This window comes from Bradyrhizobium sp. USDA 3315 (assembly GCF_054056795.1).
In genome coordinates this window covers 4,087,749-4,141,926 of sequence record NZ_JBSRYP010000001.1, presented here as the reverse complement: position 1 = coordinate 4,141,926, position 54,178 = coordinate 4,087,749, and the positions used below count along the sequence as shown (strand labels likewise).

Annotated in this window: 57 protein-coding genes, 1 tRNA gene and 1 pseudogene (2 of these 59 only partly in view); 31 read left to right on the top strand and 28 right to left on the bottom strand. The window is 65.0% G+C overall.

Features of this window, described 5'->3' with window-relative positions:
- From ACVIYL_RS19075 to ACVIYL_RS19060, 4 genes are all read right to left on the bottom strand, one after another.
- On the bottom strand, nucleotides 1-560 hold the 5' portion of the coding sequence (locus tag ACVIYL_RS19075; RefSeq protein ID WP_456779456.1) for a hypothetical protein. It extends 40 nt beyond the left edge of the window; the window shows 560 of its 600 coding nt (coding positions 1-560); its start codon is at nucleotides 558-560; its stop codon lies beyond the left edge, outside the window.
- A gap of 52 nt (nucleotides 561-612) precedes the next feature.
- Nucleotides 613-801, bottom strand: coding sequence for a hypothetical protein (locus tag ACVIYL_RS19070; RefSeq protein ID WP_253607316.1), 189 nt, complete (start codon nucleotides 799-801; stop codon nucleotides 613-615).
- Between the two features lie 36 nt (nucleotides 802-837).
- Nucleotides 838-1,281 (bottom strand): hypothetical protein, encoded by a 444-nt coding sequence (locus ACVIYL_RS19065; protein WP_253607315.1) that lies wholly within the window; start codon nucleotides 1,279-1,281, stop codon nucleotides 838-840.
- 374 nt (nucleotides 1,282-1,655) lie between these two features.
- Nucleotides 1,656-2,009: a hypothetical protein gene (locus tag ACVIYL_RS19060; protein WP_456779455.1), complete on the bottom strand. Its 354-nt coding sequence runs from the start codon at nucleotides 2,007-2,009 to the stop codon at nucleotides 1,656-1,658.
- 146 nt (nucleotides 2,010-2,155) lie between these two features.
- On the opposite strand from ACVIYL_RS19060, the gene ACVIYL_RS19055 reads away from it, so the two are divergent.
- Entirely contained in the window at nucleotides 2,156-2,359 is a 204-nt protein-coding gene (locus tag ACVIYL_RS19055) for a hypothetical protein (protein WP_016844551.1), read from the top strand.
- A gap of 384 nt (nucleotides 2,360-2,743) precedes the next feature.
- Complete coding sequence (locus tag ACVIYL_RS19050) at nucleotides 2,744-5,875, top strand: multidrug efflux RND transporter permease subunit (RefSeq protein WP_456779454.1); 3,132 nt, start codon at nucleotides 2,744-2,746, stop codon at nucleotides 5,873-5,875.
- Between the two features lie 23 nt (nucleotides 5,876-5,898).
- Here ACVIYL_RS19050 and ACVIYL_RS19045 read toward each other — a convergent pair whose 3' ends face one another.
- Nucleotides 5,899-7,164: a D-amino acid dehydrogenase gene (locus tag ACVIYL_RS19045; RefSeq protein WP_253607312.1), complete on the bottom strand. Its 1,266-nt coding sequence runs from the start codon at nucleotides 7,162-7,164 to the stop codon at nucleotides 5,899-5,901.
- Nucleotides 7,165-7,270: 106 nt separating this feature from the next.
- On the bottom strand, nucleotides 7,271-8,599 hold the full coding sequence (locus ACVIYL_RS19040) for an aspartate aminotransferase family protein (RefSeq protein WP_035631725.1): 1,329 nt from the start codon (nucleotides 8,597-8,599) through the stop codon (nucleotides 7,271-7,273).
- Between the two features lie 160 nt (nucleotides 8,600-8,759).
- Between ACVIYL_RS19040 and ACVIYL_RS19035 the strand changes: the two genes are divergently transcribed.
- Together ACVIYL_RS19035 and ACVIYL_RS19030 are read left to right on the top strand one after the other, a co-directional pair.
- Nucleotides 8,760-9,308 carry a cupin domain-containing protein gene (locus tag ACVIYL_RS19035; protein ID WP_018273259.1) on the top strand — a complete coding sequence of 183 codons (549 nt, stop codon included), beginning with the start codon at nucleotides 8,760-8,762 and terminating at the stop codon, nucleotides 9,306-9,308.
- Nucleotides 9,309-9,375: 67 nt separating this feature from the next.
- A complete protein-coding gene (locus tag ACVIYL_RS19030) occupies nucleotides 9,376-10,539 on the top strand; it encodes a lysozyme inhibitor LprI family protein (protein ID WP_456779453.1) in 1,164 nt (387 codons plus the stop codon).
- A 301-nt stretch (nucleotides 10,540-10,840) separates the two neighbouring features.
- On the opposite strand, the gene ACVIYL_RS19025 is transcribed toward ACVIYL_RS19030, so the two are convergent.
- On the bottom strand, nucleotides 10,841-11,593 hold the full coding sequence (locus ACVIYL_RS19025) for a Crp/Fnr family transcriptional regulator (RefSeq protein ID WP_456781856.1): 753 nt from the start codon (nucleotides 11,591-11,593) through the stop codon (nucleotides 10,841-10,843).
- Nucleotides 11,594-11,622: 29 nt separating this feature from the next.
- The gene (locus ACVIYL_RS19020) at nucleotides 11,623-11,775 is read right to left on the bottom strand and encodes a hypothetical protein (protein ID WP_456779452.1); all 153 of its coding nucleotides are present in this window, start codon (nucleotides 11,773-11,775) and stop codon (nucleotides 11,623-11,625) included.
- A 6-nt stretch (nucleotides 11,776-11,781) separates the two neighbouring features.
- Between ACVIYL_RS19020 and ACVIYL_RS19015 the strand changes: the two genes are divergently transcribed.
- Nucleotides 11,782-12,165 (top strand): hypothetical protein, encoded by a 384-nt coding sequence (locus ACVIYL_RS19015; RefSeq protein ID WP_141342804.1) that lies wholly within the window; start codon nucleotides 11,782-11,784, stop codon nucleotides 12,163-12,165.
- 130 nt (nucleotides 12,166-12,295) lie between these two features.
- Nucleotides 12,296-12,700, top strand: a complete 405-nt coding sequence (locus ACVIYL_RS19010; protein ID WP_456779451.1) for a DUF4864 domain-containing protein — start codon at nucleotides 12,296-12,298, stop codon at nucleotides 12,698-12,700.
- 7 nt (nucleotides 12,701-12,707) lie between these two features.
- Here ACVIYL_RS19010 and ACVIYL_RS19005 read toward each other — a convergent pair whose 3' ends face one another.
- The gene (locus tag ACVIYL_RS19005) at nucleotides 12,708-13,865 is read right to left on the bottom strand and encodes an MFS transporter (protein WP_375162585.1); all 1,158 of its coding nucleotides are present in this window, start codon (nucleotides 13,863-13,865) and stop codon (nucleotides 12,708-12,710) included.
- 212 nt (nucleotides 13,866-14,077) lie between these two features.
- Complete coding sequence (locus ACVIYL_RS19000; protein ID WP_456779450.1) at nucleotides 14,078-14,545, bottom strand: hypothetical protein; 468 nt, start codon at nucleotides 14,543-14,545, stop codon at nucleotides 14,078-14,080.
- Between the two features lie 266 nt (nucleotides 14,546-14,811).
- Between ACVIYL_RS19000 and ACVIYL_RS18995 the strand changes: the two genes are divergently transcribed.
- The 5 genes from ACVIYL_RS18995 (at nucleotide 14,812) to ACVIYL_RS18975 (ending at nucleotide 20,237) form a co-directional block, all read left to right on the top strand.
- The gene (locus tag ACVIYL_RS18995) at nucleotides 14,812-15,441 is read left to right on the top strand and encodes a DUF1326 domain-containing protein (protein ID WP_057015186.1); all 630 of its coding nucleotides are present in this window, start codon (nucleotides 14,812-14,814) and stop codon (nucleotides 15,439-15,441) included.
- Nucleotides 15,442-15,485: 44 nt separating this feature from the next.
- On the top strand, nucleotides 15,486-16,259 hold the full coding sequence (locus ACVIYL_RS18990; RefSeq protein WP_253607310.1) for a DUF2182 domain-containing protein: 774 nt from the start codon (nucleotides 15,486-15,488) through the stop codon (nucleotides 16,257-16,259).
- A gap of 660 nt (nucleotides 16,260-16,919) precedes the next feature.
- On the top strand, nucleotides 16,920-17,216 hold the full coding sequence (locus ACVIYL_RS18985) for a hypothetical protein (RefSeq protein ID WP_253607309.1): 297 nt from the start codon (nucleotides 16,920-16,922) through the stop codon (nucleotides 17,214-17,216).
- A 302-nt stretch (nucleotides 17,217-17,518) separates the two neighbouring features.
- The gene (flhA, locus tag ACVIYL_RS18980; protein ID WP_456781855.1) at nucleotides 17,519-19,651 is read left to right on the top strand and encodes a flagellar biosynthesis protein FlhA; all 2,133 of its coding nucleotides are present in this window, start codon (nucleotides 17,519-17,521) and stop codon (nucleotides 19,649-19,651) included.
- Nucleotides 19,652-20,036: 385 nt separating this feature from the next.
- Complete coding sequence (locus tag ACVIYL_RS18975) at nucleotides 20,037-20,237, top strand: hypothetical protein (protein ID WP_092090232.1); 201 nt, start codon at nucleotides 20,037-20,039, stop codon at nucleotides 20,235-20,237.
- 281 nt (nucleotides 20,238-20,518) lie between these two features.
- Here ACVIYL_RS18975 and ACVIYL_RS18970 read toward each other — a convergent pair whose 3' ends face one another.
- The 4 genes from ACVIYL_RS18970 to fliI form a co-directional block, all read right to left on the bottom strand.
- Nucleotides 20,519-21,487 (bottom strand): anti-sigma factor, encoded by a 969-nt coding sequence (locus ACVIYL_RS18970; protein ID WP_456779449.1) that lies wholly within the window; start codon nucleotides 21,485-21,487, stop codon nucleotides 20,519-20,521.
- A gap of 3 nt (nucleotides 21,488-21,490) precedes the next feature.
- Nucleotides 21,491-22,036 carry a sigma-70 family RNA polymerase sigma factor gene (locus ACVIYL_RS18965; protein WP_016848566.1) on the bottom strand — a complete coding sequence of 182 codons (546 nt, stop codon included), beginning with the start codon at nucleotides 22,034-22,036 and terminating at the stop codon, nucleotides 21,491-21,493.
- Nucleotides 22,037-22,259: 223 nt separating this feature from the next.
- Nucleotides 22,260-22,679, bottom strand: a complete 420-nt coding sequence (gene fliJ / locus ACVIYL_RS18960; protein ID WP_456779448.1) for a flagellar export protein FliJ — start codon at nucleotides 22,677-22,679, stop codon at nucleotides 22,260-22,262.
- 108 nt (nucleotides 22,680-22,787) lie between these two features.
- Entirely contained in the window at nucleotides 22,788-24,113 is a 1,326-nt protein-coding gene (gene fliI / locus ACVIYL_RS18955; RefSeq protein ID WP_310881916.1) for a flagellar protein export ATPase FliI, read from the bottom strand.
- A 367-nt stretch (nucleotides 24,114-24,480) separates the two neighbouring features.
- Here fliI and ctrA point away from each other — a divergent pair, with 367 nt between their 5' ends.
- From ctrA to ACVIYL_RS18930, 5 genes are all read left to right on the top strand, one after another.
- Nucleotides 24,481-25,182, top strand: coding sequence for a response regulator transcription factor CtrA (gene ctrA / locus ACVIYL_RS18950; protein ID WP_016848562.1), 702 nt, complete (start codon nucleotides 24,481-24,483; stop codon nucleotides 25,180-25,182).
- A gap of 166 nt (nucleotides 25,183-25,348) precedes the next feature.
- Nucleotides 25,349-25,753, top strand: a complete 405-nt coding sequence (locus ACVIYL_RS18945) for a DUF350 domain-containing protein (protein ID WP_057015189.1) — start codon at nucleotides 25,349-25,351, stop codon at nucleotides 25,751-25,753.
- Between the two features lie 16 nt (nucleotides 25,754-25,769).
- Complete coding sequence (locus tag ACVIYL_RS18940; RefSeq protein WP_456779447.1) at nucleotides 25,770-26,204, top strand: hypothetical protein; 435 nt, start codon at nucleotides 25,770-25,772, stop codon at nucleotides 26,202-26,204.
- Nucleotides 26,205-26,309: 105 nt separating this feature from the next.
- Nucleotides 26,310-26,531 carry a hypothetical protein gene (locus ACVIYL_RS18935; RefSeq protein ID WP_304496725.1) on the top strand — a complete coding sequence of 74 codons (222 nt, stop codon included), beginning with the start codon at nucleotides 26,310-26,312 and terminating at the stop codon, nucleotides 26,529-26,531.
- 33 nt (nucleotides 26,532-26,564) lie between these two features.
- Nucleotides 26,565-27,722 carry a glutathionylspermidine synthase family protein gene (locus ACVIYL_RS18930; RefSeq protein ID WP_456779446.1) on the top strand — a complete coding sequence of 386 codons (1,158 nt, stop codon included), beginning with the start codon at nucleotides 26,565-26,567 and terminating at the stop codon, nucleotides 27,720-27,722.
- Nucleotides 27,723-27,882: 160 nt separating this feature from the next.
- Here the strand turns inward: ACVIYL_RS18930 and ACVIYL_RS18925 are convergent, their stop codons facing one another.
- From ACVIYL_RS18925 to ACVIYL_RS18905, 5 genes are all read right to left on the bottom strand, one after another.
- Nucleotides 27,883-28,755 (bottom strand): CheR family methyltransferase, encoded by an 873-nt coding sequence (locus ACVIYL_RS18925; protein ID WP_456779445.1) that lies wholly within the window; start codon nucleotides 28,753-28,755, stop codon nucleotides 27,883-27,885.
- Nucleotides 28,752-29,918: a protein-glutamate methylesterase/protein-glutamine glutaminase gene (locus ACVIYL_RS18920; protein ID WP_456779444.1), complete on the bottom strand. Its 1,167-nt coding sequence runs from the start codon at nucleotides 29,916-29,918 to the stop codon at nucleotides 28,752-28,754. The genes ACVIYL_RS18925 and ACVIYL_RS18920 overlap by 4 nt, the downstream gene beginning before the upstream one ends.
- A gap of 130 nt (nucleotides 29,919-30,048) precedes the next feature.
- Complete coding sequence (locus tag ACVIYL_RS18915; RefSeq protein WP_018273268.1) at nucleotides 30,049-30,414, bottom strand: response regulator; 366 nt, start codon at nucleotides 30,412-30,414, stop codon at nucleotides 30,049-30,051.
- Between the two features lie 63 nt (nucleotides 30,415-30,477).
- A complete protein-coding gene (locus tag ACVIYL_RS18910; RefSeq protein WP_456779443.1) occupies nucleotides 30,478-30,948 on the bottom strand; it encodes a chemotaxis protein CheW in 471 nt (156 codons plus the stop codon).
- Between the two features lie 22 nt (nucleotides 30,949-30,970).
- Nucleotides 30,971-33,727, bottom strand: a complete 2,757-nt coding sequence (locus tag ACVIYL_RS18905) for a hybrid sensor histidine kinase/response regulator (RefSeq protein ID WP_456779442.1) — start codon at nucleotides 33,725-33,727, stop codon at nucleotides 30,971-30,973.
- On the opposite strand from ACVIYL_RS18905, the gene ACVIYL_RS18900 reads away from it, so the two are divergent.
- Nucleotides 33,726-33,908, top strand: coding sequence for a hypothetical protein (locus tag ACVIYL_RS18900; protein WP_456779441.1), 183 nt, complete (start codon nucleotides 33,726-33,728; stop codon nucleotides 33,906-33,908). The genes ACVIYL_RS18905 and ACVIYL_RS18900 overlap by 2 nt on opposite strands.
- A gap of 20 nt (nucleotides 33,909-33,928) precedes the next feature.
- Here the strand turns inward: ACVIYL_RS18900 and chpT are convergent, their stop codons facing one another.
- On the bottom strand, nucleotides 33,929-34,576 hold the full coding sequence (chpT, locus tag ACVIYL_RS18895; protein ID WP_456779440.1) for a histidine phosphotransferase ChpT: 648 nt from the start codon (nucleotides 34,574-34,576) through the stop codon (nucleotides 33,929-33,931).
- Nucleotides 34,577-34,832: 256 nt separating this feature from the next.
- On the opposite strand from chpT, the gene cysQ reads away from it, so the two are divergent.
- Complete coding sequence (gene cysQ, locus ACVIYL_RS18890) at nucleotides 34,833-35,660, top strand: 3'(2'),5'-bisphosphate nucleotidase CysQ (RefSeq protein WP_456779439.1); 828 nt, start codon at nucleotides 34,833-34,835, stop codon at nucleotides 35,658-35,660.
- Here cysQ and ACVIYL_RS18885 read toward each other — a convergent pair whose 3' ends face one another.
- Nucleotides 35,661-36,125: a YHS domain-containing (seleno)protein gene (locus ACVIYL_RS18885; RefSeq protein ID WP_057019309.1), complete on the bottom strand. Its 465-nt coding sequence runs from the start codon at nucleotides 36,123-36,125 to the stop codon at nucleotides 35,661-35,663.
- A gap of 153 nt (nucleotides 36,126-36,278) precedes the next feature.
- Between ACVIYL_RS18885 and ACVIYL_RS18880 the strand changes: the two genes are divergently transcribed.
- The 3 genes from ACVIYL_RS18880 (at nucleotide 36,279) to ACVIYL_RS18870 (ending at nucleotide 38,590) form a co-directional block, all read left to right on the top strand.
- On the top strand, nucleotides 36,279-36,884 hold the full coding sequence (locus ACVIYL_RS18880) for a DUF1134 domain-containing protein (protein WP_016843676.1): 606 nt from the start codon (nucleotides 36,279-36,281) through the stop codon (nucleotides 36,882-36,884).
- Nucleotides 36,885-37,121: 237 nt separating this feature from the next.
- A complete protein-coding gene (locus tag ACVIYL_RS18875; RefSeq protein WP_456779438.1) occupies nucleotides 37,122-38,405 on the top strand; it encodes a hypothetical protein in 1,284 nt (427 codons plus the stop codon).
- A gap of 110 nt (nucleotides 38,406-38,515) precedes the next feature.
- A tRNA-Val gene (locus ACVIYL_RS18870) sits at nucleotides 38,516-38,590 on the top strand.
- A 137-nt stretch (nucleotides 38,591-38,727) separates the two neighbouring features.
- On the opposite strand, the gene ACVIYL_RS18865 is transcribed toward ACVIYL_RS18870, so the two are convergent.
- The gene (locus ACVIYL_RS18865; protein ID WP_456779437.1) at nucleotides 38,728-39,033 is read right to left on the bottom strand and encodes a hypothetical protein; all 306 of its coding nucleotides are present in this window, start codon (nucleotides 39,031-39,033) and stop codon (nucleotides 38,728-38,730) included.
- Nucleotides 39,034-39,211: 178 nt separating this feature from the next.
- Here ACVIYL_RS18865 and ACVIYL_RS18860 point away from each other — a divergent pair, with 178 nt between their 5' ends.
- A complete protein-coding gene (locus ACVIYL_RS18860; protein ID WP_456779436.1) occupies nucleotides 39,212-39,583 on the top strand; it encodes a DUF4118 domain-containing protein in 372 nt (123 codons plus the stop codon).
- A gap of 67 nt (nucleotides 39,584-39,650) precedes the next feature.
- On the opposite strand, the gene ACVIYL_RS18855 is transcribed toward ACVIYL_RS18860, so the two are convergent.
- Nucleotides 39,651-39,791, bottom strand: a complete 141-nt coding sequence (locus ACVIYL_RS18855; RefSeq protein ID WP_016843686.1) for a hypothetical protein — start codon at nucleotides 39,789-39,791, stop codon at nucleotides 39,651-39,653.
- 180 nt (nucleotides 39,792-39,971) lie between these two features.
- On the opposite strand from ACVIYL_RS18855, the gene ACVIYL_RS18850 reads away from it, so the two are divergent.
- Nucleotides 39,972-40,217, top strand: coding sequence for a hypothetical protein (locus ACVIYL_RS18850; RefSeq protein ID WP_456779435.1), 246 nt, complete (start codon nucleotides 39,972-39,974; stop codon nucleotides 40,215-40,217).
- A gap of 408 nt (nucleotides 40,218-40,625) precedes the next feature.
- Here the strand turns inward: ACVIYL_RS18850 and ACVIYL_RS18845 are convergent, their stop codons facing one another.
- Together ACVIYL_RS18845 and ACVIYL_RS18840 are read right to left on the bottom strand one after the other, a co-directional pair.
- Nucleotides 40,626-41,162 carry a hypothetical protein gene (locus ACVIYL_RS18845; protein ID WP_168858521.1) on the bottom strand — a complete coding sequence of 179 codons (537 nt, stop codon included), beginning with the start codon at nucleotides 41,160-41,162 and terminating at the stop codon, nucleotides 40,626-40,628.
- Between the two features lie 50 nt (nucleotides 41,163-41,212).
- Entirely contained in the window at nucleotides 41,213-42,760 is a 1,548-nt protein-coding gene (locus ACVIYL_RS18840) for an acetolactate synthase large subunit (RefSeq protein ID WP_456779434.1), read from the bottom strand.
- A gap of 388 nt (nucleotides 42,761-43,148) precedes the next feature.
- On the opposite strand from ACVIYL_RS18840, the gene ACVIYL_RS18835 reads away from it, so the two are divergent.
- The 5 genes from ACVIYL_RS18835 (at nucleotide 43,149) to ACVIYL_RS18815 (ending at nucleotide 48,783) form a co-directional block, all read left to right on the top strand.
- Nucleotides 43,149-43,724 carry a L,D-transpeptidase gene (locus tag ACVIYL_RS18835; protein ID WP_310880174.1) on the top strand — a complete coding sequence of 192 codons (576 nt, stop codon included), beginning with the start codon at nucleotides 43,149-43,151 and terminating at the stop codon, nucleotides 43,722-43,724.
- Nucleotides 43,725-43,831: 107 nt separating this feature from the next.
- Nucleotides 43,832-44,632, top strand: a complete 801-nt coding sequence (locus ACVIYL_RS18830) for a DUF2927 domain-containing protein (RefSeq protein WP_456779433.1) — start codon at nucleotides 43,832-43,834, stop codon at nucleotides 44,630-44,632.
- Between the two features lie 231 nt (nucleotides 44,633-44,863).
- Nucleotides 44,864-46,213 (top strand): IS701 family transposase, encoded by a 1,350-nt coding sequence (locus ACVIYL_RS18825; protein WP_253605578.1) that lies wholly within the window; start codon nucleotides 44,864-44,866, stop codon nucleotides 46,211-46,213.
- Nucleotides 46,214-46,668: 455 nt separating this feature from the next.
- Nucleotides 46,669-47,700 carry a MerR family transcriptional regulator gene (locus ACVIYL_RS18820; RefSeq protein WP_256558659.1) on the top strand — a complete coding sequence of 344 codons (1,032 nt, stop codon included), beginning with the start codon at nucleotides 46,669-46,671 and terminating at the stop codon, nucleotides 47,698-47,700.
- Nucleotides 47,701-47,787: 87 nt separating this feature from the next.
- On the top strand, nucleotides 47,788-48,783 hold the full coding sequence (locus tag ACVIYL_RS18815) for a LysR family transcriptional regulator (RefSeq protein ID WP_456779432.1): 996 nt from the start codon (nucleotides 47,788-47,790) through the stop codon (nucleotides 48,781-48,783).
- 152 nt (nucleotides 48,784-48,935) lie between these two features.
- Here ACVIYL_RS18815 and ACVIYL_RS18810 read toward each other — a convergent pair whose 3' ends face one another.
- Nucleotides 48,936-49,148, bottom strand: a complete 213-nt coding sequence (locus ACVIYL_RS18810) for a hypothetical protein (RefSeq protein WP_253607294.1) — start codon at nucleotides 49,146-49,148, stop codon at nucleotides 48,936-48,938.
- A 451-nt stretch (nucleotides 49,149-49,599) separates the two neighbouring features.
- Between ACVIYL_RS18810 and ACVIYL_RS18805 the strand changes: the two genes are divergently transcribed.
- On the top strand, nucleotides 49,600-50,748 hold the full coding sequence (locus ACVIYL_RS18805) for an ABC transporter substrate-binding protein (RefSeq protein ID WP_253607293.1): 1,149 nt from the start codon (nucleotides 49,600-49,602) through the stop codon (nucleotides 50,746-50,748).
- Nucleotides 50,749-50,773: 25 nt separating this feature from the next.
- Here ACVIYL_RS18805 and ACVIYL_RS18800 read toward each other — a convergent pair whose 3' ends face one another.
- Together ACVIYL_RS18800 and ACVIYL_RS18795 are read right to left on the bottom strand one after the other, a co-directional pair.
- Complete coding sequence (locus ACVIYL_RS18800; protein ID WP_456779431.1) at nucleotides 50,774-51,895, bottom strand: M48 family metallopeptidase; 1,122 nt, start codon at nucleotides 51,893-51,895, stop codon at nucleotides 50,774-50,776.
- A 4-nt stretch (nucleotides 51,896-51,899) separates the two neighbouring features.
- A pseudogene (locus tag ACVIYL_RS18795) lies at nucleotides 51,900-53,051 on the bottom strand (DUF898 family protein).
- Between the two features lie 266 nt (nucleotides 53,052-53,317).
- Here ACVIYL_RS18795 and ACVIYL_RS18790 point away from each other — a divergent pair.
- Nucleotides 53,318-53,692, top strand: a complete 375-nt coding sequence (locus ACVIYL_RS18790) for a hypothetical protein (protein ID WP_456779430.1) — start codon at nucleotides 53,318-53,320, stop codon at nucleotides 53,690-53,692.
- Between the two features lie 243 nt (nucleotides 53,693-53,935).
- A protein-coding gene (locus ACVIYL_RS18785; protein WP_456779429.1) for a cytochrome P450 crosses the window boundary here: on the top strand, nucleotides 53,936-54,178 show its 5' end (the start). Its footprint extends 1,029 nt past the window's final position; 243 of the gene's 1,272 nt are visible here — the first part of the coding sequence; the start codon lies at nucleotides 53,936-53,938; the stop codon falls past the right edge of the window.

Here is a 54,178-nt window from a genome sequence, read left to right as displayed (position 1 = left end):
GGTCCTGCCGGATTGACATGAAGCACCGCATCGATGGTGCGCGCGGCGGGGGATGACGGCTTCATCCAGTCAAGATGACCGGCGAGCCAGGATCGCGGTTCCGCAGCCAGCACGATCGCCGCCCCCCAGTCATCCAGCGGATTGTCGCGGGCCAGCGCCTGCTCGCGGCCGGGAATGGTTGTGCCGGCGGCGCCCATCAGATGATGCAGCACCGCCTTGGCAAGCAGGTCGCCGAAACGTCCGTCATCGACCCGTTCGCTCCCGACCGCATCGATCGCGAACAGCGCGTCGGCTTCGGCGCGACTGACCGAATGTCCGGCGCGACCGGCGGCACAGAGGATGCGCGCACATAGCGCGGCGTCGGCGGCGTCGATCGTTCGCGAGAAATGCGCCCGGCCGGCCACCGTGGGTCCCTCGCCCGCGATGATGTCGCAATACACCAGCGCGAGCGCCGCGGCGCTGCGGGCCGCAGCGTCGGACGTTAACCTCGCGATTTCGGCAACAAGATCCTCCGCGCCGCGAGGCGCATGCGGGGGCAGCTCAAACTCATGGGCACGCATCGATCGCTCTGCTGTTGATTGCCGCCCGCCCCACGATGGCGGCGGCCACCGCTCAAGGACGTCCGGTGCGTGGCCGCAGCCACCGCATGATGATTTCATGCGGTGTTCGACGGCTGCTGCGCGGCAGGTCGTGCCGCTGCAGCGCCGCCGTTGCAAAGGCGGCCGCCTGCTCGCTGGATTGCCGTTTCTCGCGCGCCAGCAACATCCATTCGCGGATCACGGCGCGTCGCACCTTTGACATGGTGATTTCCCCTCGCGATAAGCCGCGTTCAGCGCGTCAGGCCGCAAGCTGCAGCGGATGGGCTTGCGACCTCCGTGCCGACAGCGCGCAGCCGTACTGATGCACGATGCCCTGCTCGACGACGAAGCCGCGCCGCTCCAGCGACGCCCGCAGGCTTTGGTTGGCCGAGGGCTTCTGGGCATCGACCCACACCACCAGCACCGCACGGGCGCTAAGGACATTCGTCAACCAGTCCAGCGCCGGCTCGAGCGAGAGAAGCGTGCGCCGCCGCCAATCGACCAGCGCAACGTCGTACTGACCGGCGGGGCGGCCGCAATTGCCCGACGCCGCCGCGCGCGCGTAGCCGCGCCGCTGCAGCTCGAACATCAATTCCATGCTCCTCGTGCCGGCCACGACGATGCGCTGTTGCGTCGTGCAGCCGGCAAGCGCGATCATCGGCTCGATGATCCGGTCGCCGATAGCAATCTGAAGCGAAGACATGACATCACCTTTCGGTTCGCTGCCGCGCTCGCGGCCGAACCTCAACGGTCTGGCCTGCACGCGAGAGCGTCTGCGTCGGGCTCAATATCTTCAGGGCGGGATATGAATTCGAGAGCGCCGCGGGCTCTACGGCATATGAGCCGCATAGGCCCGCGCCGGATGCGATGGCTGCGGTCGCTGAGCACGGTGGCCGCGCAAGTGTGCTAAAGTGCACAGACGATCAGGTTGGCATTCGGTTAGATCGTCGCATTGCCAAGCCTGGTACATACATATCTGTTCATATTCGCGATCCAGCCCGGCCATCGCGCCGGGCTCTTTCGTCGCCGAAACGCGACCGTAATGAAAAACCCCGCGCTGAGGCGAGGCTTTCGCGATCATCGCGGATTGGTCCGCGTTCCGCTGTTGTTGCCGGGAAGGTTTGAGGTCCCGGTCCCGGTCCCGGAATTGTTGTTTGGGTCGGTCCAGTAGTTCGGCGTCGAGGTGCCTGGGTTGTTCATGTTCCCGGTCGTGCTGCCGGGCGGATTGCTCATTCCCGAGCCGGTTCCCATCCCGGTGGTGCCGCCGGTGCCGGTTCCTGTGCCGGAGCTTCCGGTCCCCGCGCCTGCACTCGCACCGCCGGCCGATCCGCCACCGGCGCCGCCCCCACCGCCGCCGCCACCCTGCGCGAAGGCGAGCGATGTCGACAGCATCACGGCCGCAGCCAATCCGATCGTTGCCAGTTTCTTCATGTGAGGTCCTTTCCTGGTTCGACCGGAAGCAACGTGGACCGCAAGGCGCACGTTCCTGCACGGCGGGACACACATCCGGCGCGGGCTCGCGAGGAACATGATGCTGGCTGTCCTGTTGAGCGGAATAGCGTTCCCGGAGGTGCGCGATGAAGACGCTTCAAATGCAGCACGAGATTACGGCCGAGCTGGAAAGACGATCCGGTGTCACTGGCCTGAAGCTGATCCGGCTCAAGGGCTATACGCCGAGCTGGGATCTCGGCGGCACCCGCGAGACCGCCCTGGACGAGGCGAAGGAAAAAGAACTTCGCGACATCGTGACCAGGATGCAGGACGAGTTCGACATCGCCTAGGACCACTGCACGAGCAAGTTGCACCGGACAAGCGGCGCCTGAACAATCATGACGCCCCCTCGTGGCGTCGAGCCAACCGCGCGCGCAATAATATGTCGTCCCACGATATATTCTGCGCCAGCGACATTTTTGACGCTTCCCAAACGGCGATAACGGCACGCGAATTCCGGCCATTGAACGAACGTCGAATGTGCGATCCGACGTTTCCATTCGCGCGGCATGCCCCGGAATGATTATGCTGGCAAAAAACAGGTAGACGCGGAGGCAGCTCCGCGATCTGCCGATTGGCCATGGCGAGGAAAACGCGCGTTCGCGCTCGAGCTTTCGAGGACGACTCCCGACCTTCGGGAAAAGATGCGCCTGCCGTTCATTTGGATCGCAGAAATGAACGAGAGCATCTCATCTCGGTTTATCCGCTACCCGATCGGCACCTCGCTGCTGATGGCCGGCATTCTGTTCGTCGGAATGGTCGCCTATCCCCTGTTGCCGGTCGCGCCGCTGCCGCAAGTCGACTTTCCGACCATCCAGATCTCCGCAAGTCTGCCCGGCGCCAGCCCGGAAACCATGGCCTCCTCGGTTGCGCAGCCGCTGGAGCGGCAATTCGCGCAGATTCCGGGCATTGCCCAGATGACCTCGACGAGTTCGCTCGGGTCGACCGCAGTCACCATTCAGTTCGATCTGAACCGCAGCATCGACGGCGCCGCCAATGACATCCAGGCGGCGATCAATGCCGCAGGTGGCCAGTTGCCCAAGAACCTGCCGACGCCGCCGACCTATCGCAAGGTCAACCCGGCGGACTCGCCGATCCTGCTGCTGTCGGCGACCTCGGACACCCTGCCCCTCATCACCGTGAGCGACGCGGTCGACGCCCAGCTCGGGCAGCAGATCAGTCAGATCTCGGGCGTCGCCCAGGTGTTCATCGGCGGGCAGCAGAAGCCTTCGATCCGCGTGCAGATCGATCCCGCCAAGCTGGTCGCCAAGGGGCTCTCGCTGGAAGATATCCGCGGCCAGATCGCGATCACGACGGTCGACAGTCCGAAGGGCAACATCGACGGCACGAGCCGTGCCTACACGATCTACGCCAACGATCAGTTGCTGGATGCCAAGGACTGGAATGACGTGATCATCGCCTACCGCAACGGCGGCCCGTTGCGGATTCGCGACATCGGCCAGGCCGTCGCCGGGTCGGAGGACATGAAGCGGGTCGCCTGGGCGGACGGCAAACGCGGCGTGTTCCTCGTCATCTTCAAGCAACCCGGCGCCAACGTCATCGGAACGGTCGACAGGATCAAGGAGCAGCTTCCAAGGCTCGTCGCCGCGATTCCGCCCGCCATCAAGATCAAGATCATCAGCGACCGGACATTGACGATCCGCGCCGCGGTCGAGGACGTGCAGATCACGCTGCTCATCACCATCGTTCTGGTCGTCATGGTGATCTTCCTGTTCCTGCGCAGCTTCTGGGCGACGGTGATTCCCGCCGTGACCGTGCCGCTCGCGCTGCTCGGCGCCTGCGCGCTGATGTGGGTGTTCGGCTACACGCTCGACAACCTTTCGCTGATGGCACTGACGATCGCCGTCGGCTTCGTGGTCGACGATGCCATCGTGATGCTGGAAAACATCACGCGATACGTCGAGCAGGGCGCGCGGCCGCTCGCCGCGGCATTGCAGGGCGCCGGCGAGATCGGGTTTACCATCCTGTCCATCAGTATCTCGTTGATCGCGGTGCTGATCCCGCTGCTGCTGATGGGTGGCGTGATCGGCCGACTGTTCCGCGAATTCGCGGTGACCCTGGCGATGGCGATCTTCGTCTCCCTGGTGGTGTCGCTGACGCTGACGCCGATGATGGCATCGCGCTTCCTGCGCGCGCATGGCGAAACCAGGCACGGCCGGCTCTACCAATGGAGCGAGGCGGCATTCGACAGGATGCTGCATGCCTATGAGCGAGGGCTTGATCGGGCGCTGAGCTGGAGCCGGACCACGCTCTGCATCTTCTTCGCGACGGTCGTACTGTCGGTCTATCTGTTCCTGATCATTCCGAAGGGATTCTTCCCGCAACAGGACAATGGCTTCCTGAACGCGGTGTCGGAGATGGCCCAGGATATCTCTTTCGCCGACATGGAGCGGCACCAGGAAGAACTCAGCAGGATCGTTCGGGCCGATCCCGCGGTGGAGAGCATGGCCGAGTTCATCGGCGGCGGCGGCACCGCGCTGAATTCGGGTCGCATGTACATCACGCTGAAGCCGCGCGAGGAGCGCGACGCGAATGCGCAGCAGATCATCGCGCGGCTGCGGCCGAAGCTCGAGGCGGTCGAGGGAGCACGTCTCTACATGCAGGCGTCCCAGGACGTCCGGCTGGGCGGCCGCGCCACGCGGACGCAGTTCGAATACACGCTGCAGGATGCAAAGCTCGACGAGCTGAACGAATGGGCGCCGAAGATTCTGGCCAGGATGAAGACGCTGCCGGAACTGCGCGACGTCGCCACCGACCAGCAGACCGAGGGAACGACGCTGACGCTGACCATCGATCGCGACACCGCGTCGCGCTTCGGTATCCAGCCGCAATTGATCGACGACACGCTGTACGACGCGTTCGGCCAGCGCCAGGTGACCCAATACTTCACCCAGCTCAACAGCTATCACGTCATCCTGGAGATCCTCCCCGAATTGCAGGGCAAGCTCGACACGCTCAACAAGCTCTACATCAAGTCGCCGACCACGGGGGACGAGGTGCCGCTCTCCGTGTTCTGCAAGTGGACCACTATTCCGGTGCGCCCGCTCGCGATCGCGCACCAGGGACAGTTTCCTGCGACCACGATCAGCTTCAACCTCGCGCAAGGGGTGGCGCTCGGCCAGGCCACCGATGCCATCCAGAACGCCGTCGCCGATCTCGGTGCTCCAGCCACGCTCAGCTCGAGTTTCCAGGGCACCGCGCAGGCTTTCCAGCAGTCACTGAGCTCGGTGCCGCTGCTGATCCTGGCCGCGCTGGTCGTGGTCTACCTGATCCTCGGCGTGCTCTATGAGAGCTACATCCATCCGCTCACGATCCTGTCCACGCTGCCATCGGCCGGGGTCGGCGCGCTGGCGATCCTGATGGCGTTCGGATTCGATTTCAGCCTGATCGCGCTGATCGGCATCATCCTCCTGATCGGAATCGTGAAGAAGAACGGCATCATGATGGTCGACTTCGCGATCGCCGCCGAACGGGAGGAGCATCTGTCGCCGCATGAATCGATCCGGAAAGCGGCCCTGCTGCGCTTCCGCCCGATCATGATGACGACGATGGCGGCGCTGCTCGGCGGCGTCCCGCTGATGCTGGGCACCGGAACGGGATCGGAAATCCGCCAGCCGCTCGGCTATGCGATGGTCGGTGGCCTGATCGTGAGCCAGGCGCTCACGCTTTTCACGACGCCGGTCGTGTATCTCTATCTCGACCGATTCTCGAATGCGCTGTCGAGCTGGACGGCAACGAAGCGGGACGACGATGTCGAACCGCCCGTGAAGAACGCCGCCGAATAGTGGCTCGCGTGCGGCAATGGGGCTTACCCGAACCTGACATCGTAGCGCTTGATCGACAGCTCCTTGGTGTCGATCTCGGGCTTCTTCCCCGAGAGCATGTCCGCCAGCACCCGGCCCGAGCCGCAGGCCATGGTCCAGCCGAGCGTGCCGTGGCCCGTGTTGAGGTGGAGATTGGCAAAGCGCGTTGCGCCGATCACCGGCGGGCCGTCCGGCGTCATCGGGCGCAGCCCGCACCAGAAGGTGGCCCTGGGAAGGTCGCCGCCGCGCGGAAACAGGTCGGTCAGCGAATGGTCCAGCGTCGCGCGCCGCGCGGCGTAGAGCTTGGTCGAATAACCTGAGATCTCCGCGGTGCCGCCGACGCGGATGCGATCGCCGAGCCGGGTGATCGCGACCTTGTAGCTCTCGTCCATCACGGTCGATTCCGGCGCGCCGGACGCGTCCCTGATCGGAACGGTGATCGAATAGCCCTTGACCGGATAGACCGGCAGCGAGATGCCGAGCGGCCGCAGCAGGATCGGCGAATAGCTGCCGAGCGCCAGCACATAGGCATCCGCCGTCATCATTCCGGCGCTGGTCGCGACGCCGGTGATCCGGGTCGTGTCCGCATTCAGCCCGTCGATGCCGACATTGAAGTTGAAGCGCACGCCGAGCTTCTCGGCTTCCAGCGCCAGGGCCTGCGTGAACATGTGGCAGTCGCCGGTCTCGTCATGCGGCAGCCGCAGCCCGCCGGCGAACTTTTCCTTCACGCCGGCCAGCGCGGGCTCGGCGGCGATGCAGCCCTCGCGGCCCAGCACCTCGAACGGCACGCCGTATTGCTTCAGCACCGCGATGTCGTCGCCGGTGTGATCGAGCTGGGCCTGCTCGCGAAACAGCTGCAGCGTGCCGCGCGCACGCTCGTCATAGCGGATGCCGATCTCGCTGCGCAGCGCCTGCAGGCAGTCGCGGCTGTATTCCGCGATCGGGATCATCCGGCTCTTGTTCACCGCGTAGCGCGACGTGGTGCAGTTGCGCAGCATCTTCAAGAGCCAGAGCCACATCACGGGATCGAGCTTGGGGCGGATCACCAGCGGGCCGTGCTTCATCAACAGCCACTTCACCGCCTTGACCGGCACGCCGGGGCCGGCCCAGGGCGACGAGTAGCCCGGCGACACCTCGCCGGCATTGGCAAAGGAGGTTTCCAGCGCGGGCTTCGGCTGACGGTCGATCACCGTGACCTCGTGGCCTGCGCGCGCAAGGTAATAGGCAGAGGTGACGCCGATCACGCCACTGCCGAGAACAAGGACCTTCACTTTTCCTCACATCCTGCAGCGAAAACGCAATCGCCGCTGCGAAACCACTCTGCTTCGCAACGGCGACAGCAATTTGTAGAGCTAGCTAATATCTAGCTAGCAATTATCAGGCCACGCGCTTGATGGAGTCGCCGAGGATCGAGACGATGTCGTCGATGTGCGACTTCTCAACGATCAAAGGCGGCGACAACGCCAGCGAGTCGCCGCTCATGCGGAAGTAGAGGCCGCGGTTGAAGCAATCGACCATGATGTCGTAGCCGCGCGCGCCGACGACACCATCGCGCGGCGCGACTTCGACCGCACCCATCAGGCCCTGGTTGCGGATGTCGACCACGTTCGGCAGGCCCTTCAGCGAATGCAGGGCATCGCGCCAGTAGTCGGCGAGCGAGGCGCCGCGGGTCAGCAGAGCTTCGTCCTTGTAGATGTCGAGCGTGGCAAGACCCGCCGCGCAGGCCACCGGATGCGCCGAATAGGTGTAGCCGTGGAACAGCTCCATGGCGTTGTCCGGACCAACCATCAGCCCGTCGTGGATCTGGCGGCTGGTGAACACCGCGCCGCACGGCACGGTGCCGTTGGTGATGCCCTTCGCGGTCGTCATCATGTCGGGCGTCACGCCGTAGAAGTTGGCGGCGAACGGGGTGCCGAGGCGGCCGAAGCCGGTGATGACCTCGTCGAAGATCAGGAGGATGCCGTGCTTGGTGCACAGCTCGCGCAAGCGCTGCAGATAACCCTTCGGCGCCGGCAGCACTGCGGTCGAGCCCGGCACCGGCTCGACGATTACCGCCGCGATGGTGTCGGCGCCATGCAGCGCCACCATCCGCTCGACATCGTCGGCGAGCTCGGCGCCGTGCTCCGGCTGGTCCTTGGCGAAGGCGTTGCGGGCGAGATCGTGGGTATGACGGATGTGGTCGACGCCGGGCAGATGGGTCGCGAACTGGCGGCGGTTGGCGACCATGCCGCCGACCGACATGCCGCCGAAGCCGACGCCGTGATAGCCGCGCTCGCGGCCGATCAAGCGGGTGCGGCTCGGCTGGCCGGCGGCACGATGATAGGCCAGCGCGATCTTCAGCGCGGTATCGACCGATTCAGAGCCCGAATTGGTGAAGAAGACGCGATCCAGCCCCTTCGGGGCGATCTCGGCAAGCCGCTCGGCAAAATCGAACGCCAGCGGGTGGCCCATGTTGAACGAGGGCGCGAAGTCCAGCGTCGAGAGCTGCCGCTCGACCGCGGCCGCGATCTGCGGGCGGCCGTGGCCGGCGTTGACGCACCACAGACCGGCGGAGCCGTCGATCACCTGCCGGCCGTCGACCGAGGTGTAGTACATGCCCTTGGCGGAGGAGAACAGCCGCGGCGCCTTCTTGAACTGCCGGTTGGCCGTGAACGGCATCCAAAACGAGTCGGTCTTGATGGTGTTCGGAATCTGATGAACGGTCACGGCGGCGCTCCATTGCTGACTGATGCTAGTCGGACCACTCTTCCAGGCACTCAACAAGTCCTTTTCTGCCGCACCGCAAGCCATTGATCTTGTTGAGGCGGTCTGCCAAGATTTGTTCGATCCGCAACACCTGCAACAGGGATTTGCCAAGGGGACTGCCATGAGCGTCGACATCGGCGGTCGGCTTCGATTCATCCGCGCGCGCCACAAGCTGTCGCAGCGCGAGCTCGCCAAACGCTCCGGCGTGACCAATTCGACGATTTCGCTGATCGAATCCAACCAGATGAACCCGTCGGTCGGCGCCCTCAAGCGCATCCTCGACGGGATCCCGATGGGGCTTGCCGAATTCTTCGCGATCGAGCCGGAGCGGCCGCGCAAGGCGTTCTATCGCGCCGACGAACTGACCGAGATCGGCAAGAAGCCGATCTCCTACCTGCAAATCGGCGACAGCCTGTTCGGCCGGGCGTTGCAGATCCTGAAGGAGCGCTACGAGCCCGGCAGCGACACCGGCCGGGTGCCGCTGGTGCATGAGGGCGAGGAAGGCGGCATCGTGGTCTCGGGCCGGCTCGAGGTCACGGTCGACGACGAGCGGCGGGTGCTCAACGCCGGCGACGCCTATTACTTCGAAAGCCGCCGCCCGCACCGCTTCCGCTGCATCGGCGCCAAGCCGTGCGAGGTGATCTCGGCCTGTACGCCGCCGACGTTTTGAACCCGGCGCGCGCGGCGGGCGACCCAAGCCGCAGGGGCCGCATGGCGCGGCCGTGCGGGTGACGTCGATGCCTTGCTCTCCACGGCTTGCGGTCGCCGCCGCGGTCCTTGCGTCCGGCCCGTCCGTTGCGATGGACGACGATCTGCGGGCATCGAGCAGCGCGCCGACCGCGATCAGGCTGTGCGGCGATGGCGGCTCCAGCACGATCAAGACCGCGGACTGCAGGAAGGCCGGCACCGACAGGCTGGTGACGCAGATCGACCGGGCGTTCGACCCGGCGCTCGGCAAGATGCCGGCGAACGTCAAGCCGAAAGCCGACGCTGCGGCCGCTCCCGCCAGGCCGCCGTCACTCAAACTCCGCCGCCAGGGCGAGACCTTGCGGATCGTCGGCAGCATCGACGAAGAGGAGTGGGACGGCTTCGCCGACTGCTCGTCGATGTGGCAGGTCACCGGCAGCTATTTTGCCGCCGGCAAGGATACGGCATCCGACCGGGCGGACACCGCCTTCGTCGTCCCGACCTTCGACTGCACCAGGCCGGAGACGGCGACCGACGAGGAAATCTGCGCCGACCCTGATCTGGCCGACAACGACCGGCGGCTGAACCGCGCCTGGAAGGCATTGCAGCCGCACCTCGACGAGGCGACGCGGCGCGCGCTGATCGACGACCAGCGCAGCTGGGTGAAGAGCCAGACGCAGCAATATCCCGAATTCCTGCACCCGGCCTGGAACAAGCAGAGCTCCCAGGTTCACTTCACCGTAGATGCCCGCGACCACGTCGACGAATTGCAGCGCGAACGCCTGGCGCTGCTCAAAGGCTTTGACGACAAGCGCAGCGGGCTTGCCGGCATCTGGCTCGCTCATAACGCCATCATCAAGATCACCACCGAGAGCAACGGCGCCGTGAAGGCGACGGGATGGAAGTGGGACCAGGGCGACTGGAAGGCCGGCTGCGACTACGAGATGACGGGCAAGATCGTCGGCGGCACATTCCGCTCCGACGAGCAGCGCAAGAACCCGGACACGCTCGAGCGCGACCACGCCATGCTGATCGTCAACCGGCAGGACGATCTGTTCGCGAAGAAGCACTACTCGAACAAGGACGGCACCACCGAGAACAAGGACGCCGACGAAGCGAAATGCAAGCGCCGGCTCGACAATTCCTCGACCGCGCGGCTGTTTCCCGCCCGCCCCTCGCCGGACATCGACAATTTCAAGGGCTCGATCAGATAGAGCGTCTTCAGGCGAAGTGGATACCGGTTCGCGTGACGAAAACGCGTCAAGACAACAATCCAGAGACCCGTTCCGATTCAATCGGACCGGAATGGCTCTGATCACGCGACAGTATCACAGATCGCGCGTCTGCCGGTCGCCCCAAGCAATAACGGCGGCAATGGTGGCGAACATCGCTGTGACCGCGATCATGACGAGGATGGTGTCGAGAGGCATGGGTCGTCTCCTGCATATGATGGAGAGACCTAGCGCGCCTGCGCGCGCATCGCCTTGTGCTGGATCAAAACCCGACGCCGCGGCGTCAGCTCGCGCCGCTCAGCTTGAGCCGTTCGAGGTCGAGCAGCCGCACGCCATCGGGCACGATCAACACCACCTTCTCGCGCGCAAGGCGGGTCAGCGTGCGGCTCACCGTCTCGATGGTGAGACCGAGATAGTCGGCGATGTCCTGCCGGCTCATCGGCAGCGGCACGGTGACAGACACGCTTCCGATCCGGGCGTATCGCGTCTGCATGTGGAGCAAGAATGCAGCGATCTTTTCCTCGGCACTGCGCCGTCCGAGCAGCAACATCTGGTCCTGCGCCAGGCTCAACTCGTGCCCCGCGAACTCATGCAGGCGGCGCAGCAGATGCGGCTTGCCGTCGACATAGGCGAGGAACGCCGATCGCACGAAACGGCAAACCGCGACGTCGTTGACCGCCTCCGCGGTGACGCCGTAGCGGTCCTGCAGCGCAAGTCCGAGGAAGTCGCCCGGCAGCGCGAAACCCACGATCTGGCGGCGGCCGTCGGGCAATGATTTGTAGAGCCGCACGACCCCGTCGGTGACATTGAACACGCTGCCCGCCAGCGCACTCTGCTCGAACAGCGTCGTTCGCGCCGGAACCTGCTTTGCCTGGCTGATCCGGTCGAGCTCCTCGAGCTCGGACGGCTCCAGCGCAGCGCAGACGCTGAACAGCCTGACCTTGCAGTCCTCGCAGCCATTCGTGGCGTGGCCGTGCCTGCAGTCGGAACGCGTCGCGCCGGCACACGAATCCTGCAGTGGCTCGGCAATGCTCATGGCTTCGAGGGTCCGCATGGCTAGGTGCTTCACACTATCAACCCCGATTTGATCTGGATCAACCGCCGGCGGCATTGATGCAGATCAATGCTGCGCCGCGCTTTCCCCAGCAGTTTCGCCATCATCGGGGATTCCGGGCGATGAACGAGCAATTCCAGGCACTTCCGATCGACCATCAGCATGCGATCGTGGCCTATCCGCTGGTGTTCATGCATGATGCCAGTATTACCACGGATCAGTGGCTGCGGTTCGTGCGCCGGCGCTGCCGCGGCAGCTCGCCCGAGACCGGGCTGATCGCGATCCGCGATCGCCGCGGCGTGATCCATGCCCTGTTCAGTTACCGCATCGATAACGACCTGCGCGTCCGCAAGCGGCTCAGCATCGGCGACCTGATCGTCGCGCATCTGCCCGGCTCGCGGATCGACGACGCGGTGTCGAACGTCATCGCCGAGGTTTCGGCGCAATACGGTTGCCAGATCGTCACCATCGAGCAGCCATTCGCAACGCGTCATGCGCGGCACGCCGGATGCCCGACTGCCGAGGCGCTGCGGCACCATCGGCGCGTCAACTGACATCGCGCTGCGTGGTCGTTCGGAGCCAGCCGCCGAACGCGCCTGCTCCGCGCCTGCTCCGTTGCCGCCGTGGTCGCGCGGGAGTAGCCTTGCGGCGACTGGAAGGTCCGACTGTCGACGGTGCCACCGCATGCGCATCATCGTGATGTTCGTCGCTATTCTGCTCGGCTCGCTCGCTCCCGCAGCGGCCGACGACGTCGGCGCCGCGCAGGCCGTGATCCGCGCGCAGGAGCAGGCGTTCGGCCGCGACGACGCCGCGGCGGCCTATTCGCATGCCGCGCCGGCGATCCGGCAGATCTTTCCGCAAGCCGACATCTTCATGTCGATGGTGCAGAGCCAATACGCGCCGGTCTATCGGCACAGGAGCTTCGAGTTCGGCGAGGCGCGCAGCGACGGCGACCGGATCGCGCAGCGCGTCCATATCGTCGACGCCAATGGCGAGGCGTGGGAGGCGCTCTACACGCTGGAGCGGCAGGCCGACGGCAGCCTGAAGATCACCGGCTGCTCATTGCTCAAGGCCGGCCAGGCGGTGTGATCGAGAATTACGCCAGCGCCACCCGCTGCCGCGAGCGCATCATGAGCAGCAGGATGATGCTGACATTGAGCAGGTTCCAGGCGAGGCCGTTGGCGAAGGCGGCGGCGTAGGAGCCGGTGGCGTCGAAGATCACACCCGAGATCCAGCCGCCAAAGGACATGCCGAACACCGAGGCGAAGATCACGATGCCGATCCGCGTCGCGGCCTCCGACGCCGGCATCGCCTCGCGCACGATGATCGCGTAGCTCGGCACGATGCCGCCCTGGAACAGGCCGAACATCGCCGAGATGATGTAGAGCGAGGTCAGGCTGTCGAAGAACAGATAGAACAACAGCGCTGCGCCTTGCGCGATCGAGCCGATCAGCAGCGTGCGGATGCCGCCGATCCGGTCGGCGAGGAAGCCGGAGCCGATCCGGCTGATGATGCCGAAGCCGAGCATCAGCGACAGCATCTCGGCGCCGCGCGCCACGCCGTAGCCGAGATCGCCGCAATAGGCGACGATATGGACCTGCGGCATCGACATCGCCACGCAGCAGGAAATCGACGCGAGCGACAGGATCGCGGTCAGCGCGTTGGTGGAAAGCTTGAGGTCGACCCGGGGTGGTGCCGCGTTGCCATGGCTGCGCCTGGTCGCCGCGCCCATCAACACGCGCAGCACCATGAGTGCCAGCAACATCGCGATCGCGGTGAAGATGCCGATTGCAATATGGGTGGTGCGCCAGCCGACACTCTGCATGCCGAAATTGACCAGCGGCGGCCACACCGTACCGCCGACGTAATTGCCGCTCGCGGCGATCGCGACCGCGAGGCCGCGGTAGCGCTCGAACCAGTGCGACGCCTCCGCCATCAACGGGCCGAAGGTCGCCGCCGACGACAGGCCGATGGCAAAATGCAGCAGGATGAAGGCCCAGATCGACGGCGCGTAGCCGGCGCCGACATAGCCGAGGCCGAGGATGCCGATCCCGGCGCCGATCGCCGCGACGATGCCGTAGCGGTCGCTGATCTTGCCGGTCACGACCTGGCCGAGGCCGAAGCCGAGCATCACCATGGTGAAGGCGAGCGAGGCCGTTCCGCGGGTCGCGCCGAAGTCCGTCTGCACCACGGGCAGCGCCACCACGACCGACCACATGCCGACGCTGCCGAGCGAGCCAATCACCACGGCCACGACAAGGCGCAGCCATGCCCGGCGCGAGTCGGGAATGAACGTAGCGACTTCAGGGGAAAATTCAGAAGAAATTACCACGGCAGGCGGAACTTCGTCGGCATTTGCCTCCGGGTCAAGCCACATTGCCGAGAGATTAGGCATGCGCCAGCAAGGGGACGCCGCCCCTTGAAACGGCACGCTCCGCGGCGGATTCGCGCGCGGCTAGCGTCGCATCAATTCCCGAAGTTCGGGTCCTGCGACTGGAACGGGCCGCATTTGGCGCGTTTCGCAAACCGCTGATCGAAATCGACCGTGCCCCCGCCCACCGGAATCTGTGTCGGCGGCAGTCCCCTTGTGTACTGGTCGACGGTCACCGTCTTCTTGTCCGCGCTCATCGTGACGCGAACCGGCTCAAGCGGCTTGCCCTTGTTGGCCTCGGTCAGGTCGAGCGCGTAGTAGCCGATCACCGTCTGGCCGGCGCGCAGGCCTTGGCCTGCCAATGCAACCGATAGCGGTAGATAGACCTCCATCCTGACGCCTTCGCCGTCGCACGCCAGCATGCGCATCATGGCGGCGTCCTGGCCCGGAGGCTTTGCGGCAGCACCCGTCGCGACGGAAAGGGTGACAGCCGCGACAGCCCTGAAACCACCAATCCAGGGTTTGCCGGTCGTTACCGCCGCACGGTCTCCTTGGCTTGTCATGGAATCCCCCGACACGAAGCGACTTGCTCGGTATTTCGTCTGACGTCGAGGCTGGGACGTTCAATCCCGGTCCGTCCTCCCTCCCCGATCGGCGCCTCCGTGCGCCGCCGCGGCGATGTTTGGGCGATCGGGCGTCAGCGCTTCCTGTACCGCCGGACCGGTTGCTGCTATGATCCCGGCCTACTTGAACTGATCCGGTTTTTTTTGAAGCGGAAGGCATTCTGAAGCGCCTGCATTGATCACCGACAGTCATATGGAGGTTTGCCATGGCTTCTGACTGGCGTCTCGAAGGCGAATGGATCAAGAACTGCAATTGTGCATTTGGCTGCCCCTGCGATTTCAATGCGCTGCCGACGCATGGTTCCTGCAAAGGCATGGTCGGCATGCGGATCACCAAGGGGCATTTCGGCAGCACCAAGCTCGACGGCCTGGTGTTCGCGGCAACCGTCGACTTTCCCGGCGCGCTTCACGAGGGCAACGGGCAGATGCAGCCGATCATCGACGAGCGCGCCACGGCGGAACAGCGCGAAGCGCTGTTCAACATCCTGTCCGGCAAGAATTCGGCCGAAGGCACGCTGTTCCAGATCTTCAGCCTGATCGTGACCAAGATCCATGATCCGGTGTTCGTGCCGATCGAGTTCTCCTTCGACAAGAACGGGCGCGTCGCCAAGCTCGTCGCCAAGGGCGTGCTGGAGACCGAGGTCGAGCCGATCAAGAATCCTGTCACCGGCACGCCGCATCGCATCCAGGTCGTGATGCCGGAGGGGTTCGAGCATAGGGGGGCCGAGGTGGCCTCCTCCAACATCCGCTCGACCGGGGCGATCAAGTACGAGACCAAGGGCTCGCACAGCTCGCTCGCCAACGTCGTGCAGACGCCGGACGGCGTCGCGGCCTGACACGGCCGGACGCCGTTCGGCCGTTCGGCTGCTGGGATCCCACCATGAGCGAGACATCGGCGCTCGAACACGTCCTGCGGCATGACCGCCTGATCTTTGCAGGCGGCATCGCCGCGGTGATGGCGCTGGCCTGGGCCTATCTCCTGGCCGGCGCCGGCATCGACATGAGCATGGCTGATATGCCGATGGATCCGACGCCATGGACGCCTTCCTATGCCGTGCTGGTGTTCGTCATGTGGTTGACGATGATGGTCGCCATGATGATCTCGAGCGCCGCGCCGATGGTGTTGCTGTTCGCCGCCCTGAAGCGCAAGCAATCGGCAACGCCCTCTCCCCTCGCTGAGGCCTGGATATTCCTGTGCGGCTATCTCGTGATCTGGGCCGGCTTCAGCCTCGCCGCGACGCTGGCGCAATGGCAACTCGACCTCGCCGGCCTCTTGTCGATGGCGATGGCTGCTACCAGCGCGACGCTCGCCAGCGGCGTCCTGCTGCTGGCCGGGCTCTACCAGTTCACGCCGCTCAAGCGCGCCTGCCTGCGCTACTGCCAGAGCCCGGTGCTGTTCCTGAGCCGGCACTGGCAACCGGGCACGGCCGGTGCGCTGCGCATGGGGCTGCGGCACGGCCTTTACTGCCTCGGCTGCTGCTGGTTCCTGATGGCATTGCTGTTCGTCGGCGGCGTGATGAACCTGCTCTGGATCGTCGGCATCACCGTCTACGTCGCCTGCGAGAAGCTGCTCCCGGTCGGCCACCGCCTCAGCTATGCCGCCGGCGCCGCGTTGATTGTGGCGGGACTGATCGTGCTCGTGCATACGACTTGAGAAAGTGTCCGGACGTGTAGGAATATCGATCGCGCGACGGCGATCATCCTGTCGAAGAAGATTGAAAGCAGTGCGAGCTGGTTCACACTTGCCATTCGTCATCCGTGCCAAGATCGTTCGGACGGTGGATTGTGCGTCGCAGGCCGGCAGCGCTGCCTGTGACGGAACTGACGAGCGACAGACGCTCGCGTGCTGGCGTCAAGCCAGATGCCCCACGCCCCCGGCCGTCGCGCCGAGAGAACCGCATGCATTTCATCGGAGGGTACATCATGCATACCTTGCCCGCAGAATGGCTACCCGTTTCAACTGCGCCAGCAGACCGGGATCTTGAAGTCTGTGTCCTGGACTATGATGGAATGGTCCATGCGCTCGTGGTCCCCTGCCACAAGGACGGCGCCGACTGGGTCGTTGGTTCAAATGACCACGTCCATGTTCAACCGACGCATTGGCGCAGTTGGACTGAGCCCGCCTAAAGCGGGCCCCTGCACCGCCGGGCAGACCCGGCGCAGGGCCGCCGGGGACGCTCCATGGCGCGCCCGGACGAGTTACCGCCATCGCGCCGCACGGGCAAGAGCCCCGGTGCAGCGTCAATCTCGCGCCAGCCCATGAAATCGGCTAGACTTATCGCGTGAGGTTCAAGGGTGGGCCAGGAGGCTCGTCATGGAATCACACGTGATCCCTTTCGAAAATCGCTGGACCAACGGCAAGCATGCCTGGGAATGGCACTGCGAGCTCGAGCGGCTGGGCGTGCCGACAGTCCGGACGATGTACTGCGAGCATGAAACGCACCGTCGCAACAAGTCGGCGGTGGTGTTCGACATCCCCGCGGGCTTTGTCCACGACTGGCTGGCCTTTCATGACCGGCGCGCCGCCCGGCAGCAGTTCTTATGGCGCGCCAGCGTCATCACGCTCGGCATCATCGCCGCATCGGGCGTCGTGCTCGGTGCGCTCAAATAGAGGCCGCGAGGCCATCCCCGAACAGCCGGACGATCCAGCCTACCCGCCCGAACCCCCGACGCCTCGGGCCGCGACGTCCGCGCACCCCCTCCGCGCGGCCTTTGGACGGCCCTTATTAACCCTTTGCTAACCATACACCCGGCAAGAATTGCCGAGTGAAGTCGAGTGTCGTCGAACGCGTCTAACGGGCGGAGATCCCCGTGAACGCCAGCGCGGTGCCTCACTTTCGGAACGGCGGCCCTGCGGCCGTCGCGCAGACGCTTGGCGGCCGCAGCCGCCAGTCGCGGGGGAGCGCGGCTACCATGGTCGACATCACGGCGGGTCAGGGCACGGCAGGCAAGAGCGGATTGCCGAGCCTCGGCGAGATCGGCGACATCCTGAAGCGCGGCGATATCGCGCTGGCGATCGGCGTCCTCACCATCCTGGTGGTGCTGATTCTGCCGCTGCCCTCGATCGTGCTCGACCTTTTCCTGGCGGTCTCGATCACGGTCTCGATCCTGATCCTGATGACCTCGCTGTTCATCCAGGCGCCGCTGGAATTCTCGTCGTTTCCGACCATCCTGCTGATCTCGACCATGCTGCGGCTGTCGCTGAACATGGCCTCGACCCGGCTGATCCTGAGCCACGGCCACGAGGGCACGGCGGCCGCCGGCCACGTCATCGAGGCGTTCGGCAACTTCGTGATGGGCGGCAACTTCGTGATCGGCATCATCGTGTTCGCGATCCTGGTGATCGTGAACTTCGTGGTCATCACCAAGGGTTCGAGCCGCATCGCCGAAGTTGCCGCACGCTTCCAGCTGGATTCGATGCCCGGCAAGCAGATGGCGATCGACGCCGATCTCTCCGCCGGCCTGATCGACGAGAAGGCCGCCAAGGAGCGCCGCAAGGCGCTGGAAGACGAGAGCGGCTTCTTCGGCGCCATGGACGGTGCCTCGAAATTCGTCCGCGGCGATGCCATCGCCGGTCTTTTGATCGTCGGCATCAACATCGTCGGCGGCATTATCATCGGCGTCGCCCAGCAGGGCCTCTCCTTCAGCGAAGCCGCCCGCACCTACACCGTGCTGACGGTCGGCGATGGCCTCGTCACCCAGGTGCCCGCGCTGATCGTCTCGACCGCCGCCGGCCTCCTGGTCTCCAAGGCCGGCATCACCGGCGCCGCCGACAAGGCGCTGATGCGCCAGCTCTCCGGCTATCCGCAGGCGCTCGGCATGTCGGCCGGCGTGATGCTGGTGCTGGCGCTGCTGCCGGGCATTCCGACGCTGCCGTTCCTGGCGCTCGGCTCCGGCGCCGCGGTGCTGGCCTGGAACGCACGCAAGCAGAAGCGGGCTGCGAAGGCGGCCGAAACGGCAGCAGCCGCCGCCCCTGCTGCAGCCGCGGCCGCCGCCGCTGCGGCCGCGGAGGAGCCGATCGCCGCCGCGCTGAAGATCGACGACCTCAAGATCGAGCTCGGCTACGCGCTGCTGCCGCTGGTTAACGGCCCCGACGGCACCGACCGCCTGACCGAGCAGATCAAGGCGCTGCGCCGCTCGCTGGCCATAGAGATGGGTTTCGTGATGCCGGCGGTGCGCATCCTCGACAACGTCCAGCTCGAAGCCAACAGCTACGTCATCAAGATCAAGGAAGTCGACGCCGGCACCGGCAAGATCTGGCCGAGCCAGTTCATGGTCATGGACCCCGCCGGCAACCAGGTGCAACTGCCCGGCATCCACACCATCGAGCCGACCTTCGGCCTGCCGGCGACCTGGGTCGACGCCGGCCTGAAGGAAGAGGCCGCGCTGAAGGGCTACACCGTGGTCGACGCCGCGACCGTGCTGTCGACGCATCTGACCGAGCTGCTCAAGACCAACATGGCGGACCTGTTGTCCTACGGCGAGGTGCAGAAGCTCTTGAAGGACCTGCCGAAGGAGCAAGGCGAGCTGATCAAGGACATCGTGCCGGGCCAGGTCACGGTGTCGGGCATCCAGCGCGTGCTGCAATTGCTGCTCGCCGAGCGCATCTCGATCCGCGATCTCTCGACCATCCTCGAAGGCATCGCCGACGCGCTGGCGTTCTCGCGCAATCCGGCCACCATGGTCGAGCACGTTCGTGCCCGGCTGGCCCGCCAGATCTGCGCACAAAACACCTCGCCGAATGGCTATTTGCCGCTGATTGCGCTGTCGGCGCGCTGGGAGCAGGCGTTTGCGGAGTCGATCGTAGGCACCGGTGACGACCGCAGCCTGGCGATGCAGCCCTCGAAACTGTCGGAGTTCATGACCGCCGTGCGCAACGCCTTCGAGCAGGCGGCGCGCGAGGGCGAGGCGCCGGTCCTGGTGACGTCGGCCGCGATCCGGCCGTTCGTTCGCTCACTGGTGGAACGGTTCCGCTCGCAGACCACCGTCCTGTCGCAAGCCGAGATCCATCCCAGGGCCCGGCTGAAGACGGTCGGCAGCGTTTAGAGTCACTTGTTCGGAAGCGTTTTCTGCACGCGAGCCGGGCGTCCACTTCGCGCGAAAACGAGCTAGGGGCCGCAAATCACTTGCGTTTTCGTCTGTGCTTTCTCGCCACAGGCAACTGATTTATGCAGAACAGGCCGGAACGGCCCTATCTGGGATGCAGCATCCCAGCATAATCCCAAGACACTGATATTAAATAGCTTTAATGCGTCTCGGATTACCAAAGGGTCATTTCTGATCGCGCCCGATCACGTCTCATCACGGCCTTGTGATGGCCTCTAGGGAACGGAATCGGCAAATCCTACGTTAGCGGGGCACGAGACGTTGAACCGGACAACAGACCGAACCGACAGATTTACTGAGAGCAGGAAGGCGGCAGGAGACTTCCATGAACCACTCGATCTACAGCGCCGATCGTATGACGCACCTGAAGATTGTGGTTGTGGCGTTGTTCGCCGGTATCCTGGTCGCGGGCTTCGGCATCGCGGCACATAATTCGTCGGATGAGGGATACACGCAGACGGCGCGGGTCATGAAGGCCGGCAAGCCGGTCGCGATCACCAGCACCAGCAACTCGCTGGTCCGCTAACAGGAGAGTTTCACGAATTCACGTAGTGTTCTTTACAGCCCCCCAAAGTCGCTGCGTGGATATTTAAGACCCCCAACTACCCCCAAGTTGACTATCGAAAACGCCCGCTCCCCACGGGCGTTTTCTTTTTTTGCGGGTGGCCGACGCGACATCTTATTCACGTCATTGCGAGCGCAGCGAAGCAATCCACTGTCACCGCTCGTGCGGAAGGATGGATTGCTTCGCTGCGCTCGCAATGACGGACGGCCACCATCGGCAACCTCTGACGATGGGCGGCTGGCCTATCGCGGCGGCGAAGCCGACGCGCCCGGCACGGTCTCGATCAGCTTGCCGGTGAAGATCGGCGCCGAGGTCGGCTGGCCGTTCGGCGAGCCGCCGGCCTGCTCGACGGTCACCGCATAGGTGGCGCCGTTGATCACGTCAGAATCGTAGCCCGACAGCACCGGCCGCGCGGTGAAATCATCGGCGCCGATCACGCCGAGCGAGCGCGGCTGCGGCAGCTTGTCGGAGATCAGCCAGAGCTCGAAACTCTTGCCGGGCTCCGACGGGGCGCCGACCTTGCGGACGGTAAAATTCTTGGTGGCGCCGTCGATGGTCATGATGAAGGCCGGCCCGCCACTCGGCCCCTGCAGCAGCGCGACATATTGCGCCGACGGCGTCAACGCTGGCGCCGGCGTCTTCACTTCGACGGTCTGGATGCGCGGCTTCGGCCGGATCGCATTCGGCAGAGCGTCGGGCTTGTAGATCTGCAGGCCGAGCGTCACCAGCAGCGCGGCCGCGATCGCGGTCGCGGCCGACGCGATACCGCGCCAGCGTTTCACGCGGCCCGTCAGCGCGGTCACGTTGCGTTCGTCGAAGATGACCCGCGGCGGTCTGGCCTCGGGCAGCCTCCGGGGCTCGGGCAACTGTGCAGGCTCCGGATCGAACGCCGAGCCGAATTCGGGATCGTCCGTGATTGGCGAAGGCGGCGGCGTCACCGTCGTGGCCGGCGTCTCCGGCAGCACCAGCGGCGCCTGCGGCGCGCTCGCGGGGCCGATCGCCGCCTTGATGTTGTCCCAGACCACCGGACGCGGCTCGACCAGGCCGACCATCTGGTTCAGCGGCCCGAGCCTGAACTGCCAGGCCTGCACCAGCGCTGCGAACTCGCTGTCGACGGCCATCATGGTCTCGACCTGCGCGCGCTCCTCGGCATCGAGCGTACCGAGCGCATATTCCGCGGCGAGCGCGATATGGTCTTCGCTATAGGCCATCAATCAGAGTCCAAGACACTCCCGGATATCCATCAGGCTGCGTCGCAGCCAAGTCTTCACCGTGTTCACCGGCGTCTCGAACTTTGCGGCGAGCTGCTCGCGGCTCCAGCCGTTGTAATAGGCGAGCAGCACGAGCTTCTGACGATCCGGCTCCAGACGACCGACGCACTCCAGCAATCGCTTCAACTCTTCCGTCATCTCCCGTCGCGCCAGCGGATCGGGCTGGTCGGCTGCGACCTCCATCGCGGCCGGCTCGTCCTCCAGCGAGGCCTCGCCGCGCTTGCGCACTACGTCGATGGCGCGGTTGCGCGCGATCGACGTCATCCACGTGATCGGGGACGACAGGGCTGGGTTGAACTGCCCGGCGCTGTTCCAGATCTTGACGTAAGCCTCCTGAATGACCTCCTCGGCGAGGTCCTGTCGCCGCAAGATACGGAGCACGACACCGAAGAGTTTCGCGCGGGTCGCGGCGTACAGCCGCTCAAAGGCGGCCTCATCTCCCTTGGCGACGGCGGCGATCAGCCAGACCAGCTCAGCCGGCGTCAGCATCTTGCGCCCTCCAAGCCCCGATCCCCCATCGCCTCATTGCCACCGTGCTGCCGATCATCCCGTCCGGACCGGTGGTAGCATATTTTGGGACACCACGATCCGCCAAGGGGCTAACAAGGGGCTAACAAGTGGCCGGCAAGTCGGCGGCTTGTGGACAGCGCCCAGCAAAAAGCCCGGGCGATCGGCCCGGGCTCTCAATCTGGTCAGCGGAGGGAGCGAGGGTTCAGGCGATGACGCCGAGACGGGCCCGCATCAGGCCGATCGAATCCATGTCGGCTTGTTCGCGAGCGCTCTCCTCCGCGCGTTCGCGCGCCTGGTCGCGCTCGTCGAGCAACTCGACCTTCTTCAATTCCTCGAATGCCTCCGACAGCAGCGCCTTGGCGTCGTCGAGCTGGGCGCGCAGTTCGTCGGCCGAACGGGTCAGGTTCTCGCGGCGCTGGATCGCGGCCTTGGCATAGGTCGGATAGGCGAAGTGCGTGGGGTCGTCGATCCCGGCGCGCTCCTGCTCGGTCTGGATCTCGCGCTCGAGCTCGACCGACATGCGCTGGAAGTCGGCGATCATGCCTTCGATCTGGGTAACCCGACGGCGCTTCTCGTCGACCTGAAATTTCTTCAGGCGAATCAGCGTTTCACGTGACTTCATCGACTCATACTCCCCAGAAGTCCCAAATCTGAACGCGGGACAGAGCCGGCTCCCCGCTGGGCCCCGCCGGCATAGCTATGGTGTGCCGGTGATGATGGCCCGACAAAGTTAGCGTTCCGTTTCCAAACCCGACAGGATTTGAGCCAGTTGCCGGTAGCCGTCGGGAAGGCTGGTGGACTCGTCCTTGGCCTGGCGCAGGTAGGCCTCGAGCGGCTCATGCAGCCGGATCGCCTCGTCGACCTCCGCGCTGGAACCCGGCCGGTAGGCCCCGAGCCGGATCAATTCCTCCATGTCGGCATAGGTCGCCATCACCTGCCGCGCCTTGTTGATGTAGGGCAGGAAGTCGGGGTCGGCCGACCGCGGCATGGTGCGCGACACCGACTTGAGGATGTTGACCGCGGGATAGCGGCCGCGCTCGGCGATCGCCCGCTGCATCACGATATGGCCGTCGAGGATGCCGCGCACCGCGTCCGCGATCGGCTCATTGTGATCGTCGCCGTCGACCAGCACGGTGAAAATCGCGGTGATGGTGCCGTCGCCGGTGCCCGGCCCTGCCCGCTCGAGCAGCTTGGGCAGTTCGGTGAACACCGTCGGCGTGTAGCCCTTGGCGGTCGGCGGCTCGCCCGCCGAGAGGCCGATCTCGCGCTGCGCCATCGCAAAGCGCGTCACCGAGTCCATCAGGCACAACACATCCTGGTCCTCGTCGCGGAAATATTCCGCGATGGCGAGCGTCAGATACGCTGCCTGGCGCCGCATCAGCGCCGGCTCGTCCGAGGTCGCGACCACCACGACCGAGCGCGCCAGCCCCTCCTCGCCGAGATCCTCCTGGAGGAATTCCTGCACCTCGCGGCCGCGTTCGCCGATCAGCCCGATCACCGAGATCGCGGCATCGACATTGCGCGCCAGCATCGACAGCAGCACCGACTTGCCGACGCCGGAGCCGGCGAAGATGCCGAGCCGCTGGCCGCGGCAGCAGGTCAGGAAAGTATTGAGACCGCGCACGCCGAGATCGAGCGGCGGACCGACCCGCTTGCGCGAATGCGCCGGCGGCGGCGAGTTGCGGTAGGACATCGGCGAGGCGCCCTGCACCAGCGGGCCCTTGCCGTCGATCGGCTCGCCCATCGCGTTGACGACGCGGCCAAGCCAGGCCGGCGACGGCCGCACCTGGCTCGCCGCATTGGCGATCACCGCGCGGCAACCGCGCCTCACGCCATCTAATCCGCCGAACGGCATCACCACCGCGTTCTCGCCGGAGAAGCCGATCACCTCGGCGGGAATGAAGCGGCCCGCGCCGACGTCGATCACGATGCGGGCGCCGACCGACATCGCGTGAATGGGGCCCGCGATCTCGACCATCAACCCGCGGACGCCGACCACGCGGCCATAAATATTGACGCCGTCGATGTCGCCGATCTGCTCCGCGAGCGCCTTCATTGCGAAAACCTTAAGTTTCCGCTTTTTTGCTCCGGCCGCTTAACTTCGTGTTTACCCGCATCATTAATCATTGCGTCACTGTCTTTGGTGACTGAGGTCGCTTGCCCATCAGAAGAAGGGCGAGTCGCGAGAGTCGGTTAGGCCCGGCTCTTAATGTGGAAACTGAACGAGCGCGGTTAGGAAAAGCTTCTTCTACGCAATATCTTAGGGCGATTCGACAAAAATTGCACGGTTAGAGCTTGCGTCGAGGAATCAGTTTTTGTTAACCATATCTCGTCAGGATCCGAATCAGTTGTTCAAAGGCGTTTTGTGAGTGCCGCAAGTGCGGCCGACCTGACGCCCGGAGCGGCGACTATAGGGGACTGGCATGCGCGTTTTGCTGATTGAAGATGATAGCGCCGTCGCGCAGTCGATCGAATTGATGCTCAAATCCGAGAGTTTCAACGTCTACACGACGGACCTCGGCGAAGAAGGTGTCGATCTCGGCAAGCTTTACGACTACGACATCATCCTGCTCGACCTCAACCTGCCCGACATGTCCGGCTACGACGTGCTCAAGCAGCTCCGGGTTTCGAAGATCAAGACTCCCATTCTGATCCTCTCCGGCCTCGCCGGCATCGAGGACAAGGTCAAGGGTCTCGGCGTCGGCGCCGACGACTACATGACCAAGCCCTTCCACAAGGACGAGCTGGTTGCCCGCATCCACGCGATCGTGCGCCGCTCCAAGGGGCACGCCCAATCGGTCATCCAGACCGGCGATCTCGTGGTCAATCTCGACACCAAGACGGTCGAGGTCGGCGGCCAGCGCGTGCATCTGACCGGCAAGGAATACCAGATGCTGGAGCTGCTCTCGCTCCGCAAGGGCACCACCCTCACCAAGGAAATGTTCCTCAACCATCTCTACGGCGGCATGGACGAGCCGGAGCTGAAGATCATCGACGTCTTCATCTGCAAGCTCCGCAAGAAGCTCGCCAACGCCTCCGAAGGCCGCAACTTCATCGAGACCGTGTGGGGCCGCGGCTACGTGCTGCGCGAGCCGCACGAGGCCGACGAGCGTATTCCCGCCTGACCTTCTGGGCCCGCAGAGAACCGCAAGGTTCGCTCCTTTCGACCTGAACCCCGCCGCAAATGGCGGGGTTTTTGTTTGGATTGAACCGGCTCTCGGCATGCGCCGACCAAGGGAACGTGCAATCCTGCCTCGCGCGAATCCCGACGAACTCCCGGACCGCCCCGACATGATCCTGCAATCCCTCGCCGGCCTGCCGGCGTTCCTGGTCTATTTCTGCACGGCGCTGATCGCCGTGGTCGCCTACCTCTTCGTCTACACGCGCGTCACCCCGCATGACGAATTCCAGCTGATCCGCGACAACGATCCGGCGGCGGCGATTGCGCTGGGCTTAAGCCTGCTCGGCTTCGTGCTGCCGGTGGTCAGCGCGATCGCCCACTCCGCCAATGTGGTGGACTGCCTGATCTGGAGCATCATCGCGCTGATCGTGCAGATCATCGTCTATTACATCGTGAAGATCCCGGTGCCGAACCTGTCGGGGCGGATCGCCTCCGGCGAAATGGCGCCGGCGATCTGGCTCGGGCTGTCCTCGCTGGCCGCAGGCGCGCTGAACGCGGCCTGCATGATCTACTGAGCCGTTGAGCCAAACCATGGCGCGCAAACCGAACCCGGACTTCGGCAAACGGCGACCGGTCGTGCCGGCGGTGCCGACGCCGCCGCGGCCGGATGCGCCATCCAAGCGCTCCAACCACGTCGCGCTGCTCTTGATGGGAACGCTCGCGGTCGGCGGCAGCGCCTACGCGCTGATGCCGCGGCCGAATTGCCAGCCGGTGCCGCCGACGCCGCCGGGCGTCACCGCACCGGGCGTCGTCACACCGGTCCCGCCACAACCCGGCGTCGACTGCACGGCGCGCAGCTCATCGTCCGGATCGGGCGGCAGCAGCGGCTCGTCGCGCAGCAGCTTCTATAACAGCAACTCCTCGTCGAGCGGCACCTCCTCTTCCTCGAGCTCATCGTCAAGCTCGTCGGTGAGCCGCGGCGGCTTCGGTTCATTCGCGCATGCGTTCGGCTTTAGCGGCGGCTGATGCATGTTGCCGTGTCATCGCCGTGTCATCGCGCTTTCGCTTGCCCGGCGAACGCAGCTGATGGAAACTCCGCGCTCCGCAGACGGCAAGGCAGGGATTGCGTCCATGAAACGCTCGCGCCGGGTATGGCTGAAATTGATGGGAAGTATCGCGATCGGCGCGGCGTCGATCGGCCTGACGACAAGCCATGCCCGCAGCCACCATCACCACGCAGGACACGACGCGAAGCGAAAGTCCGCGGAACGGTCACCCTCCGGGGGCTTCGGCGGCGCGCCGCGCACCATCGCCCGCTACGGCGACGACGATCCGTCGCACGGCGGAAGCTGACACCAGGCTGACGAGCGAACGCGGTTTCCCCTCATGCAACGCATCGCATGTCCCGAACGCGACGATTGGCGGACGACTGCCGAGAACGCCGGCTTCACCTTCCACACCATCGACGGCGAACGGTACTGGGACGAGCGCGCCTATTACGCCTTCACGCTGGACGAGATCGAGCGCTCGATCGAGGCGCCGACCGGCGAAATCGACGCGATGTGTCTCGAGCTCGCCGGACGCGCGGTCAGGGATGAGCGCTATCTGCGCCGGCTGAAGATACCGGAGGCGTTCTGGGATCTGATCGCGGCAAGCTGGCGCCGCAGGAATCCGAGCCTGTACGGCCGGCTCGATCTCACCTTCGACGGCCGCGGCCCGGCCAAGCTGCTCGAATACAATGCCGACACGCCGACCTCGATCTTCGAGGCCGCGGTATTTCAATGGACCTGGCTCGAACAGGCGATTGCGCGCAACATCATCCCGAAGCGCGCCGACCAGTTCAACTCGATCCACGACCGGCTGATCGAGGCCTGGAAAAGGATCGGCGCGACCCACCCGCTGCATCTCACCGGACTGACCGGAAATCCCGAGGACGCCGGCACGCTCGCCTATCTCGAGGACACCGCGGCGCAGGCCGGGCTGAAGACCACGCTGCTCGACATCGAGGAGATCGGACTGCGCGACGACTGTCAGTTCGTCGACCTCGACGAACGCCCGATCGCGCTCGCGTTCAAGCTCTATCCGTGGGAATGGATGTTCCACGACGCGTTCGGCAAGAACCTCGCGACCGCGCCGACGCAATGGATCGAGCCGCCATGGAAGGCGATCCTCTCCAACAAGGGCATCCTGCCGCTGCTCTGGGAGATGTTCCCGAACCACCCCAATCTGCTGCCGGCCTATTTCGAGGACGACCCGCAGGCCGCCCAGCTCGGGACCTCGTTCGTGCGCAAGCCGATCTATTCGCGCGAGGGCGCCAATGTCGAGCTGGTCAGCGCCGGCGTTACGCTGGTCGCCGAGCAAGGCCCCTACGGCGCCGAGGGCTTCATCCGCCAGGCGCTGGCGCCGCTGCCGAATTTTTCCGGGCAGTATCCGGTGCTCGGCAGCTGGCTGGTGGACGGCACGCCCTGCGGACTCTCGATTCGGGAAGACGAGAATCCAATCACCGGCAACACTTCGCGCTTCCTGCCGCACGCGATTCTGTAGTTCATGAACGTTGAGATGAACGCGGCTCTGTCGCCGTCATCCTGAGGTGCGAGCCCTTGCGAGCCTCGAAGGATGCACGGCCCGGCTGATGGCCGTCGACCCTTCGAGACGCCGCTTCGCGGCTCCTCAGGGTGACGGAGTTAGAGCGGGGTATCTCGTCTCACCGCGCAGCGGACGCAACCGCCTTCAGCACATGCAGCGCGGCGCCGGCGCGCGCGACTGGCGCAGTGGTCGGCTGATAGAGCCCGCGCCGGTCGGGATATGGTTTGAACAGGTTGGTGATGCCGACCACGGATTCCGCCGCGCCAAGCGCCAGCACGCCGTCGGGCTCGAGCATCCGGGACACCTTGCCGAAGATACCGGCCTTGGTCTGCTGATCGAAATAGATCAGCACGTTGCGGCAGAAGATCACGTCGAAGGTGCCGAGATGCGACAGGTCCTGCAACAGATTGAGCTGGCGGTGCTGCACCATGCCGCGGATATCGGCGTTGAGCTGCCAGAGCTCGCCCTGCTGCACGAAATACTTGACCAGCAGCTGGATCGGCAGGCCGCGCTGCACCTCGAACTGGCTGAACAAGCCGGCCTTCGCCTTTTCGAGCACCGCCTGCGACAGGTCGGTGGCGATGATCTCGATCCGCCAGCCGGCAAACAGCGCAGTCATCTCCTTCAGCAGCATCGCGATCGAATACGGCTCCTGCCCGGTCGACGACGCCGCGCACCAGATGCGCAAGCTGCGGCGCGCCGCGCGCGCCTGCGCGAGCGCGGGCAGCACCGCTTCCTTCAGATGGTCGAACGGGATCTTGTCGCGAAAGAAGAAGGTCTCGTTGGTGGTCATCGCTTCGACCACCTCCGATGTCAGCAGCTCCGCGCCGCCCTTCATCCGCTGCACCAGCTCGGGAATCCCGGCGAGGTTCGACCGGCGCGCCAAGGGCAGCAGGCGGCTCTCGACGAGATATTGCTTGTCGGCGGAGAGATCGAGGCCGGAACGCTCTTTCAGCAGCTTACGCAGATACTCGTAGTCCAGCGGCGTCACGAACGGTCTCCCGCAAATACCCGAACAAGCTTCGGTGCGATCTGATTGAGCGGCAGCACCGCGGCGCAGATGCCGGCATTGACCGCGGCACCGGGCATGCCCCACACCACGCTGGTTGCTTCGTCCTGCGCGATCACGCTGCCGCCGGCGGCGACGATGTCCTTGCCGCCGCGCATGCCGTCGGAGCCCATGCCGGTCAGGATCACCGACATGATGCTGCCCTGCCAGACGTCGATCGCGGAGGTGAACATCGGATCGACCGCGGGCTTGCAGAAATTGACCGGCGGTCCGTCGTCGAGCGCGATCGTGGCATCGATGCCGTGACGGGCAATCCGCATGTGGCGTCCGCCCGGCGCCAGATAGATCTGGCCCGGCTTGATGCTCTCGCCGTCGATCCCCTCATGCGCCGGCCGCTTGCTGGTACGCGCCAGATGTTCGGCGAGAATGGTGGTGAAGGTCGGCGGCATGTGCTGGGTGATCAGCACCGGGAAGCGATCGATCACCGGGCCGATCTCGGCGACCAGCGTCATCAGCGCCTGCGGTCCGCCGGTCGACGAGCCGATCAGCAGCACCTTGGGCGGCAGCAGGCCGAACGAACGGCGCGTGGCCTGGGCCGGCGCCGTGTGCGCGGCAGCGGGAGTCAGCGGACGCGATCTGTCATGACCGGGCGCAAGCGGCGGGCTTGCCGTCGTGTGCACCGGGCCGCGCCGCGCCCTGGCGCCGAGATGACGGATCTTCTGGATCAGGTCGTGGCGGAAGGTTTCCGCGGCGGTGGCCTCGCGCGTGCTTTCCGGCTTCGGAATGTAGTCGGACGCACCGAGCGAGAGAGCCTTCAGGCTGATCTCCGCGTTGCGGCGGGTCAGCGTGGAGGCCATGATGACGACGAGATCGCGCTTTTTCGCCAGCAGCTGCGGCAGCGCCGAGATGCCGTCGAGGTCTGGCATCTCGATATCGAGCACCGCGACATCGGGGTTGATGCGCTCGAGCTGGTTGACGGCGTCGAGACCGGTGCGCAGCGAGGCGACGACCTCCATGTCGGGCTCGGCGCCGATCCAGCGCGAGATCATCCCGCGGATCACCACGGAATCGTCGACCACCATCACCCGCACCTTGTCGGAACGGGTCGATGTCGGGACCGCAGTACTTGTCAACGCAACACTCATGACTTCACCAGCGACGCAACACGACGCACAACGACCGTTGAGCCGAGGGCTTCTGCCGCCGGATCGAACGAAGAATCTAAGTCAGCATGGTCTTCTCGGAAAACCGGTTCCCACTTTTCCGGATCATGCTCTAAATGAGTCCGACTTCCTGGAACTTCGCGGTGACGATGTCCCGGTCGAACGGCTTCATGATGTACTCGTTGGCACCGGCATGCAGCGCGCGTGCGATATGCGCGACGTCATTCTCGGTGGTGCAGAACACGACCTTGGGCTGATCGCCGCCGGGCATGCGGCGGAGATTGCCGAGAAACTCGTAGCCGTCCATGACCGGCATGTTCCAGTCGAGCAGCACCGCTTCCGGCATCGCGCGCTTGCAGGCCTCGAGCGCCTTGGCGCCGTCCTCGGCCTCGACGATCTGGAAATCGAGCCCTTCCAGGATGCGGCGGGCGACCTTGCGAATGACGCTTGAGTCATCGACAACAAGACAGGTTCTCATCTGCGACCTCTACTTCCTCATCCCCGGTGGGATGTTTCAGTTCTTCAGTTCGGGCGGCCCTGTTCACGCCGCTTTGGCGTCGGGCACCAGTTCGAGCACGCGATCGACATCGAGGACGACCATGAGCTGGCCGTCGAGGCGGTGGACGCCGCCGGCGAGCTTGGCCATGCGGGGATCGAGGTTGACCGGGTTGTCCTCGCGGCTGTTTTCGGAGAGCCGCAGCACCTCGCCGATCTGGTCGATCAACAGGCCATAGGATTCGCCGCGCTGGTCGACGCCGACCGCCATCGGCAGCTGGCCGTCATCGGCCTTCGGCAGCCCGAGCCGGGCGCGCATGTCGACCACGGTGACGATACGTCCGCGCAGATTGAGCACGCCGGCGATCTCGCTGGAGGCCAGCGGCACCCGCGTCAGCCGCTCCGGCATGAACACGTCCTGCACCCGCGAGATCGGCAGGCCGAACAGCTGCCCGCCGATCACGGCGGTGACGTATTCGGCCATCGCGCCTTCGCTTGTCTCGGTCTTGTTGGTCATCAATTCGTTTCCTTGCATCCGGTCACGCCGCCCGGCGCAGTTCGGCGGTCTGCTCCTTCAGCGCCGCGATCAGCCCGGGACGATCAAACTTGGCGACATAGTCGTGGAAGCCGGCCTGCCGGCCGCGCTCGATCGCCGCCGGCGACACCATCGCCGACAGCGCGATGATCGGCAGCCCGATCAGATTGTGGTCGCTTCGGATGTTCTCGGCGAACTCAAAGCCGTTCATCTCGGGCATCTCGATGTCGGTCAGCACGACGTCGAAGCTCTGTCCCGAACGCAGCGCCGCGAGCCCTTCCTGCGCGCCGCCCGCGGTCCTGACCTTGTAGCCGGCGGCTTTGAGCACCGGCGCCAGCATGTTGCGGAAGAACGCTGAGTCATCGACCAGCAGCACCGACTGCGCCGAGGCCGACGGGCGCATCTCCTTGCGCGAGAACCAGTCGGCGAACGCCATCGGCAGGAAGTGGCCGACGTCGATCACCTCGGTGGCCTGGCCCTTGATCACGGCCGAACCCAAAATGCCGTCCTGCGAACCCGCGACCTCGATGTTGAGCCGCTCCTCGACGATGTCGATGATCTCGTCGACCACGAGCCCCATCGAGCGGCCGTCGTCGGCGAACACCAGGATCGGCTGCGAGCCCTGGCTCTGCACCTCGACGCCGGCCATCTGCACCAGCGGCATCAGCTGCTCGCGGTACTGCACCATGTAGCGGCCGTTCGAGAGCTCGATCTTGTCGGTTGCGATCTCCTCCAGCCGGGTGACGAGGCCGAGCGGCACCGCCTTGGGCTGCAGGGAGCCGGCGCGGAACACCAACAGCGAGGTCAGCTGCTCGCCGCTTGCGGCATGGGCGTTCGCATTGTCGTCGGCGAGGTCATGGGCCGAGGAGCCGGACGCACCGAGGGCTTTTGCGATCCCGTTGGGGTCGATGATCATGATCACGGCGCCATCGCCCAAGATGGTGTTGCCGGAGAACATGTCGATGTGCCGCAGCTTGGTCGACATCGGCTTGACCACGATCTCCTCGGTGTGGAACACGCCGTCGACCACGATGCCGAAGGTCTGGCTGCCCACCTGAGTGACCACGATGAAGCCATTCTCGGCATCCGTAGTCGTCGCGCCGTCGTCGATCTTCAAGAGCTTCTTGAGGTGGATCAGCGGCAGCAGCTTGTTGCGCAGGCGCAGCACTGCGGTGTCCTTGATCCGCTCGATGCGGTGCTCGGAGTTGGCGCGGGCCCGCACCAGCTCGACGACAGACAATTGAGGAATCGCAAAGCGGTCGCCGCCGGCTTCCACGATCAAAGCGGAGACGATCGCCAAGGTCAGCGGGATCTTGATGGTGACCGAGGCGCCCTCGCCGGCCACGCTCTTGATGTCGATGGTGCCGCCGATCTGGTCGATATTGGTGCGCACCACGTCCATGCCGACGCCGCGGCCGGACACCGAGGTGACCTGTGCGGCGGTCGAGAAGCCCGGCGCGAAGATGAACTTGTGGATCTGGGCCTCGGTCATCTTCTCCAGTTCAGCCTCGGTGACGAGACCGTTCTGGAGCGCCTTGGCCTTGATCCGCTCGGTGTTGAGCCCGCGGCCATTGTCGGCGATGCAGATGATGATGTGGCCGCCTTCGTGATAGGCGGAGAGGCGAATGGTGCCCTGTTCTCCCTTGCCGGCGGCGACCCGCTCGGCGGTGGTCTCCAGCCCGTGATCGGCGGAGTTGCGCACCATGTGCGTCAGCGGATCCTTGATCAGGTCGAGCACCTGGCGGTCGAGCTCGGTGTCGGCGCCATGCATCTCGAGCTCGATCTGCTTGCCGAGTTCGCCGGAGAGGTCGCGGACGATGCGCGGCAGCTTCTGCCAGGCATTGCCGATCGGCTGCATGCGCGTCTTCATGACGCCTTCCTGCAGCTCGGCGGTGACGTTGGAGAGCCGCTGCAGCGGCACCTTGAACTCGGTGTCCTCGTTGCGGCGGGAGATCTCCAGCAGCTGGTTGCGGGTCAGCACCAGCTCGGAGACCATGGTCATGAGGTGTTCGAGGGTGTCGACATTGACCCGGATCGACTGGTTGGCGATCTTGTCGCCTTCCTGGACCTCCTCACCGGCGGCCTTGCGGGCCGGCTTCTTCGCAGCCTCAGCCGGCTCGGCGGCGGCGGCAGGTGCAGGCTTCACGACCGGCGCCGGTGCGGTGGCTTCGGTCTCGGTCTCGCGGAAGGCGCGCTCGAGCTCGTCGAGCGAGACCTCGCCCGGACGCAGCGGACGCTCCAGCGTCTGCACCACCAGCGTGCCTTCGGTCATCGCCGCCTGCACCGACGGAGCTTCGACGACCGGCACGTCTTCTTCAGCAGCAACCGGCATCGACTGCGTCGAGCCTGACGATATCGACTGCGTCGAATCGGACATCGCCGCCATGCCGTGCTCGACCATCGCTTCCAGCTGATCGATCAGATCGCGGTCGTTGCCCTCGGGCTCGGCTTCGGTCGCCTCGAGCCCGCCGAGGATCTCCTTGATGCGGTCGATCGAGGACAGGATCAGCGTCACGGCTTCCGCCGTCACCGGCATGCCGTCGCGGAATTTGCCCATCAAGGTCTCGCCGGCATGCGCCAGCGCCTCGAGCCGCGGCAGCCCGAGGAAGCCGCAGGTGCCCTTGATGGTGTGCACAAGCCGGAAGATGTTATCCAGGATCTTCGCGTTGTTCGGATCCTGCTCGAACTGCACCAGCTGGTTGTCGACCGTATCCAGGCTCTCGCTGCTCTCCGTCAGGAACTCGCGCAACAGATCGTCCATGAAACCAACCTTCGAAAACGCCGAAAACGCAGCGGCGCGCAACATCGACGCGCCTGACGGAACTCAGGTCAGCTTCTCCGCAAAGCGTTTAAGTTTGGTTGAGCAAATGGAAAGGAACGGGATCAACAAAGAGATAAGGCCGCGCGATCGAATCGCGCGGCCGGTCGTAACCTTTGATTAATGATATCGGCGCGGCCGCGGTCAGGACGCGGCAATGATAACCTTGTCTCCGTCGAGCGCGAGCGTCACCTTTAGCCCGCAGGCTTCCGCCAGCAGGCGGGTGTAGTGCGGTTGCACCGCATGCGCATCGACCGTGTTCGGCGAGGTCGCATTCAGAAGATCGACGATGTTCTGCGGCACGCGCGCATTGAGGCCCGCGGCCGTGATGCGGAAGCTCATGGTCTCACCCTCGCCGACCGGGTCGATGGTGAGCGTGCCGCCGCGCGGAATGGTCTGCTGCGCGATGACCAGCATGTTCAAGAGCAGCTTGACCCGGTTCTTGGGCAGGAGCAGCCGCGGCAAATTCCAGGTCAGCGTCACCTTGCCGTCCTCGATATGCCCCTTCGCCATGTTCTGGGCATCGCCGAGATCGATCTGCGCGCCGGAGGAACCGGCCGCGCCGAACGCCAGCCGGCAGAACTGCAACCGCGCCGAAGCGGTCTTGGCGCTCTTGCGAATCAGATCGAGCGCGAAGTCGCGGTCTTCGGGCTTGGGATTGTCGTCAAGGACCTCAAGCCCATTGACGATCGCGCCGACCGGACTGATGAGATCGTGACAGACCCGCGAGCACAAGAGCGCCGCGAGTTCGAGCGCGTCGGGAGCGGGACCGGGAGACGAAGTGCCAGACATCAATTGTTTCCTGGAAAGCCGCACGCCGACCGAGGAGTGCGAATCACGCATGCCTGTCGGCTTGATACACCGCGCAGACGGATGCTGCCAGCTTGCGGCGGGACTGATAAAGCATGATCCGGAAAAGTGGAAACCGGTTTTCCGAAAAGATCATGCTCAAACAAGGAGATGAGATCATGATGCGATGCTCCGTCATCGCATCATGATCTCAGGGAACACAAACAGGATATGCGACCCGCTGACATGAGACCCGCACATGAATAAGGCAAAGCCGTCCCTGATCGGCTGCGAGGCCGCCGCGACGCTGCTCGAATCACTGACCGAACTGGTGATCCGCGCCGGCGACGCGATTCTTGCGGTCAATCGTTCGACGATGAATGTTGCCGGCAAGGACGATGGGTCGCCGGTCACCGAGGCCGATCTCGCCGCCGACCACATCATCGTCGAAGGGCTGACGCGGCTCGCGCCGCAGGTGTCGTTGCTGTCCGAGGAGCGCGTCCATCTGGCGACGCCGCCCTATAAAGACAGTTTCTTCCTGATCGATCCGCTCGACGGCACCAAGGAGTTCGTTGCCGGCCGCAATGAATTCACCGTCAATGTGGCGCTGGTCACGCAAGGCGTGCCGCTGCTCGGCATCGTCGGCGCACCGGCGCTCGGGCTGATCTGGCGCGGCATCGTCGGCAAGGGCGCGGAGCGACTGACGCTGCAGGGCGGCGCGGTTTCGCAGGCGGTGCCGATCAAGACCCGTCCCTGCCCGCCGCGCGGCGCGCCATGGACGGTGGCAGTGAGCCGCTCGCATGGCGATGCGCGCACCGAAGCCTTCATCGACGCGCGCGGCAACGCGGTCCGCGCCGTGCTGGGCTCGGCGGTCAAATTCGGCCGCGTCGCCGAGGGCGAAGTCGATATCTATCCCCGCCTGTCGCCGACATCGGAGTGGGATGTTGCGGCAGGTCACGCGGTCGTCGTAGCGGCCGGCGGCAAGGTCACCGATTCGAACGGCAGCCCGTTGCATTTCGGGCTCGGCCGCGAAGACTTCCTGGTGCCGGAATTCATTGCCTGGGGCGATCCGGCCGCGGCGCCGTGATCACTGCGCGAGATTGTCTTCCAGCTCCGGCCAACGCGCCGCGGCTTCCTTCAAAAAGCGCGCGGGATCGGCGGCGAACACGTCACGGCTGCGTTCCCGGTTGAACAGGTAAAGCCTGTTCCCGACGACGGCCCAGAATCGCGGATTGCCCGCGCAGGTGACGCCCCGCACCAGATCGGTCGGATCGTAACCGCCGAATTGCGGGCCATAGATTTCGGGATGCGCCACGAACGAAGCGCGGTTGCCCTCGTTGCGGAAACGCCAGACCACGCCGTTCTCCGCGGCCTCGAATTCCGGCCGCCCCTGGGTGGCGGCGGCGTCGGTGAAATAGGCGACGGGATCGAATCCCTCGATCGCCAATCCGGAGTAGCGGTTCGTCACCACGCGCTCGGTTGTGGTGGCCTGAACAGGCAAGGACGGCCAGATGGCCGCCAAAATGCCCGCCAACAGGCCGAAAAACGCCATCCCCCGGCACGATCCATATCTTTCCTGCCGTTGTGCCGTCATAGTTGATACCGATAACATCCGAGTCGAGGGGACACCGGGCGCAACCTAGAGCCGTGCCTGTTGGCATCAGGTTAAAGGGCAGCGCCCGGATTTCGATAGCAGGGGTTCTTAATGACTTTCGCATCACGCCTTGCCGCGGTCGCGTTTGCCGCGCTGATGTGCTGGAGCGCAGGGGCGTCCGCGCAGCAGGGCCCGCCACCGCAATATCCGCCGCCACAGCGTGAGCCGACCCCGTATACTTACGGGCCCGACGAATTGGTCAATGCCGGACACAAGTTCTTCGGCAATGTCTCGCGCGGACTCGCCTCGGTCATCGAGCGCGCCGTCAGCCAGTGGGGCCTGCCCAATGGTTATGTGCTCGGCGAGGAAGGCTCCGGCGCCTTCGTGGCCGGGCTGCGCTATGGCGAAGGCACGCTCTACACCAAGAACGCCGGCGACCTCAGGGTCTACTGGCAGGGTCCCTCGGTCGGCTTCGACTGGGGCGGCGACGGCGCGAGGACCATGACGCTGGTCTACAACCTGCCTTCGACCCAGGCGATCTATCAGCGCTTCGTCGGCATCGACGGCTCGGCCTATATCGTCGGCGGCTTCGGCATGACGGCGCTGACCGCCAACAACATCGTGCTGGTCCCGATTCGCTCGGGCATCGGCTTGCGGCTCGGCGCCAGCGTCGGCTATCTCAAATTCACCCCGCGCGCGACCTGGAACCCGTTCTAGGGCGTTTCCAGCCGAGCGGACGCCGGTTCGCATCAAGAAAACGCGTCAGGACAGAATCCAGAGCCTCGTTCCGATTCAATCGGAACGAAGCACGAGGTCGCAGCCCTGATCGGGCGATGAGGCCGGCGCTCCGGCACGGTTAGCAATTCAGGTTAACGCGGCAATCGGGCTGGCCTTTGGCCGGCCCGCCGTGGCATTGTGATTAACAAATTCCTTCTTTTCTTGGAGTGACCCTTCATGATCGAGCCGATCATGTACGCGGCGATCGGTTTCCTGATCTCGATGCTGTGCGGCCTGATGATCGTTCCGCTGGTGCACAACCGGGCGGTGCGGCTGACCACGCGCCGCATGGAGGCGGCCACCCCGCTGTCGATGGCCGAGATCCAGGCCGACAAGGACCAGCTCCGCGCCGAATTCGCCATGTCGGCCCGCCGGCTCGAGATGAGCGTCGACCAGCTCAAGAGCAAGACCACGAGCCAGCTCGCCGAGCTCGGCAAGAAGACCGATGCGATCAACCGCATGAAGATCGAGCTCGGCGAGAAGAACGCCGCGATCTTCGCGCTGGAAGCGCGTGAAAAGGCGATGAAGGATCAGCTTCGCGCCACCGAGGAAGAATTCTCAGCCAAGACCGAGCTGTTGCGCAACGCCGAGCAGGCGCTGACCGACAAGCAGGGCGAGCTTGGCAAGATCAACGCCGAGCTCAACGACCGCGCGATGACCGCCGACAGCCGCCAGGTCGAACTGGTCGCGGTGCGGACCCAGGTCGAGGAGCTGAAGAACCGGGTCGGCGATGCCGCCAGGGAATTCGCGGCAACCGAAGCCCGCCTCGCCCAGGAGCGCAACCAGTCGGAAACCGCGACGCGCGATCTCACCGACGCACGCGGCCGGGTCGAGAATCTGAGCCAACGCGTCACCGATCTCGACCGCCAGCTCGTCGCCCAGGTCAAGGAAGCCGAGATGCTCGGCAACCGGGTCAACGACCTCGAAACGCGGCTTGCGACCCAGGGCAAGCTGCTTGCCGAGCGCGAATTCGAGAACGGCCAGTTGAAGCAGGCCAACGCCGCCGCCGAGCGGACGGTGCAGGAGCTGCGCGAAGAGATCGCAGCAGTGGGCGGCGGCAAATCCTCCGCGCTCGACAAGCTGCGCCAGGAGAAGGCTCAAGTCGAGGAGCAGCTGCGCACCGTCAGCGACGAGCGCGGCAAGCTGCAGCGCGACATCAACGCGATCCAGCAGCAGGCCGAGAGCTCCTGGGCGACCGAGCGGATGGAGAATGCGCTGCTGCGCGAGCGCATCAACGACATCGCCGCCGAGGTGGCCAAGCTCGCGATCCAGCTCGAGGGCCCCAACTCGGCGATCGAGGCCATGCTGGCGGCGGAGCCGACGGTGCCGGCCAAGGCGGCGGCCAAGCCCGCCAACGGCGTCTCGCCGGGCAGCGGGATGCCCGAGGGCGGCGGCACGCTCGCCGAGCGCATCCGGGCGCTGCAGTCACACGCCTCCCGCGCCCGCCAGCAAGGGGCGTGATTCCCGCAGGGTTTGGCTTGACACCCCTACCCGGCACTTCGTAAATCGCACGCTCTGACGAAGCGCCCATTTTCGACCGGCCGGCAGCGGCCTTTGGCACGTCACATCCCGGACGCATAGCTCAGCGGGAGAGCGTTCCCTTCACACGGGAGAGGTCCAAGGTTCGATCCCTTGTGCGTCCACCATCCTGCCTCCTGAACTCTGCCAGGTGCGAACGATTGTCGACATTCTGCTGTCCTCCGGGACCGCCTCACAAAAATGTCGAAAACAACCCCATGCAAAGTAGCCGACGCGTTAGCGGCGGCGACCCGGCCTTTCCAGCTCACTGCCGGCGACGGTGCGGGGCGAGTGACGGGTTGGCGTTGCGCCGGCTGAGTTCGCCGAGCAGGTCGCGAACGGCGCCGTCGAGTTCGTCGGGTGGCGGGATGGCGTGACCGGCGCCCTGCGTGCCGGTCCGCCGATACCAGCCGGAGGCGGAGCTGTCGTCATTCGCGGCGCGAACCTGCGGCGCACGAACGTGAGCGCGCGGGGCGGATCGCCGCCGCCGGCGCGAGATCAGCTCGCGTGCGCCGTACCCCGAGATGAAACCGATCCCGGCGACGATAGCGACAATCAGAAGCTCGAGCATCGTGTTGCCCCCAATCACCGTGCCGCAATGCAATATGCGCGACAATGCGGCGGCGGCTTGACCGGGCCGGTTCCTTTTCACTGTATCGAGCACAACCCTGCCCCTCGGAATCGTACGGGGTTTTGTTTGCAGGCCTCCTCGGCTACCTTCCCGGAACTCGCGGGGGCCGGGAGTCTGGATGCGCAAGGGCAACGACTACATTTTGAAGCTGCGGCCTTGGTCGTTGTCGACATTCGTCGTCGCCCTGCTTGCGGTGGTGCTGGCCACCGCGACGCAGGAGATGTTCGCGAGCTTCGGCATGCAGTTCTATTTCGCGGGCTTCGTGCCGGCGATCCTGATCGCCGGCCTGATGGGCGGCGCACCCGCCGGCGCCTTTGCCACGATCATCACGGTTCCGATCGTCTGGTGGGCGTTCATGCCGCCCTATTTCGAGTTTTCCTGGCCGACGCCCGGCGACTACGACAGCCTGGCGATGTTCCTGCTGTCGAGCGCGCTCTTGGTCTGCTTCTCGCAGCTCTATCGGGAAGCGCTGGCAATTCTGCGGAAGTAGCGGACGGCGCAGGCCGCAACCGGCAGCCGGCGGTGCCGAGCCGGTTGCCCGCGCGGATCGTTCGCCCTCAGATCCCGAACATCCAGATCGCGACGATGGTGGCCAATGTCGCCACGCCGCTGATGGTCCAGCCCACCGCGTAGAAGCTGTCCTCGGGGGCGGTGTCGAGCACCGTATTGGTGGTTTCCGTCATTGACCGCCAGCGCATGGCGTCTCTCCTCGGAACTCCTGCCCGGCCAGATAACGCGGCGCCCGGTTCCCGGTTCCGCAGGCTTCGCGGCGGCCATGCCGTTCACGCACAGCTCACGGACTGCTGATCGGCGCCGCGGAACCCTGCGACATTCTGTCCCGTTGAGGATCGCCGGAAACCAACTTGGGAGAATATTCGATGCGAACACTGATCCTCGCCGCCACCGCCCTTGCCTTCGTCTCGTCCACCGCGCTCGCGCAGGACAAGGCAGGCGGCAGCCCGGCCCCCGCCGCGCAAAGCGGCGACACCGCGACCAAGGGCGAGGCGGCCAAGGCGCCGAAGAAAGCGAAGAAGACCGCCAAGAAATCGAGCGCCAAGACTGGTGCCAAGACCGATGCCAAGACCGGTGCCGCCACGACCGGCAGCGATGCCACCAAGCAATAAGCAGAAACAATCGCTCGGTGATCCACCTGGCGATCGCGGACTTGGCGATCACGGAAAAGGCCGCCCGAAGGCGGCCTTTTTACTGTGTCGGTGCCGATGCTGCCTCGGCCCGTCGCGTCGCAATCGAGTGCGCCGACCACCTCGGGCAGCGGAAAGTTGGGGCAGTGGAAGTTAGAATAGTGCAGGCTGGACCAGCGAGCGTTGGACCAGCGAATTCAGGTGCGGGAGGGGGAGCGAAAGAGTTGCGGAGCTGATAATCCGCACCGCCATCGGATCGTTCTGAAAATTGACCACCAGCTCCAGGAATTGCTCCACCTCCCGCACCTTCTGTTGTGCCGCGCGTGCAGGGGCGACGCATGATCCAAACGGGCTATCACTGCAAACGCGAGGAAAGATTCACCGATAGACTTAATGCGGAGCGCCATCGTCGCGCCTGTTCGCGAGCCCGCTCTCGCGTAGCCGCTCGGCAAACCAGAGCGAAGTCGCGCTATCGATGGCTCCGCCGGCATAGACCTCGGTAAAGCTCACCCCGCTTTGTCCGACGATCACCAGCACGCCCATCGCATAGGCAAACCAGACATTCGGATCGGTCAGCGCCTGCAGCTTGCGCTGATCGTGCTCGATCGGCTGGTGATTGCTGTCCTTGCGCAGTTCGATGGCCAGGAGATTGTTCGGGATGTCGCGCTGATGCACGACGATATCGGGATAGATCGACTTGCCGAGATGGTCGTCGGTCGAGCTCCCCGAGCCGCGCGGCAGCCGCAGCGTGCGCTCGCCGAGCCGGTCGTAGTTGCAATCGACCTGCCAGCCGGAAAATTGCCGCTCGACATAGACCGCCAGCCGGTGAGTGAGCGTTCGCTCGCCAAGATCGCGCTCCAGCAGGAACATCTCCTGCGCATAGAATTCCTCCACGGCGGCGATCACCTTGTTCAGCTCGGTCTGCATCGACGCCTCCGACTGGACTGGGCCGCCGCCGCGGCCTTTCAGCTACGCCCCTACATCTGCACTTCGATCAGCCGCGGTCCCGGTTCGGCGACGGCTTCCGCGAGCGCCTTGTTGAACTCGTCGGCCGTCGTCACCGCCCTGCCCGGTACCCCCATGCCCCTGGCGAGCGCGACGAAGTCGAGCGTCGGCCGGTCGATCTTCAGCATGTCCTGAGCCCGCTTGCCCGGCTCGCCGGCGCCGACGCCGTCGAACTCGCCGCGCAGGATCTGATAGATGCGGTTGGCGAACACAATGGTCACGACGTTGAGCCCTTCGCGCGCCTGGGTCCACAGCGACTGGATCGTGTACATCGCGCTGCCGTCGCCGACCATGCAGATCACCTTGCGGTCCGGACAGGCGACCGCCGCGCCGGTTGCCACCGGCGTCGAGAAGCCGATCGAGCCGCCCATGTTCTGCAGCCAGTCATGCGGCGCGGCCGCCGCCGTCGGCGGGAAGAAGCCGCGGCCCGTGGTGACGGATTCATCGACCATGATGGCGTGCTCGGGGATCGCGCACGCAATCGCCTGCGCGATCGTGGCGTGGTCGAGCGCACCGGTCGGCTTGACCAGTTCCTGCAATTGCTGCGGCTTGACGTCCTGCGCGGTCGCATGCAGCGCGCCCGCGAGCGCCTCGAGCGCCGCGACCGAATTCTCGCCCCAGGCGGTCATGCGATGCACCTCGCAGCCTTCCGCCTTCAGCATGCTCGGCTTGTTCGGATAGGCGAAGAAAGCCACGGGATCGTTGGCCTCGACCAGCACGATGTGACGGAATTTCTTCAGGATCGGCAACGCCTGCTCGATCACATAGGGAATGCGGTTGATCGAGAAGCGGCCGCGGCCGCGCGCCATGCGCGGGTGATAGGTCTGGCCCATCACCGTGCAGCCGGTCTTGCCGGCGATGCGCTCGGCGAGCGCCAGCCCGTGCTCGGTCAGCGCGCTGCCGGTGACGAGCAGCAGCGTATGCGCGGCATCGCCGTGCAGGATCTTCGCCGCGGTGTCGACCGCCTGCGGCGAATAGCTCGGGCGCTGCGTGTCCACGGGCACCTCGGCGATGCCGTCGGCTTCGTTCCAGGCGGTGTCGGCCGGCAGGATCAGGGTTGCGATCTGCGGCGGCGCGCTCCTGGCGGCGGTGATCGCGGCCGCGCCGTCGGCCGCAACCGACTTGGCATCCGGCGAGGTGCGCACCCAGGACGACATCGGCCGCGCCAAGCCCTCAATGTCTGACGTCAGCGGCGCATTGTAGCCGATGTGGTAGGTGGCATGCTGACCGACGATGTTGACGATCCCGGAATGCGCCTTCTTGGCGTTGTGCAGATTGGCAAGGCCGTTGGCGAGGCCGGGCCCGAGATGCAGCAGCGTCGAGGCCGGCGTTCCCTTCATGCGGAAATAACCGTCGGCCGCACCGGTCACCACGCCTTCGAACAGACCGAGCACGCAGCGCATGCCCGGGACCTTGTCCAGCGCCGCGACGAAATGCATCTCCGAGGTGCCGGGATTGGTAAAGCAGACATCCACGCCGCCTGCGACCAATGTCCGCACCAGACTTTCCGCACCATTCATGCTCTCGCTCCCGTTTCGAGATGTTCTTGAGGTCGCTCAGAGCATGATCCGATCCGATTGAATCGGATCATGCTCGTATCCTTTTGTTTGGTCGCATTTTCTTCACGCGAACCGGTGCCCACTTCGCTTGAAAACGCTCCAGCTTTTGTTTGGTCGCGTTTTCTTGACGCGAACCGGTACCCACTTCGCTCGAAAACGCTCCAGATCAACCATTCTTCAGCCGCTTCGTCAAAGGCTTGGCCGGACAATGCAGGTATCGCTTCCGATCTGTTGCCTTTTTAAACCGTGTTGTTCGAAAATGCCTGAGGTCACGGCTTCGTCGCTTGCGAAACGCCGGCAATTGTGGCCTCTCTGACTACATATTTGATTGTTCGCGAGGACGACGACCATGCGCCCGATTGCCTTGATGTTTGCCGCGCTCACGATCCTGGCAGGTGCCGGCCAGGCCAACGCCCAGTTCTTCGACTCCCGCGGCTATCAGTCCGAAGCCCCGAGCTTCTTCGGCGGCGGCGGCGCAAGCCCGATCCCGCGCACCACCGTCAACTACCCGACCAACTACGCCCCCGGCACCGTCGTGGTGAACACCGCCGAGCGCCGGCTCTATCTGGTGCTGGCGAACGGCCAGGCGCTGCGCTACGGCATCGGCGTCGGCCGCGACGGCTTCCGCTGGAGCGGTGTCCACCGCATCTCCGCAAAGAAGGAATGGCCGTCGTGGACGCCGCCGTCGCAGATGCTGCGCCGCCGCCCCGACCTGCCGCGCCACATGAACGGCGGCATCGAGAACCCGCTCGGCGCGCGCGCGATGTATCTCGGCTCGACGCTCTACCGCATCCACGGCTCGAACGAGCCGGAGACGATCGGCCAGGCCGTCTCGTCGGGCTGCTTCCGCATGACCAACGACGACGTCACCGATCTCTATGGTCGGGTCTCGGTCGGCACCACCGTGGTGGTGAAGAACAACTGATCGCGTCGATTTCAACGGAACCAGGCGCCGCCATTCGGCAAGATCGCTGATCCCGCCGCCTTGATCCCTCCTTGCGCTGCCGCAAGCCTTGCGGCAGCGTTGTCACAATGCCCCAGCACCGTCCTTCGATCCTCGTCCTTCTCGCCGCAACGCTCGCCGCTTGCCTCGCTGATGCCGCGCTGCCCGCGGCCGCCACCGAGGTACCGGCGATCGCCGCGCGCCAGCGCAACGAGAAGAAGGTCTTCACCGACGCCGAGATCGTCGAGGGCTTTCTGAAAACCGCGTTCGGCGCCGAATATCATCTCGCCGGGCGGGTCGACCGCATCCGCAAGTACGACAGTCCGGTGCGCGTGTTCGCCGACGGCAGCCGCGCCGACCGCAAGGCCCAGCTCGCCAGGGTCGTCGCCGACATCCGCAGCAAGGTGCAGCATCTCGACATCGCGATGGCCGAGAACAACGAAGCGGCCAATGTCGTGGTCAAGCTGGTGCGCGACCGCGAGCTGTACCGCACGATCGCGACCTTCTACGGCCAGGAGCGCGCCAGGGAGATCCGCTCCTCGCTCGACCCGCAATGCCTGTCCGGCTTCCGCAAGAACGAGAACTACGAGATCGAGCATTCCGACGTGATCCTCACCGTCGACAACGGCGATTTCGTCTTCCTTGACTGCGCCTATGAGGAGCTGTTGCAGTCGCTCGGCCCGATCAACGACACTGCCACCGTGCCCTGGACCATGTTCAACGACAACGTCTCGATGGGCTATTTCGACGTCTACGACCAATATCTGCTCAACCTGCTCTACGACCCCCGCATCAAGCCCGGCATGACCGTGCAGGAGGTCAAGGCCGTGCTGCCCGCCGTCCTCGCCGACGTCCGCGCCTGGGTGGCGAAGGTGAACCATCTGGAGTGAGGGTGGGCGATGAGCGCAGGCGCTCGCGACACATACCGCCGTCGTCCCGGCGCAGGCCGGGACCCATACTCCGCGGCAGATGTTGTTGACGGGACTCGTCGTTCCAGCGGTGCATAACAATCAACATTTGTGGTTATGGGTCCCTGCTCCCGTGCGCAACTGCGCACTAGCACTACTTTGGCAGATTGTTGATTTTGCCGCGTTTTATAGGATTCCCGAATCAATTTTTCAATGATTCATGGGTGGTCGGCTCTGGGAGGGCTGACCATGCCCGGATGGGAAGACGAACTCGAACGCTGGCTGATGCCGTTCTTGGACCGGCTGGGTCATAAGACCCGGCAGCGGATGTGTCCTCTGTATGTTGCGGGATTGATCGGTCCGGGCGATCGCAAGAGCGTTCAGCCGATGGCGGAACGCCTTGCCACGAGCAACTACGACCAGTTGCACCATTTCATTGCGGACGGTGTCTGGGACGCGACGCCGCTGGAGACAGAGCTGCTCAACCAGGCGGACCGACTTGTCGGCGGCAGGGATGCGGTGCTGGTTATTGATGACACCTCACTTCCCAAGAAGGGTGAGCGCTCGGTCGGTGTTGCGGCTCAATACGCGTCGGCTCTCGGTAAAACGGCAAATTGCCAAACGCTGGTGTCTTTGACGCTTGCTCGCGGCGAAGTGCCCGTGATGGTCGCGTTACGTCTCTTTCTGCCTGACAGTTGGACAAGCGACATATCTCGTTTGAAGCGCGCTCGCGTGCCAGTCGAACATCGAACGGCACGGTCCAAGCCCGAGATTGCTCTAGCCGAGATTGACCGCGCGATGGCAGCCAACGTGCGCTTTGGATGTGTGCTGGCGGATGCAGGATACGGCCTCAGCGCACCGTTTCGACAAGGGCTAACAGAGCGCGGGCTGACCTGGGCTGTCGGCATCCCTCGGCACCAGAAAGTGTATCCGGTCGATGTGAAGCTCATTTGGCCGATTACCAAAGTCCGCGGAAAACCACGAAAGCACCACGTGCCCGATATCTTATCGATTGCCGCAGAACAAATGCTCGCCAGCGCCAAATGGAAAACCGTGAGTTGGCGTAGCGGGACGAAAGGTCGGCTGAAAGCCCAATTTGCTGCTCTCCGTGTCCGGACCGCCGACGGCCCTCCGCAGCGGATATGGGATAAAGGTCAGCAGCATCTGCCAGGCGACGAAGCCTGGCTCATTGGCGAGCAACGTGCGTCCGGGGAGAAGAAATACTATCTGGCCAACCTTCCGGCGGCGACGGATCTGCGCACGCTGGCCGCCACCATCAAGGCACGGTGGATTTGTGAGCAGGCGCATCAGCAGTTGAAGGAGGAACTTGGACTTGATCACTTCGAAGGGCGATCATGGCAAGGTCTTCATCGCCACGCCTTGATGACAATGATTGCCTACGCCTTCCTGCAACATCGTCGCCTCGCATACGCGGGGCGGAAAAAAAAGAATCAACGGGCCTCCGCCTCAGCCAACCATGCCAGCCGTACGTCACGCCATCGTCGATCTCATCCTTCGGCCGCCGTCTCAGCAGTGCCCATATTGCCGAAAGCAGATCCGTGAAAAACAGCGGCGAAAACACAATCTGCCAAAGTAGTGCTAGGCAGGGACGACACTGAATTTGTTGCGCGACTTGTGAATCATGCATTCGCGTTCTTGCGACATGAGCGTGCGATCTCCCCAATCGTCGTCCTGGCGAAAGCCAGGACCCATAACCACCGCATTTGATTGTGAACGGGATCGCGGCTCCAGCGTTGGGCAACGATTGAGATTTGGGGTAATGGGTCCTGGTCCCCGTGCGCAAATGCGCACTAAGCCAGGACGACGATGAGGATGGTCCTCGATTCCACCGTCAAACAGCTGGTTCGGCGTCATCACCCGCGCGCATGCGGGTGATCCTGACCGGCGTGCTCAGCTCACTGCTCACACCCAGGACACGGAATCACCGTCCTCCCCGCTTGACCTTGCCCCTGCGGCCGCCTCCATAGAGGCGCGGTCAGACGACGCGAGGTGATTCGATGAATGCTGCTGCCGCCCGTTTCCTCAGCCCGTCCGAAGCTGCAAGACAGCTCGGCATCTCCGCGAAAGCGTTGCGCCTGTACGAGGAGCGCGGCCTGATCGCGCCCGGCCGCACGCCGGCGGGATGGCGCGCCTATGGTCCGGCCGAGATGGCGCGCGGCGCCGAGATCGTCGAGCTGCGCGCGCTCGGCCTCAGCATCGGTGAAGTCGCGCGCATCCTGAACGGCGACGCCGTCATCCTTGGCCGCGTGCTGGCCGCGCACGAGGCCATGCTCGAAGCGCGCATCCGCCAATGCGGCGACAGCATCGCCAAACTGCGCCGCCTGCGCGCCGACCTTGGCGGCGGCAGGATGCCCGCGACCGGTGACATCATCGGTGCGGTCCGGACGCGGCCGGCGATCGGCGTCGCGTTCGATCTGCCGTGGCCGTGGGGCGGCGAGCGCTTCGAGCTGCGCGACATCAAACGGCTGAACTACATCGTCGGCCCGCTCGGCAGCGGCAAGACGCGCCTTGCGCAACGGCTCGCCGAAGCCGTGCCCGGCGCCAGCTTCGTCGGGCTGGACCGCGCGGCCGACGGCGGCGCGGCCGTGCGGGCGCGCCTCGATGCCGATCCGGCGCACGACGCCAGGGTCGCGGCGAGCCTTGCCACCCTGCTGGCCGACGGCGCCGTGGACTCGCCGGCGCTGACCGCCCTGCTCGCGGCGCTCGAGGCCGGCGACGACGCGATCCTCGTGATCGACATGCTCGAGCAAGGGCTCGATGCGGCGAGCCAGGAAGCCGTCATCGCGCATCTGCGCCGCCGCGGACCCGAGGCCCGGCCGCTGTTCTTCCTCACTCGCTCCAACGCGATCCTGGATCTCGACGCGGTCGGCGACGATGAAGCGATCATCCTGTGCCCCGCCAATCACAGCCGGCCGATCTGCGTTACGCCCGTCCCGGGCGCGGCGGGCTATGAAGCGGTCGCGACCTGCCTTGCTTCGCCCGAGGTCCGCGCGCGCACCGAAGGCACGATCGCGTGGCGGCCGTCCTGACTTCTCGCATTGGTTGTATTATAATCGTATGACAATGCACGACGCAGGTCGGATGCGCGCAAAAAAAGTGTGCTATAAGCACGTGCGATGATCGAGCTTCCCCGTACCCAGGCCTTGCGTTGCTTCATCACGGTTGCCCGTGAGGGCACGGTATCGCGCGCAGCGGCGATGCTGAAACTGACCCAGCCCGCGGTCAGCCTGCAGCTGAAGGCACTCGAGGAAAGCACCGGGCTGCAGCTGTTCAACCGCACACCTGCCGGATTCACCCTGACCGAGGCCGGCGCCGCGCTGCTGCCGCTGGCGCACCGGGCGGTCGCGGCCGCCTCCGATTTCAAGGCGATGGCGGACTCGCTGAACGAAGCACAGCGCGGCACGCTGCGCGTCGGCACCATCCTCGACCCCGAATTCACCCGGCTCGGACCGTTCGTGCGCAGCCTTGCGATGTCCTCTCAGCGCACCGAAGTCTTCCTGCGCCATGGCGTGAGCGACGACGTGCTGGCGCAGATCGGCCGCGGCGAACTCGACGTCGGCTACTATGTCGACGCCACGCCTCAGGACCAGCTCGTCCATCACAGCTTCACCGAACGGACCATCGTCGACGGCCGCTACCAGCTGGCCCCGCTGCTTTGCTACGACTACCGGGTGATCGCACCGATCGCCTGGCGCGACCGAGTGATGGGCAAGGGCTGGGCCGAGCTTGCCGAACTGCCCTGGCTCGCGACACCGGCGCACTCCGGCCACCGGCGGCTGCTCGACGACATCTTCCGCCCGCTCGGCGCATTGCCGAAGCGGATCGGCTACACCGACCAGGAAGAGGCGATGATCGACTTCGTCGAATCCGGCCTCTGCCTCAGCCTCGCACGCGACAACGTGCTGGCGCCGCGGATGGCGCGGCCGCATCAGTTCGTGGTCGCCGACAAGGTGAAGCTGACCTGCGATCTCTCCTTCGCCAGCCTCGCCGCCCGCCGCCAGGAGCCGGTGATCGCGCACGCCTTCGCAAGCGTGCGCGCGGTGTGGAATATCAAGCCGCCGATCGCCGGCGCCGGTCCGACGCGGACACGGAAAGTCGCGAAGAACGTGTAAGCGGGCTTCTGTTCCCTACTTCAACGCAAGGGTGCTGCAGTACGCGGCGACTTCACCGCTTCCCCAACCGTTATTCAGTCCGATTTCCGTGCACTGATTGTAGCTCTTGAAGGGCACGCCGGCGGATCGGCAGATCGTCGTGAGGCGATGACCTAGGCCGCGACGACCAGCGGTCTCGTGATGTCCGCCATCGTGGGCACCAGTGACGGCGCTTCACAGTCCTGCAGAGCGAGCTCGTTGACCAGCTCGCGCAGCCTTGGCGGCAGATCGGCGTAATCGCCACGCAGGGCGTGGCGCAGCCGTTCGCCAATCTCTTCGCAGATGGCGCGCGCGTGCTCGGACGCAATCGGATGAGGCTCAATCATGGACGTGGACCGCTGGCGATGACTGCGCGCCGTCCCACTGCACTTCCGCAACCACGGATCCCGCATGTGCACATGCGATCAAGACGAGGATCCGAACAATGCTGAACATGGTTCGTACTCCCTTTTCCTGTCCTTCAATAACAGCAGGACGTTGCCGCCCGATTAGGGAAACTGGTTCTCACGGCCTTTAAGTGATTGGTAAACGCGAGGTTGAGGACGGGCGGAGCCCGTTCAAGAGCTCCGGACGATGTCGGCCTCGCCATCCGCGTTCCCCGTTCCGGCACCCCGGCCGATCAGGGCAGGACTCAAGGGCGCACGGCCCTGCCCAGCGCCGCGCAGTGTCCCCAATCAGGGGGACAGACGGATCGGGCGGAATCAATATGATGCGCGAGCGGACGGCGGTCGGCTATCATCGGCCGCAGATAAAAAGAACCTGCTGGGAGGATTTGCAATGAAGCTGGCCATGGCCGGACTGTTGACATTTGCGAGCGCGATCCTGATTGCGCCGGGCGCGCGTGCCGACATCAAGGTCGGCGTCGTGGTGTCCGGATCCGGACCGGGCTCGGCGCTCGGCCAGCCGCAGATGCGCACCATCGCCGCGCTGCCGAAGGAGATCGGCGGCGAGAAGGTGACCTATATCGCGCTCGACGACGAGTCCGATCCGACCAAGGGCACGCAGAATGCGCGGCGCCTCGTGATCCAGGACGGCGTCGATATCCTGATCGGCTCCTCGCTCACCCCGGTGACCATGCCGATGCTCGACGTCGCCGTGGAGAGCAAGACGCCGATCATCTCGCTCGCGGCGGCGACCGCGATCGTGCAGCCGATGGACGACCGCCGCCGCTGGGCGTTCAAGGTGGTGCCCAATGACGACCTGATGGCGGCGGCGATCCTGAAATACATCGCCAAGTCCGGCATCAAGACGCTCGGCTATATCGGCGTCTCCGACGGCTATGGCGAAGGCTACTACAAGGAGGTGTCGCGGCTCGCCCCTCAGCTCGGCCTTACCGTGACGACGCATGAGGTCTATGCGCGCGCCGACACCAGCGCGATGGGCCAGGCGCTGAAGGTGATCGCGACCAATCCGGAAGCGGTGTTCATCGCCTCCGCCGGCACGCCGGCCGTGCTGCCGCAGGAGGCGCTGCGCAGCCGTGGCTATGCCGGCAAGATCTTCCAGACCCACGGCGTGGCCTCGGAAGAGTTCATCAAGCTCGGCGGCGCCAATGTCGAGGGCGCGATCTTCACCGGCGAAGCCTTCACCATCGCCGACGATCTGCCGGCGAACGATCCGTTCCGCCAAGTGCGCGACGAGTTCGTGTCGTCCTACGAGAAGGCCAACGGCTCGAGGCCGAACATCTTCGGCGCGCATCTGTGGGACGCCGTCACGCTGTTCAAGCGGGCGGCCGCGAATGCGCTCAAGACCGCAAAGCCCGGCACGGCGGAATTCCGCGCCGCGCTGCGCGACGAGCTCGAGCGCGGCAAGGACGTCTACCTGAACAACGGCCTCTCGACCATGAGCCCGACCGATCACAACGGCTATGACGAGCGTTCGGCGTTCCTGATCAAGGTCGAAGGCGGCAAGTTCAGGCTGGTGAAGTAGCGAGAGAGCGTCGGCGGCTGCGCCGTCACACCTTGCCGGCGCCGCTGCAGATGCCCTTCAGCGCCTGCCATTCGGCTGGTGACAGCAGCGGCGGACCGTCGGGCCGGCTGGCGGCATCGGCCTTGTCCATGCGCGCGAGGCGGTCCTCGGTCAAGGGATGGCTGGAGACGAGCGAGAGCCCCTTGCCGCCCTCCTTGCCGGTGACGCGGAACATCAGTTCGCCCATCGGCTTGGCCGGACGGCCGAGCTTGTGCATGGTCTCGATCGCGAAGCTGTCGGCGTTGTTCTCGGCGTCGCGCGAATAGGACGACGTCACCAGCGAGCGCGAGGCGAAGATCAGCGCGCCGGAGCCGGTGACGTCACCGAACAACAGCCCGATCAGGAACGAGGTGCCGCCGTTGTGGATCAATTCGCGCATGCTGTCGCGGTGCCGGAGGTGGCCGAGCTCATGCGCCAGCACGCCGGCGATCTCGTCGGGGTTCTCGGCTTTCTCCAGCAGCCCGTCGAACAGATAGACCTTGCCGCCCGGCAGCGCGAAGGCGTTCGGCACCGACGTCGCCAGCACGCCCGACTGCACCGACGTATCGAAGCCTGCGGACTGCCGCAACTTGCCGACCAGCTTTGCGAAGGCCGCCTGGCCGGCCGGATTGCTGCAGGGCTTGCCGTCGAACAGCACCTTGACCTGCGCCTCCGCGACATCGCCGATGCGGCGCTCGAACGAGTCGGGCACCAGCGGCGTGAGCCGCTCGGCGGCGAGCGGCACGCCGAACAGCACCACCAGCACGATCGACACCGCGGCCGCGAGCGACCAGCCGACGATCGCGGCGACGCCCCTGCGGTTCGGCAAATCCGCCTCGAGCGTGTCGCAGCGCGCGACCAGCGCGGCGATCAGCCCGGCGTCGCGGATGTCGAGCCGCGCCAGAGGCGGTGCGGTCAGGCAGCTCAGCCGCAACAGGCCGGACGGGCTGTCGGCGCGGCGGATGTCGTGAAACACCCAGCGCGCGAGCAGTGCGCCGTCTTCGCGGATCTCCAGTGCGTCGGACAGTCTGAGCGCGACGATGCGCCGCCGGTTCGACAAGCCGTCGAAGAAGACGCCGCCCGGTGCAGGCGGCGCCGCGGAATTGGTCTGACCGGAATCGGATTCCATGTAGCTAGAAGCCCCCGACGTCGAGGCCGTCGGCAAAGCCTTCGCCGAGCGCGTTGGCGAGTTCGCCGCGCGCGGTGACGTTGGCGGCCGCCTGGATGTTGTGCACGATGGTCGAGGACAGCACCCGGACCCAGAGATCGCGCATCAGATAGACGCGCAACACCACGTTCAGCGCCAGCGCAAACGCGAGATAGCCGATGCCGAGCAGCACGATCAGCGGAATGCTCTTGGCGAACGCCTCGGTCCTGAAGAAGTCCGCGATCGAGGAGCCGTCCATGCTGGCGACCAGCAAGGTGCAGAGCGCGAGATAGGCCACGAACACCATGCCGAGCAGCACGACCCAGCCGATCACCTTCCAGTACAGGCCGATCAGCGCGCCGCGGCGGAGCGTGGATTCCAGCCTCACATCGCCGAAGCGGATTCCCGACAGCCACCAGCGCCACTCGACCGCCTTGAACGCGGCATAGGCGAACGGGGCGAAGATCGTGCTGTAGAGCGCGAACGGCATCAGGACCCAGAGCCACCAGCCCCGCGCGAAGAACTCTCAGCCGCGGCCGTCGAACGAGCCTTGAAGGTCGCCGTAATAGGAGTGCCGCATCTTGTAGCGTTCGAGCGCCGCCTCGCGCCACGGCAGCGCGAGGCCGAGCGTGATCACGACCAGCACGCCCCAGAGCGAGGCCTTGAGCGCATAGACCCAGCCCGAGCCGCTCATCCAGAAGCGGACGCCGCGCCACACGGTGCGGGTCAGGCGGTAACGCCGCGCGCGATAGATCGCGAACTGGCCAAACAAATAGAAGAAGGCGACCAGCGGCAGCGAGGCGAACGCCTTGAAATGCTCCGCCTCGATGCCGATCAGGAAGTAGCCGAGATAGATCGGCACCAGGATCGCGAGCGCGACCAGGAAGCCGATCAGGAGCTCCTTGCCGCGGCCAGTATATTCCGGCGCGTCGCCATCGATCTGGCTGTTCGACCACAGATGACGGCGGATGTCGGTGGTGAGCCAGAACCGGTAGAAGCCGACCGTGACCAGTTCGAGCCCGGCGCCGCGCGCGACCAGGCGAAAGAACTCCTTCCGGTTCCCTGAAAACGCCACCGGCATCGGCGGCGGGGCCGGTTGCGGAGGCGGCTGCGGCGGACCCAGCGGAGTCCAGCTCATGTCGTTCACGGGATGGCTCCTGGCGGGACAATCTCTGGGTATCAAAAGCACAGATTTGTCGTCGCGAGTGTGATCCAGGTTTCACACTAGGTCGAGATCGCCGGCCGATTTTTGGCGGGATGCGGTTGGCCATGCCTTAACGGCAATGCCGGAAAGCGCGCAGTCCTCGATCGACCACCGGCGTCGAACCCCCGGGCGGCAATGACATACTTAACGATCAGGCGATGGAGGCGAAGACGCCGCCGCAAAGCGAGGAAACCGCAGCGATGAACAGATGGATCCTGTCAGCATGCCTCCTGACGCTCACGGCAGCTCCGGCCGCTGCCGTCGACGTGCGGCTGGATTCCTATCGCAATCCAAAGAGTGAGAATTTCCGCATCTTCAATCACATGTACCTCGACGGCGTCAGGGGCGGCCTGATGGCGTCCAATGCCTGGCTGAAACGGCATGGCGGCCAATTGTTGTTCTGCATGCCCGACGACCTCGCACTGAGCAGCGAGCAGACCGAAGAGATCATGCTCAAGTCCGCCGACAAGCGGTCGGCGAAAGGTGAGATGGTGATCGCTCTCCTGCTGCTGTGGGGGATGCAGGACACCTACCCCTGCGAAAAGCCCGCCGGCGAGAAGACCGGCAGTCAATAAACGGCGCCCGCACCGTTCGCAGGCCGCCGCCCGACCAGATCAAAACGCCGTTTCAAACGGGCGTGGTCGCGGCCGCGGCCCCTTCCCCACCGGAAAGGCCCGGATTCGGCCGCTTTGGCCTGACATCAATGCGGCCAAATGCGCGTCGAGAGCCCTTGCGCAAACCGCGGAATGAGAATGTAATTCGGTAAAACATGCCGCGCCGGCCATGCCCCGGCAGCTCAAACGGTTGAGGAGCCGCTCATGCACGGGACCATCGATCTCGTCGACAACACGAATCTGGACGCCGCACGCGAACGCGCCAATTCGCTTGCGCTTTCGGACTACGATCCCGGCAATCCCGAGCTGTTCAAGACCGATACCTTCTGGCCGTATTTCGACCGGCTGCGCCGCGAGGATCCGGTGCACTACTGCAAGGACTCGATGTTCGGTCCGTACTGGTCGATCACCCGCTACAACGACATCATGGACATCGAGACCAATCAC

What these genes read in the sequence shown, in the direction of transcription:
- ACVIYL_RS19070 (WP_253607316.1), bottom strand. Translation starts at nt 801, where the DNA reads ATGTCAAAGGTGCGACGCGCCGTGATCCGCGAATGGATGTTGCTGGCG.
- ACVIYL_RS19065 (WP_253607315.1), bottom strand. Translation starts at nt 1,281, where the DNA reads ATGTCTTCGCTTCAGATTGCTATCGGCGACCGGATCATCGAGCCGATG.
- ACVIYL_RS19060 (WP_456779455.1), bottom strand. Translation starts at nt 2,009, where the DNA reads ATGAAGAAACTGGCAACGATCGGATTGGCTGCGGCCGTGATGCTGTCG.
- ACVIYL_RS19055 (WP_016844551.1), top strand. Translation starts at nt 2,156, where the DNA reads ATGAAGACGCTTCAAATGCAGCACGAGATTACGGCCGAGCTGGAAAGA.
- ACVIYL_RS19050 (WP_456779454.1), top strand. Translation starts at nt 2,744, where the DNA reads ATGAACGAGAGCATCTCATCTCGGTTTATCCGCTACCCGATCGGCACC.
- ACVIYL_RS19035 (WP_018273259.1), top strand. Translation starts at nt 8,760, where the DNA reads ATGAGCGTCGACATCGGCGGTCGGCTTCGATTCATCCGCGCGCGCCAC.
- ACVIYL_RS19030 (WP_456779453.1), top strand. Translation starts at nt 9,376, where the DNA reads ATGCCTTGCTCTCCACGGCTTGCGGTCGCCGCCGCGGTCCTTGCGTCC.
- ACVIYL_RS19025 (WP_456781856.1), bottom strand. Translation starts at nt 11,593, where the DNA reads ATGAGCATTGCCGAGCCACTGCAGGATTCGTGTGCCGGCGCGACGCGT.
- ACVIYL_RS19020 (WP_456779452.1), bottom strand. Translation starts at nt 11,775, where the DNA reads ATGCTGATGGTCGATCGGAAGTGCCTGGAATTGCTCGTTCATCGCCCG.
- ACVIYL_RS19010 (WP_456779451.1), top strand. Translation starts at nt 12,296, where the DNA reads ATGCGCATCATCGTGATGTTCGTCGCTATTCTGCTCGGCTCGCTCGCT.
- ACVIYL_RS19000 (WP_456779450.1), bottom strand. Translation starts at nt 14,545, where the DNA reads ATGACAAGCCAAGGAGACCGTGCGGCGGTAACGACCGGCAAACCCTGG.
- ACVIYL_RS18995 (WP_057015186.1), top strand. Translation starts at nt 14,812, where the DNA reads ATGGCTTCTGACTGGCGTCTCGAAGGCGAATGGATCAAGAACTGCAAT.
- ACVIYL_RS18990 (WP_253607310.1), top strand. Translation starts at nt 15,486, where the DNA reads ATGAGCGAGACATCGGCGCTCGAACACGTCCTGCGGCATGACCGCCTG.
- ACVIYL_RS18985 (WP_253607309.1), top strand. Translation starts at nt 16,920, where the DNA reads ATGGAATCACACGTGATCCCTTTCGAAAATCGCTGGACCAACGGCAAG.
- flhA (WP_456781855.1), top strand. Translation starts at nt 17,519, where the DNA reads ATGGTCGACATCACGGCGGGTCAGGGCACGGCAGGCAAGAGCGGATTG.
- ACVIYL_RS18975 (WP_092090232.1), top strand. Translation starts at nt 20,037, where the DNA reads ATGAACCACTCGATCTACAGCGCCGATCGTATGACGCACCTGAAGATT.
- ACVIYL_RS18970 (WP_456779449.1), bottom strand. Translation starts at nt 21,487, where the DNA reads ATGGCCTATAGCGAAGACCATATCGCGCTCGCCGCGGAATATGCGCTC.
- ACVIYL_RS18965 (WP_016848566.1), bottom strand. Translation starts at nt 22,036, where the DNA reads ATGCTGACGCCGGCTGAGCTGGTCTGGCTGATCGCCGCCGTCGCCAAG.
- fliJ (WP_456779448.1), bottom strand. Translation starts at nt 22,679, where the DNA reads ATGAAGTCACGTGAAACGCTGATTCGCCTGAAGAAATTTCAGGTCGAC.
- fliI (WP_310881916.1), bottom strand. Translation starts at nt 24,113, where the DNA reads ATGAAGGCGCTCGCGGAGCAGATCGGCGACATCGACGGCGTCAATATT.
- ctrA (WP_016848562.1), top strand. Translation starts at nt 24,481, where the DNA reads ATGCGCGTTTTGCTGATTGAAGATGATAGCGCCGTCGCGCAGTCGATC.
- ACVIYL_RS18945 (WP_057015189.1), top strand. Translation starts at nt 25,349, where the DNA reads ATGATCCTGCAATCCCTCGCCGGCCTGCCGGCGTTCCTGGTCTATTTC.
- ACVIYL_RS18940 (WP_456779447.1), top strand. Translation starts at nt 25,770, where the DNA reads ATGGCGCGCAAACCGAACCCGGACTTCGGCAAACGGCGACCGGTCGTG.
- ACVIYL_RS18935 (WP_304496725.1), top strand. Translation starts at nt 26,310, where the DNA reads ATGAAACGCTCGCGCCGGGTATGGCTGAAATTGATGGGAAGTATCGCG.
- ACVIYL_RS18930 (WP_456779446.1), top strand. Translation starts at nt 26,565, where the DNA reads ATGCAACGCATCGCATGTCCCGAACGCGACGATTGGCGGACGACTGCC.
- ACVIYL_RS18920 (WP_456779444.1), bottom strand. Translation starts at nt 29,918, where the DNA reads ATGAGTGTTGCGTTGACAAGTACTGCGGTCCCGACATCGACCCGTTCC.
- ACVIYL_RS18915 (WP_018273268.1), bottom strand. Translation starts at nt 30,414, where the DNA reads ATGAGAACCTGTCTTGTTGTCGATGACTCAAGCGTCATTCGCAAGGTC.
- ACVIYL_RS18910 (WP_456779443.1), bottom strand. Translation starts at nt 30,948, where the DNA reads ATGACCAACAAGACCGAGACAAGCGAAGGCGCGATGGCCGAATACGTC.
- ACVIYL_RS18900 (WP_456779441.1), top strand. Translation starts at nt 33,726, where the DNA reads ATGAAACCAACCTTCGAAAACGCCGAAAACGCAGCGGCGCGCAACATC.
- ACVIYL_RS18905 (WP_456779442.1), bottom strand. Translation starts at nt 33,727, where the DNA reads ATGGACGATCTGTTGCGCGAGTTCCTGACGGAGAGCAGCGAGAGCCTG.
- chpT (WP_456779440.1), bottom strand. Translation starts at nt 34,576, where the DNA reads ATGTCTGGCACTTCGTCTCCCGGTCCCGCTCCCGACGCGCTCGAACTC.
- cysQ (WP_456779439.1), top strand. Translation starts at nt 34,833, where the DNA reads ATGAATAAGGCAAAGCCGTCCCTGATCGGCTGCGAGGCCGCCGCGACG.
- ACVIYL_RS18885 (WP_057019309.1), bottom strand. Translation starts at nt 36,125, where the DNA reads ATGGCGTTTTTCGGCCTGTTGGCGGGCATTTTGGCGGCCATCTGGCCG.
- ACVIYL_RS18880 (WP_016843676.1), top strand. Translation starts at nt 36,279, where the DNA reads ATGACTTTCGCATCACGCCTTGCCGCGGTCGCGTTTGCCGCGCTGATG.
- ACVIYL_RS18875 (WP_456779438.1), top strand. Translation starts at nt 37,122, where the DNA reads ATGATCGAGCCGATCATGTACGCGGCGATCGGTTTCCTGATCTCGATG.
- ACVIYL_RS18865 (WP_456779437.1), bottom strand. Translation starts at nt 39,033, where the DNA reads ATGCTCGAGCTTCTGATTGTCGCTATCGTCGCCGGGATCGGTTTCATC.
- ACVIYL_RS18860 (WP_456779436.1), top strand. Translation starts at nt 39,212, where the DNA reads ATGCGCAAGGGCAACGACTACATTTTGAAGCTGCGGCCTTGGTCGTTG.
- ACVIYL_RS18855 (WP_016843686.1), bottom strand. Translation starts at nt 39,791, where the DNA reads ATGCGCTGGCGGTCAATGACGGAAACCACCAATACGGTGCTCGACACC.
- ACVIYL_RS18850 (WP_456779435.1), top strand. Translation starts at nt 39,972, where the DNA reads ATGCGAACACTGATCCTCGCCGCCACCGCCCTTGCCTTCGTCTCGTCC.
- ACVIYL_RS18845 (WP_168858521.1), bottom strand. Translation starts at nt 41,162, where the DNA reads ATGCAGACCGAGCTGAACAAGGTGATCGCCGCCGTGGAGGAATTCTAT.
- ACVIYL_RS18840 (WP_456779434.1), bottom strand. Translation starts at nt 42,760, where the DNA reads ATGAATGGTGCGGAAAGTCTGGTGCGGACATTGGTCGCAGGCGGCGTG.
- ACVIYL_RS18835 (WP_310880174.1), top strand. Translation starts at nt 43,149, where the DNA reads ATGCGCCCGATTGCCTTGATGTTTGCCGCGCTCACGATCCTGGCAGGT.
- ACVIYL_RS18830 (WP_456779433.1), top strand. Translation starts at nt 43,832, where the DNA reads ATGCCCCAGCACCGTCCTTCGATCCTCGTCCTTCTCGCCGCAACGCTC.
- ACVIYL_RS18825 (WP_253605578.1), top strand. Translation starts at nt 44,864, where the DNA reads ATGATTCATGGGTGGTCGGCTCTGGGAGGGCTGACCATGCCCGGATGG.
- ACVIYL_RS18820 (WP_256558659.1), top strand. Translation starts at nt 46,669, where the DNA reads ATGAATGCTGCTGCCGCCCGTTTCCTCAGCCCGTCCGAAGCTGCAAGA.
- ACVIYL_RS18815 (WP_456779432.1), top strand. Translation starts at nt 47,788, where the DNA reads ATGATCGAGCTTCCCCGTACCCAGGCCTTGCGTTGCTTCATCACGGTT.
- ACVIYL_RS18810 (WP_253607294.1), bottom strand. Translation starts at nt 49,148, where the DNA reads ATGATTGAGCCTCATCCGATTGCGTCCGAGCACGCGCGCGCCATCTGC.
- ACVIYL_RS18805 (WP_253607293.1), top strand. Translation starts at nt 49,600, where the DNA reads ATGAAGCTGGCCATGGCCGGACTGTTGACATTTGCGAGCGCGATCCTG.
- ACVIYL_RS18800 (WP_456779431.1), bottom strand. Translation starts at nt 51,895, where the DNA reads ATGGAATCCGATTCCGGTCAGACCAATTCCGCGGCGCCGCCTGCACCG.
- ACVIYL_RS18790 (WP_456779430.1), top strand. Translation starts at nt 53,318, where the DNA reads ATGAACAGATGGATCCTGTCAGCATGCCTCCTGACGCTCACGGCAGCT.